Source organism: Pseudoalteromonas sp. C12FD-1 (assembly GCF_037414265.1).
Taxonomy (GTDB): domain Bacteria; phylum Pseudomonadota; class Gammaproteobacteria; order Enterobacterales; family Alteromonadaceae; genus Pseudoalteromonas.
In genome coordinates, this window is sequence record NZ_JBBEVD010000032.1 from 1 (window position 1) to 57,671 (window position 57,671).

A 57,671-nucleotide genomic window follows, 5' to 3' on the forward strand; every position below is an offset into this window, starting at 1 on the left:
CCGTTGGTGCGCGACGGGTCGCGTCCTACGTTCTGGCAACTGAGCTAGTGCCGCTTTATAACTTACTCAAACACACCAACCCCGCGAGGGTTATCGTCTTGAGCGGGGCAGGATTCTACAATAATCTAATGTGTTTGCAAGTGTTTTTTACAAATTAAAGAATTTTTCTCTATACACCTTTAATTCCATAATAGAATCTTTAATGTCGTCAAGCGCAAGGTGTGACCCTTTTTTATTCACCTGTGCCAAAACTTCAGGCTTCCAACGTCGGGCAAGTTCTTTAATCGTGCTTACATCTAAATTGCGATAATGAAAAAAGTCTTCAAGCTCGCGCATGTATTTATTCATAAAGCGTCGGTCTTGGCCTATTGAGTTACCACACATAGGTGATTTACCTGCCGGCACCCACTGCTTTAAAAAATTAAGCGTTTGTTCAACCGCATAAGCCTCATCATATGTACTGGCTTTACAACGCGCCGTTAAACCCGACTTACCATGCTGCGTAGTACACCATTCGTCCATGCCATCCAACAGCTCATCACTTTGGTGAATAGCTATAGTAGGACCTTCCGCGAGTATATTTAAATCGGCATCAGTTACTACTGTTGCAATTTCGAGTATTTTATCTGTAGCCGGCTCAAGTCCTGTCATTTCCAGATCAAGCCAAATTAAATTAGATTCATTAATAGTCATAGTAACCTTAAACAGTGCTTTTCTTTAGATCCAACGCATTTCGATATATCATATTAGCATCAACCGTCGAGCTAAAGCTTTTTTTATACCATTTTGGTTAATTAAGTAATCTATTTTGAGGTAGTAAAACCTTGTCGATAGCAAGGCAAAAATTTTGTTATTTAGTTGTTCTAAATGAGAAATTTTTAACCTAGCTAGCGTCAGGTTTAGCCACTCAAAATGGTTAGGTATTGCCAACTGGTATTAACGTAAAGCCGACATTTAAACCAAGGTTATAGGCCAAAAGTGGCAAAACAGAAAAAATTAAGTAAAGGCCAATCTCGCAGGATCAAGGCTAATCATCAAAAGCGCTTAAATAACGCCGATACAAAATCAGCAAAAGGTGGCGTACAAGAGTGGCAAACAGATAATCTGGGCGCTACCGAAAACGCCATTGTGATCAGTCGATTTGGACAACACGCCGATGTAGAAACACAAGAGGGTGACGTATTACGCTGTAATATTCGCCGCACCGTTACAAACTTAGTGTGTGGTGACGAAGTATTATTTCGCCGCGCAAAAGTAAGCGAAGGCGACTTAGCTGGGGTTATTGAAGCAACACAAGAGCGTCGCTCGCAACTCACGCGCCCCGACTTTTACGATGGCGTAAAAGTAATCGCTGCCAACATAGACCAAATTTTAATGGTCTCCGCAGTATTACCTGAGTTTACACCGAGTATTATTGACCGCTATTTAATAGCCTGTGAAGACATGGGCATTGAGCCAATTTTGGTACTTAACAAAATCGATTTAATCGACGATGAAGGGCTAAGTGAAATACAAAAAGTACTCGATATATACCGTGGCCTTGGCTATCAGGTTTTACTAGTAAGTAGCGTGACCGGTGAAGGCATTGATGATTTAAAAAACGTACTGGTTGATAAAAATAATATTTTTGTTGGTCAAAGTGGCGTAGGTAAATCAACTTTAGTTAATACTGTACTTCCTGATGCCGAAATATTAACAAAAGAAGTATCAGAAAACAGTGGTTTAGGGCAACATACCACCACTGTATCGCGCTTACATCACCTACCAAGTGGTGGTAACCTAATTGATTCACCAGGAATACGTGAGTTTGGTTTATGGCACTTAGAGGTGGAGCGTGTTACTTGGTGCTTTAAAGAATTTAGAGAATTTATAGGCGGATGTCGTTTTAGAGATTGTAAGCATTTAAACGATCCGGGCTGTATAATTCAACAAGCGGTAGCCGATGGCGATATTTCGCAAATGCGATTCGATAGCTACCACCGTATTTTAGAAACAATGGCCGATGGCCGTGCTGGTGCTCGCGCACCTCGCGTTTAATTTAGGAAACAATCTGTGAGTTTAGACAAATTTAAAATTGCAATGCAGTACGCAATGCCAAAGCACTTTATTTCACGCGTAGTAGGAAAACTAGCAGCAGCTAAAGCGGGTGCATTAACTACAACGCTAATCAAATTGTTTATTAAGCAATACAAAATAGACATGAATGAGGCTAAATATTCAGACCCCGCCCATTATAAAACATTTAATGAGTTTTTTACTCGCCCATTAAAAGACGGCGTACGACCAATGGCCGAGGGTGACAACATTATTACTCACCCTGTAGATGGTGCAATTAGCCAACTGGGTGACATTGTTGATGGGCAGCTAATACAGGCAAAAGGTCATGACTACAGCCTACAAGCGCTATTAGGCGGCTCTGAAGACGACACTACCCCCTTTTTAGGTGGTAAATTTGCGACTATTTATTTAGCGCCAAAAGACTATCACCGTATTCATATGCCAATAGACGGTACACTAAGTAAAATGATTTATGTACCGGGCGACTTATTTTCGGTAAATCCACTCACAGCGCAAAATGTGCCAAATTTATTTGCTCGTAACGAGCGTGTAGTGGCTATTTTTGAAACCGAAATTGGCCCACTTGCTATGGTACTTGTAGGCGCAACCATTGTTGCCAGCATAGAGACCGTATGGGCAGGCACAGTAACGCCACCCGCTGGTAGCGATGTATTTAGCTGGAACTACCCAACTAAAGGCGAAAACGCCATCACCCTTAAAAAAGGGGAAGAAATGGGCCGCTTTAAACTAGGCTCAACAGTAGTACTAGCATGGGGTGCAGATAAAGCAGACATTTTAGACGACCAACTGCCAGAAACAGTAACGCGTTTAAACACCGCATTTGCAACAATTAAAGAAAGTGCAGAGCTGTAAGCTGTAAGTTGTCAGTTGTCAGTTGTCAGTTGTCAGTTGTCAGTTGTCAGTTAAAGATTAGAAAGCACCGCGTTTATTACAAACGCGGTGCTTTTTTATTGGTAGACGTATAGCTTGCTCACGTTAGAAGCGCAGCTTCTCATGGCTTAACCCCTAGTTTAGCCTCGTGAATTACTTCATACTTTATCCACCGCACTCTTTGCAGTTTAAATCTTTAACTACTTTAAAATGCTGTTGTTTTAAGCTCAGCGCATCGAAGGTAATAAACACACTTCCCTCAACATGCCCTAATAGCATATTAAGCGTAAGCTGGGCCTGCATAGAGCCTATAACCCCTAACAATGGGCTTATTACACCGGCATTACTACAATTTACAGCGGGGGCGGCGTCATTTTTTGTAAAAATGCAGCCATAACACGGGCTATTACTTTTCCTAAAATCAAACCCCATTAACTGCCCTTTCGTTGCCAGTGCTGCACCTGCAATTAATGGGGTTTTATTGGCAATACAATAGCGATTAACACTATAACGTGTGGCAAAATTATCTGAGCAATCAAGCACTACATCGGCATTATTTAAAAGCTCAGCAGCGTTATTATCATCGAGTTTTTTACAATGTGTCACTATATCTATTTGATTATTTAGACTCGCTAATACTTTGCCAGCGGCCGCTACCTTGCTTTGCCCTAGGTGATTTACTTTATAAAGCACTTGGCGCTGTAAGTTAGATAGCTCAACCGCATCATCGTCTATTAAAACTAGCGTACCAATACCCGCCGCAGCTAAATACAAAAGCGCAGGGCTACCTAACCCGCCAGCACCGACTACAGCAACAGTTGCAGCTTTTAGTGCTAACTGCCCTTCTAGCCCTACCTCTTCTAATAATAAGTGGCGACTATAACGCAGGGTTTCTTTATCGTTGAGTTTATCCATTAGGCTGGTTTATAGCGCTTTGTAGCGCACTAATTGCTGCAATATAATCATCCGATTCAGTAATCGCTCGTACAACAGCAACACTGCCTACTCCTGTATTTGCAACTTCGCTTGCGCGGGCTAAATCTATGCCGCCAATGGCAACCGTTGGGTAGCTTTGCATTAATGGCACACACTTTTTAAGCTTATCGAGCCCTTGTATTTGCCCGCTCATATCCTTGGTGGTGGTTGGGTAAATAGCACCAAACGCCATATAACTTGGTCGGTAGTTGTGGGCACGGAGCATTTCGTAAAAGCCGTGTGTAGAAAGCCCAAGTCTTAACCCTGCCTCTTTAATAGCTGCTAAATTAGCAGTTTCTAAATCCTCTTGCCCTAAGTGTACGCCGTAGGCACCGTGCTTAATTGCCAACTGCCAATAGTCGTTTATAAATACGTGAGCGTGGTGCTTTTTACCCAGCTCTACGGCCTGTTTTATGAGTTCATCAAGCTCAAGGCCAGTTTTATTTTTAACACGAAGTTGCGCGGTCGTAATACCTTGCTGTAAACATTTTTCTAGCCAATCTAGGCTATCGACCACAGCATATAAGCCTAAATTTTTACTCTCACAAGGAGCAAAATCTGCAGCCATATTAAATTCAAGCGGCACATCAAAATCTAGTTCATCACCAAGCCAGCTACCTGGCTCTATAACTTGCGGGTAGTCATCTAAATTTGTAGGAAAAGCAGTATGCGCAACAGGGCCTATTCCTTCGCCGTACCTAACCGACTGCTTTAAGCCCTGATTTATATAAGCTTTGGCTAAAATAAAGGCATCTTTTAGCGGGTAGTCTTTTGCTAAACAGGCGGCAATTACCGAGGCCATGCTGCAACCGGTACCATGACTATGAGGGCTTTGAATTTTTTTATTACCAAGCCAATACTCTTCGCCGTTTTGTGTGCAGTAATCAATACAATAACCTGATGGGTAATCCCAGTGCCCGCCTTTAATAACAACCGCTTTTGCGCCCCAACTTAATAACTTATTTGCAGCGTCTTTCACGGCGCTTGGGCCAATTAAATACACCCCTGTTAATAATTGCGTTTCGTGCGTGTTAGGCGTTATTACATCCACCAGCGGCATTAAGCATTCTTTAATAGCACTTACGGTATCTTCTTCGGTTAATACATCACCGCTTGATGCAATAGCAACGGGGTCATAAACTATCACTGGCGGTACAGGCCATTTAGCTTTGTAATGCGCTATATGCTCGCTTATTAATTGAATTTGCTGCACATTAGCCAGCATGCCAATTTTAATTACTTTGGCTTTCATATCGCTTTCGAGTGCAAGTAATTGCGATTCAATAATATCGGTAGACACTGCATTAATAGCCTCTACGCCTAAACTATTTTGTGCAGTAAGCGCCGTAATTGCCGTGCAGCCATGCACACCAAAACTTTGCATTGCTTTTATATCAGCTTGAATGCCTGCACCGCCGCCAGAGTCAGATCCGGCAATTGTCCACACTAAATTATTCATACTCTTTATTTCCTTACTGCTGATGCCAAAACGGCATACCCATTGTAGGGGTTGAGGGGGCTGCTAGATCTTTTTCGGGCATTGCTTTGGCATTAAATGCAAAGCACCCTGCCTCTACTGCGGCTTTAAATGCACGGCTCATCGTAACTGGGCAGCCAGCCCCTGCAATGGCTGAATTTAATAATACCGCATCATACCCTAACTCAAGTGCTTGGCAGGCATGCGAAGGTAAGCCAAGGCCCGCATCAACAATTAATGTTGTATTTGGTAAACGCTCGCGAATGGTTTTTAGATTATAACTATTTAACAAGCCTTTACCGGTGCCTATTGGCGCCCCCCACGGCATAAGCACCTCACACCCTAGCTCGTTTAAGCGCTGACAAAGTACTAAGTCATCGGTGCAGTAGGGTAATACTTTAAAGCCATCATCAATTAATATTTTTGTGGCTTCTAAAAGTGCAAATGGGTCGGGTTGTAAGTTGTAGTCATCACCTATTAGTTCAAGCTTAATCCAATCGGTTGCAAATACTTCACGGCACATTTTAGCAAGTGTTACAGCTTCTTTTACACTGTGGCACCCTGCTGTGTTTGGCAGTATTTTAAGGCCAGTATTTTTAATTAATTGCCAAAAATTATCCCCCGCTGCCACGCTTTGCTGGCGCCTTAATGACACCGTTACTATTTGCGCGCCAGAGGCTTTTATTGACTCTTCCATCACCGCTGGCGATGGATAAAGCGCCGAGCCTATTAACAATCGGCTATTAAATTGTTCACCATAAATAGTTAGGCTATCGTTACCTTGCATCATGCTACCCGCCTTGGATAGGCGACAACAACTCGATGCTATCCCCTTCATTAATCGTAGTGCTGGCGTGCAGGCTTTGTGGAATAAACTCGCCATTTATCGCCACTGCAAAAGGCGGCTTAGCACCAAAATTTTGTAATATTTCAACAAGCTTTGCGCTTTTAATAGTTAGCCGCTCACCATTAATTGTTATCGTCATTTATTACTCACCCTATTTTTGATAACGCATCAGTCACTAACGCAGGGCCCAACATATAACCATGGCGATATAACCCGTTAATGCTAATTACGTTACCTTCTTTTAAAACTTCTGGTCGGTTGTTTTTAAATGCAGGGCGCAGCCCGCTTTGAATATTTAACAGCCGAGCTTCGGCAAACCCGCTGTGCACAGTGTAGGCCGCCGAGAGCAGCTCGAGTGTGGAGCGCACCGTTGCAGGGCCACTATCGTCAGACTCAATTTCGGTTGCACCGATCACGTATTCATTATTTGGTTTTGGCGCTATGTAAATTGGGTAACGCGGGTGCATTAAACGCACCGGCCGCATTAAATTAACCTCTGGCGCATAAAGCCTGGCTACTTCTCCGCGTACTCCTCTCAGTGGCTTATCGGCTTTAGCACCTAAGCCACGACAATCAATAATGTAATCAAACGGGCGGTTATTCACCTCGCCGTTTTGAATGCTAACGCGTTGGTTAAAAACAAACTTAACCTTGCGTTTATTAAGCATGGTAAAACTTGCTTTATAAAAAGCCTGATTATCTATTTGCCCTTCGCAGGGTAAAAACACACCTTGATTAAAACGATCAGCTAATTCGGGCTCTAACTGCGTTATTTGCTGAGCATTTAACGTCTGCGCGCTGTGCCCTGCTATTGGCTTTATTCGCTGGCTAAAACTTTGTAAGTCACCTTTATCTTGCTGGTGCGCCACAACCAGCGTGCCTTTTTGCTGATAAAATACTTCACCTTCAAGCTCGCTCACTATCTCTGGCCAGCGCTTGAGTGAATTTAGCCCCATAATGGCTAAATCCGTTTCACACATTACCGACTCAGCAAGCGGAGCAAGCATTGCTGCAGCCACTTTACCGGCACTATTTTGTGTGTGTTCATCACTGGCTTCAAACACTGTTACATGATGCGACTTACTAAGCTCAAGGGCAGCTAAACGCCCTGCTAAGCCAAAGCCCACAACCGCAATGTTGCAAAACATAAAACCTCCTAAATGAAGCCCATAGCCATCAGTTTTCAGCTGTCAGTAAAGCAACTATTGCCTCTATGTTACTTACTTTATTACCGATAACTGACAGCTAATGCTCAAAGCTGCGCTACAGCGCTTTATGATAAATTTCTGAGCCGGTTTGTTTAAACTCTTCAGATTTCGCTTTCATTTGCGCTTCTACATCAACCATTTTGATCTCAATTGCATCGCCAACATTGTTAGGATCAATCCCACGAGATTCGAGATCTTTGGCGTAATCGCGTACCTCTTGGGTAATTTTCATTGAGCAAAATTTAGGCCCGCACATAGAGCAAAAGTGCGCTACTTTGCCAGATTCTTGCGGTAGGGTTTCGTCGTGATATTCACGGGCACGTTCTGGGTCTAAACCAATGTTAAATTGGTCGTGCCATCTAAATTCAAAGCGTGCTTTTGATAAGGCATTATCGCGCTCTTGCGCGCCGGGGTGGCCTTTAGCTAAATCGGCCGCATGCGCTGCAATTTTGTAGGTAATTAGGCCCTCTTTTACATCTTCTTTATTGGGCAAACCTAAATGCTCTTTTGGTGTTACATAACACAGCATTGCACAGCCGTACCACGCTATTTGTGCAGCACCTATACCCGATGTAATATGGTCGTACCCTGGTGCTATATCGGTCGTTAATGGGCCTAATGTGTAAAAAGGCGCTTCGCCACAATGTTCTAATTGCTCATCCATATTGGCTTTAATCATGTGCATTGGCACATGGCCAGGGCCTTCTATAAATACTTGTACGTCGTGTTTCCACGCAATTTTTGTAAGCTCCCCTAGCGTACGAAGCTCACTAAATTGCGCCTCATCGTTAGCATCGGCAATCGAACCTGGACGAAGGCCATCACCGAGTGAAAAACACACGTCGTATTGTTTTAAAATTTCACAAATATCTTCAAAGTGCGTATATAAAAAGTTTTCTTTGTGGTGCGCTAAACACCACTTAGCCATAATTGAGCCACCGCGCGATACAATACCGGTTACGCGTTTTGCCGTCATTGGCACATAACGCAGTAATACACCTGCATGAATAGTAAAGTAATCAACACCTTGCTCGGCTTGCTCAATCAAGGTATCGCGAAAAATCTCCCACGTTAAATCTTCAGCCACTCCGTTTACTTTTTCAAGCGCTTGGTAAATGGGTACTGTGCCAATAGGCACAGGTGAATTACGTACAACCCATTCACGCGTTTCGTGAATGTAGCGCCCGGTTGATAAATCCATTACGGTATCGGCACCCCAACGGGTAGACCACACCATTTTTTCTACTTCTTCTTCGATTGATGAGCTTACCGATGAATTACCAATATTAGCGTTAACTTTAACTAAAAAATTACGTCCTACTATCATGGGCTCGGTTTCTGGGTGGTTAATGTTATTTGGTAAAATAGCGCGACCGCGGGCTATTTCGTCACGTACAAATTCAGGGGTAATAAAGTCAGGAATACTCGCCCCAAACGACTCGCCTTTGTGCTGTGCTGCTAGCAGCTCTTCTCTAATTTTTGCACGGCCCATGTTTTCGCGTATGGCTACGTATTCCATTTCAGGGGTAATAATGCCTTGGCGAGCGTAATGCATTTGCGTTACGTTTTTACCCGCTTTACCACGGCGAATTTTAGGTAAATGCTCAAAGCGAATATGATCAAGCCCATCATCGGCCATACGCTGCTGGGCAAATTGTGAGGTAACCGAGTTGAGCACTTCAGTATCGTTACGATCTTTAATCCACTGCTCGCGAAATTTAGGTAAGCCTTTGCGTACATCTAATTCAAAATTTGGATCGGTGTACGGGCCTGATGTATCGTAAACACGCAGAGGATCGTTTGGCTCATACACAGGGTTTTGCTCAGTACCGCCAATAAATGTGTCGCTTAATGTTATTTCGCGCATCCCCACACGTACACCGCTTAGGCTGCCCTCAACATACACTTTTTGTGAGCTTGGAAATGGCTGACCCGTTAAGTTATAAATGTATTCAGACGCAGCTGCGCGTGTTTCGCGACGTGTAGTTTTATTTGTAGTATTTGACATGACTTACCTCATTGCTAAAGGGTTGTCTTGTCAGATATTCCATAAGGAATAGAGAAAGATCGTAAAGTAGCCGTAATGCTACTTTGCAGCCTAAAAAGATAACATTTTGTTGTGCGCATAAAAAAAGACGCACAAGCGTCCCGTTTTAGGCAGCTTGTTCCCTACGCAGGTATTAACCTGATCAGGTTCACGGATCCCGCTTTCGCGATCTCAGCCTAAGTTAAACTTAGGCACTCCGACAAGTATTGATATATAAAATTTGTTCGTTGATTTGACAAATAATTCGTCTAATCTGCGCTGAGTGTACGCCAGTTAAAAATTGCCTGCAAGGGCTACTTTAAATACTCAGGCCGCTACTTTGCAATAAACAAAAAAGTTTGCTCGCCCTGTATAACTAGCTGTGAGCCTTGCATGGTAAGCGTTGCCCCTTCTCTTAGCGCTTGTAAAAACTGCTGCTCTAGCTCATCAACGTCTGCTCCGCATGATTTACGCGTCATGCCTAGTTTGTTAACGCTAATGTTGCTGTCTTCAAGCTCGCCTTCACCAAAAAACTTATTACATCCTGCAAACCCGTTCACTTGCAACGCTTCAATAAAGCTCATTGATGCACTGTAAGAGGCCGGCACAGCTAAACCATCAACCTTTGATAGTTGCCATTGTGTGTACTTTAGCTGCTCAGTGGTCACCGTCCCTGTGGCTGTACAACCAATACATAAACCGATTAAAAGCATCGGTAGTGCTGCTAATTTCATGCTATTTCTAACTAAATATTTAATTACTGTAATAGTAACAATTTTTATGCGGTTTATCCGTTAAAAATGCATGTTTTAAATGTAAATTTTTGTTCTATGGTAGTTTAAAAGTTAAACAGCTTAATTTAGATCACAATTTTTAAATAAGTTATCCATTTCGGGTGGTAAAAAAGGGCGTCCTTTTTCGTTAACCGATGTACCAATTACTCTGGCTTGAAGCATTATTTTTTCATCGCTTTTGCGAACTATTGCCTGTTTAAACGCAAACTTTAATCGGCTTATACGCTCAGGCTCTACCGATACGTAAAATTCATCTTCAGGCACAAGTGAATGCTTGTAATCAACCTCACTACGTATCACCACTAAGTTAACTTTTTGCTTTGCAAGCAATGCAAAATCGACCCCATTAGCAAATAAAAACTCATGACGAGCATGCTCTAAATAATTAAAGTACACACTGTTATTTACAATACCTTGCAAGTCACATTCATAATGGCGCACTTTAAAATCAACTTTAAAGGTCATATTAGTAATCCTGATTATTTAACGTATAATCGCTGCGTTATAACACAAGTATTAAAATAATTGCTACCATACGAGTCCCTAAAATGGAGTTAAGTAACCCAATGAACCTACGTTTGTCTTTAATTACTGCGGCGTTATTACCGCTAATTAGTACACCACTTATAGCAAACGCTGATGACAGCGACTTAGAAAGAATTGTTGTTACCGGCGACTTTCAACGTGAAAGCATCCAAACACTAAGCGCCAGTGCTAGCCTATTTAGCGAATCTGAAATTAATCAACGTGGTGCAACTTACTTAGACGAAATGCTAGGCAGTACAGCCAACGTAAACTTTACCTCAGGTGCGTCTCGTGGTCGTTATATTCAAATTCGTGGAGTGGGACTTCGTTCACAATTTGTAGACCCAATTAACCCATCGGTTGGTTTAGTTATTGACGGCATTAACTACTCAGGTCTTGGTGGTAGCTCATTATTGTTTGATATAGACCACGTAGAAATTTACCGCGGCCCACAAGGCACGCGCTTTGGCGCAGACGGCATGGCCGGTATGATCCAAATGGAATCAGCACAAGCAACCGCCGATCCTAGTTTAAAATTACAAGTGGGTATGGGCACATACAACTCACGCGAAGCAGGCCTTGCAGCAAGTACAGGCTTAACGGATGATACAAGCGCACGTATAAGCTACTTTCGTAGAAAATCAGACGGCTATGTAGATAACCTATATTTAAATGACGAAACTCAACAACAAGATGAGCAGGTAGCGCGCTTTAAATTAAACAGCCAACTTACTGAGCATTTAAATACCGAACTAAACCTACACTACATAGATATAAACAACGGCTACGATGCGTTCACGCTCGATAACAGCCGTAATAGCGTGGCCGACGAGCCAGGCCAAGATAATCAACAAAGCTATGCAATAGGGATTAATAATACCTACACAGGGTTTGATGCCTTTGACGTAAGTTTAAACCTCTCAGCCATAGACTCAGAGCTACTTTACAGCTTTGACGAAGACTGGGTATGTAACGATGCAAGCGAGCCACAATTATGTGCAGCAGGCTTGCACCCTTGGGGTTATAGCTCTACCGATGTATACACGCGTGATCGTGACGATCAATCAGCTAATTTACAACTAAATTCTAAAACAGGTAACTGGGTTGCGGGTGTTTACTATCAAAACCGCGACGTAGATTTAGAGCGTGAATACACTTGGCTTGCAAGTCCATTTGCTTCAACTTATGAAACTAGTAACGTAGCTGTTTACGGCCAAGTTGCCACACCTATTGGCCCTAAAACCACGCTAATTACTGGCTTACGTGTAGAGCAATATCAAGGTGATTACACCGACAGCAACGGCTTTATTGAAGAGACAGACGACGTAATGGTTGGCGGTAAAATAGCACTTGAATACCAAGTGATTGATCGCACTATGATCTACACCAGCATTACCCGTGGTTATAAAGCTGGCGGAATTAACTCAGAAGCATTAGCAAAAGCAAAAGATGAAGGTTTAAACCTAGATGCTGATTTTTTCCAGCAGCATACTAGCTTTGACCCTGAATACCTTTGGAGCGGCGAGTTTGGCGTTAAAGGCTCATCGCTTGATGATAAGTTTACCCTGCGTTTAGCCGCATTTTATATGCACCGCGACAACATTCAGTTAAAAGCATGGCAAGTAGAAGGTCAGCAATTTACAGGCTACGTTGATAATGCAAGCTCAGGTAGTAACTACGGGCTAGAGGTTGAAGGTAGTTACCAACTAACCGAAGACTTATTCTTAACAGGTAGCGCCGGTTACTTAAATACAGAAATTGATGACTTTGTAACGCAATCTGGCTTAAACCAAGACGGTCGTGAACAAGCGCAATCACCTAAGTATCAATACGCATTTAGCGCGCGTTACAACTTTACTAATGAGCTGTACGGTATGATTGGGGTTGAAGGTAAAGACGATTACTACTTCTCAGATAGCCATAACTCACAAGCACCCAGCAGCAATTTAGTAAACCTAAGTTTAGGCTACGAAGCCGAAATGTGGGCAGTACGTGCATGGGCACGTAACGTATTTGACGAAGAAGTACCAACCCGCGGCTTTGAGTTTGGTAACGACCCTCTTGATGGCTACGAAACACATACTTACGTGCAATTAGGTGAGCCAAGAGTAGCGGGTATAACGTTTACGTTAGAGCTGTAAAATAAAGCTGTTAGTTTTAGCTGTCAGTTGTCAGTTGTCAGTTGTCAGTTGTCAGTTGTCAGTTGTCAGTTGTCAGTTGTCAGTTAAAGATTATAAAACACCGCGTTTAATTAAAGCGCGGTGTTTTTTTATTGGCGTGAAGCTTGCTCACGCAAAGCTGTTAAGACTCAATACGCGGCATAAAGCCACGACTACAACACGACCCTCTAAAGCGCAGCGCCTCCTAACCTCTTTGTAAATAAATCACTTAATATTTTGCACAATGAGAAGTGAAAGAGGAATAAATGAGAAAACATACAAGTAGCAGCGAGTTTACCTCGCGTCTGGGTTCATTATTTTAAAACGGCATAAATACCAAATGCGCCAGCAAGCAAGGCGCCTACTTTAAAACACAATGTGCGTGAAGCTTGCTCACGCAAAGCTGTTAAGACTCAATACGCGGCATAAAGCCACGACTACAACATGACCCTCTAAAGCGCAGCGCCTCCTAACCTCTTTGTAAATAAATCACTTAATATTTTGCACAATGAGAAGTGAAAGAGGAATAAATGAGAAAACATACAAGTAGCAGCGAGTTTACCTCGCGTCTGGGTTCAGTATTTTAAAACGGCATAAATACCAAATGCGCCAGCAAGCAAAGGCCTACTTTAAAACACAATGTCGTAGGCGTGAAGCTTGCTCACGCAAAGCTGTTAAGACTCAATACGCGGCATAAAGCCACGTCTACAGGTAAAGCATTACGCCCTATCTACGTCAAACGCGATGACTTCTTTTATTGTGTCTTTTTCGGTGGCTAGCATTACTAGCCTGTCTATACCCATTGCAACGCCTGCACACTTTGGAAGCCCGTGTTCAAGTGCGGCAATTAAACGAGTATCCATAGTTACGTGTTTTAACCCATTGGCAGCGCGATAGGCGTTATCTTCATCAAAGCGTTTTGCCTGCTCTTTGGCATTAGTTAGCTCATTAAAGCCGTTTGCTAACTCCATATTTTTATAATAAAGCTCAAAGCGCCCTGCTACGCGGTTATCGTGCTCACAAATTTGTGCCAGTGCCGCTTGCGATGCCGGAAAGTGATATACAAAACACGGTTTAGTTTGCCCAATGGTTGGCTCTACTTTCATACAAAATAACAGCTGCAATAAGGTATCTTTATTTGCCTCGTTTTTAGCTATGTCGGTAAAACCGTGATCGCAGGCAAGTGCTTGTAATTGCGCAAGCGTAGCTGTTAATGGGTCAAGTGATAACACCTGCTCAAATGCTTGCTGGTAAGTCAGTCGCTCCGCAGGCTCTACATTTAAAATAAGCTGCATTAGCTCATCCATCTCGTCCATTAATGCAAACTCATCAAACCCGGGGCGGTACCACTCAAGCATAGTAAATTCGGGATTATGATGACTCCCCGCTTCTTCATTTCTAAATGCCTTACAAAGCTGGAATATTGGCCCAGAGCCTGCGGCTAACAAGCGCTTCATGGCAAATTCGGGCGATGTTTGCAAATAAAGCGGCAAACCACCAGCGTGGCCTGGGCCTACAAAAGTGGTACTAAAACTCGCTAAATGCACATCGGTTACGCTTGCACCGCTTAAGCTCGGTGTTTCTACTTCCATTACATTACGCGTATAAAAAAACTCGCGAATGGTTCGCAATATAGCTGCACGCTTTTTAAGGGTATTTATGCTTGCACTAGGTGCCCAAGGTGTTGCTGACATATTTTCTCCAAAAAAAATCCCAGCTTAAGCCGGGATTTTATAAACCATACTTAAGCTTACTTAACACGGCCTACGTATTCACCACTACGAGTGTCTACTTTAATAACTTCGCCTATTTGTACGAATAATGGAACACGTACTACAGCACCTGTGCTAAGCGTTGCAGGTTTACCACCTGTGCCCGCTGTATCACCTTTTAGGCCAGGATCTGTTTCAGTGATCTCAAGCTCAACAAAGTTAGGTGGCGTAACCGCAATTGGGCTACCGTTCCATAGCGTAATAGTACAAACGTCGTTTTCAACTAGCCATTTGCCAGCATCGCCAAGTGCTTTTTCGTCAGCGGCTATTTGCTCAAATGTTTCATTGTTCATAAAATGCCAAAACTCACCGTCTGTGTAAAGGTACGCTAGGTCGGTATCCATTACATCGGCACCTTCAACTGATTCACCCGATTTAAAGGTTTTTTCAAGTACCTTGCCAGAAATAAGCTTACGGATACGAACACGGTTAAACGCTTGGCCTTTACCAGGTTTTACCATTTCGTTTTCTAAAATACTGCAAGGTTCGCCGTCCATCATAATTTTTAGGCCGCCCTTGAACTCGTTGGTGCTATAATTCGCCATCGTTTCCTCTATTTAATTTTTTCGAGTAATCTACGTGCCAATGATACAAAGAAATGAAGCAAATTTGCATAAAAACTGGCAAAAAGAATTAGCAAATGTAGTTACCTGCCCAAAAACCTTGCTTGAAATGGTCGGTTTATCGAGCCAAGCCCATGAAAACGACCTAAAAGCCCGCAGTTTATTTCCGGTACGCGTGCCAGTCCCATTTATAAAAAAAATACGTAAGGGCGATGCAAACGACCCCTTATTGCTACAAGTTATGCCACGCCACCAAGAGTTTTTAACTAAAACTGGTTTTAATAAAGACCCATTGCTTGAGCAAGACAACGAGCAGCCTGGGCTTTTACATAAGTATAAATCCCGTGTTTTAATTATGTTTAAAACCGGCTGTGCAGTAAATTGCCGTTACTGCTTTAGACGCCACTTCCCGTATCAAGAAAACCAGCTTAATAAAAAAAGCCTGCTTGAAGCGCTGAGCTATATAAAATCAGATGCCAACATAAACGAAGTGATTTTAAGTGGTGGCGACCCACTTATGGCCAAAGACGATGCCATTAGCTGGTTTTTAGATGAGCTTGAACAATTACCGCAAATTAAACGCATGCGAATACACAGCCGTTTACCTGTGGTAATACCTGCGCGAATTACCGATGAGCTGTGCGCGAGGCTAAAGCAATCACCGCTAAAAATTGTGTTTATTAACCATATAAACCACGCCAACGAAATAGACGACGAGTTTAAAGCCGCCATGCAAAAGCTAAAGCAAGCAGGCGTAACGTTATTAAACCAAGCAGTTATTTTAAAAGAGGTGAACGATACCGTTGAGGCACAAATAAATTTAAGCGAGGCGTTATTTGATGCAGACGTACTGCCCTATTATTTGTATTTGCTAGATAAAGTTGAAGGCGCAAGCCACTTTGATATAGAAGAGCCACAGGCAATAAAAATAATGGCAGAGCTATTAAAAGCCCTGCCCGGATTTTTAGTGCCTAAATTGGTAAGAGAAATAGGCGGTCAAAAAAGCAAAACACCTATCGATCTTAAGCTAGTTTAAACGTACACGTTTATATTATTGCCAAGCGTTGCAGTGACCGACTGAGCCGGTGATTGCGCACTTGTTGGCTGGGCAGCACCTTCAATAAGTGCAAGTGCTGCTGCGCCATCTGCCAATTGCTGCTTTTTAGACAAAGCAGCAGTATAAACTTCACCACCTTGGCCAGAGCTAGACATAGCGGGTAAATTTCCACCTGATATATTCATCGTTATAAGCCTTAATCAACCTGACATTTAAATGTAATCCAAGTACTATATCGGCAATGCAGTACAAAGCTTTAGGAAAACCATGGATTCTATAATTGAACAACTCAACGCTAACTTAAAAATTGTTTATCGCCAAGCACTTGATGCCGACAAAAAACTAGATGAACTACAGCAACAAGGCCACGGTAAATTTAAAGCCTTATTCCCAGCCGATGCCGGATTTAGTTTTGAAGCTAAACGTTTTAAGCCATACGTACTTGACGTAGCAGCCGATGTAGAAAGCTTAAGCACTGATGGTTTTGATGAAGAAAAGCTTAAAACAACGGTTATTAAGCTACAACAGTTACTTACCCTGCTCGCTACGTTTAAATAATAGCGGTTAGCGGTTAGCGGTTAGCGGTTAGCGGTTAGCGGTTAGCGGTTAGCGGTTAGCGGTTAGCCAGAATAAATTCCAAATACACTAGCAAGCAAGGCGCCTACAATAAATTTAGCCCCAGCGCTTATTTCGGCTGTAGACGTAGAGCTTGCTCACGTAAGAAGCGCAGCTTCTCATGGTTTTAAAATATAATAACCAATGTAAAAGCGCAGTTTTTATACGCCAGCAGGCTGCGCGTCTACTTGGCGATGATTGCAACTTCGTGACTTTAATCGAAGCAGTGAAGCCTGTTCACACAACACTGCCTAATCTAAATTTGCTAAAATTTGCTCGCCAAACCACTCTGTAATTAAGCGTTTTTCATAAAAAAACGGTTCATCGCGACCCATTTTAATTTTATCCATAAAGCCCATGTCTTTCAGCTCTACATCGTTTGCTTCACTTATAACACTACCATCGTTATCAACAAGCGAGTAATTGAGCTTAATGCGCGGAAAATAAATAGGTTTTACTACGCGTATTTCATCCATACCGCCATAGCGTACATCGCCTGCTAAATCGATATCGGTTATTTCTAAATTTAGCTTGTAGCCTTTTGGCAACTGCTCGGCAAGTTTAGAAAAATGTTTTTCAAACTGAGTAGCAATTTGTTTATGGTACGACGCTTTGCCCTGGCTAGAAGCGCGCACGTCGCGGTAGTCTTTAAAATCTTGCCACTTAACTACAGATTCTCCAGCGTGTGCAAATGCAGGTAATGTAATACACATTGCCATAGCGATTGATTTAACTGAATTCATAGCATTCTCCAAAGGGGCAGTACTAATTATTTAGACTTAGCCCAGTAATATAACTAATAATTTTAGCAGTGATTGATTAACTATAACTTAATGCGACATTTAAACTACTTTAATATGCATTTAACTATATGACCCCCTCTCAGTAATAAAAGTTACAGATAAAGCATGTAAATCATCACAATTTATGGTGAAATTAAAATAATTGAAAAAGGTATCCACGGAGCATTCATGGCAATTTTAGTAACAGGCGGCGCAGGCTATATAGGCTCACACACCGTTTTAGAACTTTTACAGCAAGGCAGCGAAGTTGTTGTTGTTGATAATTTGAGTAACGCATCAAAAGAGTCGCTTGCCCGCGTAAAGCAAATCACAGGCAAAGAAGCCACGTTTTACCAAGGCGACATTTTAGATAAAGTTTTTTTAGACACTATTTTTACTCGTCATCAAATTGAAAGTGTTATTCACTTTGCAGGTTTAAAGTCGGTTGGCGAGTCAGTCGCTAAACCTGTTGAGTATTACCAAACCAACGTACAAGGTACGTTAACGCTTGTAGATGCCATGCGTGATGCTGGCGTATTTAAACTCGTATTTAGCTCATCAGCAACCGTTTACGGCGATCCTGCAAGCTTGCCTATTAAAGAAGACTTCCCGGTAGGTGGCACAACTAACCCGTATGGCACATCAAAACTGATGGTTGAGATGATGCTGCAAGATATTGCTAAATCAGATGAGCGCTTTGCGTTTGCTATTTTGCGTTACTTTAACCCTGTGGGCGCACATGAGTCGGGATTAATTGGCGAAGATCCTAACGGTATACCAAATAACTTACTGCCATTTATTGCCCAAGTTGCAGTCGGTAAATTAAAGCAGCTTGCTGTATTTGGTGATGACTACGACACCATTGATGGCACTGGTGTGCGCGACTATATTCACGTTGTAGATTTAGCAATGGGGCACTTAAAAGCGCTTGATAAAATTGCCAACAATACCGGCGCGCTGGTATATAACCTTGGCACAGGCAATGGTTACTCTGTACTGCAAATGGTTAACGCCTTTATAAAAGCCAGCGGCCAAGAGGTTCCTTATCAAGTATCGCCACGCCGACCTGGCGATATTGCTGCATGTTACGCCGCGCCAGAAAAAGCCCTTAATGAGCTTGGTTGGAAAGCAGTACGTGGAATAGATGCCATGATGGAAGACACATGGCGCTGGCAGTCAAATAACCCTAATGGTTATAAAAGTTAATTAAAAATACTTTATAGATTTTGCCTGTTTGGCAAGCAGGCAAATTACCTACAAGTAAATTTAACCACCGCGTAATTTTTGGTGTAGACGTAGGGCTTGCTCAGGGTTAATACAAAGCTTCTCATTGTTTTAAAAAGTAATAAACACTGTAAAAGCGCTGCTTTTAAACGCCAGCAAGCTGCGCGTCTACAACACCATATTCCTCAGCGTAAGCGTGAAGCTTGCCCACGCACGATATTGAAACATTTATACTTTTATACCAATGCGTCAGCAAGCAAGGCGCCTACAACGCCCATCTCTAAAGCTCAGCGTCTCTTAACCTCTTTGTGATTAAATAACTTAACCCCCTATTGCACAAAGAGAAGCAAAAGAGGAGTAAATGAGAAAACATACAAGTAGCAGCGAGTTTACCTCGCGTCTGGGTTTATTATTTTAACGCGGTAGAAATACCAAATGCGCCAGCAAGCAAGGCGCCTACAACGCCCCCTCTAAAACACAATTCTCCGCCTCTACTTTTGCTTGGGACAGGCTTAATATTTGTGGGCTGTGTACTGTCATGGTATTTCACTATCAGCTATAATCGCGCCCATTGTAGCCGACTAAAAATGTGAACAAAAATGAAATTCCCCTGCCGCTTAGATAAATTTATTAGCCACCTAGCAGAGCTACCACGCTCAAAAGCACGCGCTGCAATTAAGCGCCAAGAAGTGCAAGTAAATGGGGAAACGGTTACCGCGTTCGATTTTCAAATAACCCAGCAAGATGAAGTAACATTTGCTGGTGAGCCTATGGTATTTTTAGGCAAACGCTACTTTATGCTACACAAACCTGTAGGCTATGTATGTGCCAATGTAGATGAGCTACATCCCACCGTATTTGATTTACTCGATGAGCCAAATATGGCCGACTTTCATGTAGCAGGTCGCCTTGATATAGACACCACCGGCTTAGTACTCATTACAAACGATGGCGATTGGTCGCACCGCATAACCTCGCCAAAGCACAACAAATTAAAAACCTACTTAGTAGAAACCCAAGAGCCTATAACCGAAGACGCATTAGAGCAACTACGTAACGGCGTACAACTTCACAACGAAAAAGGTCTCACTCGCCCAGCTAAAGCAGAAGCACTTGCCACCTACAGCTTACGTTTATCAATCAGTGAAGGTAAATATCACCAAGTTAAACGCATGTTAGCCTCAGTAGGCAACAAAGTGGTAGAGCTACACCGCGAGCAAATAGGTAATATTATACTGGACGAAAACTTAGCAAGTGGAGAGTATAGAGAGTTAAAAGAGGGAGAGATTTAGCTAAGAGTGACACAGTGAATATATAAACAACTCTAAAATTTTAGTTAAAAACAAAAAACCCAGCATAAGCTGGGTTTTTACAATTCTGAAAGAAAACTAAATTACTTGATTTTAGCTTCTTTGAAAATCACGTGTTTACGAGCCTTAGGATCGAACTTTTTGATTTCCATCTTTTCAGGCATGTTACGCTTGTTTTTGTCGGTAGTGTAGAAAAAACCAGTACCAGCAGTTGAAACTAAACGGATTTTATCGCGCATGATTCAGTTCCTTAAACTTTTTCGCCGCGAGCACGGATATCTGTAAGTACCGCGTCGATGCCTTTTTTATCGATAATACGCATACCTTTAGTAGTAGTGCGTAGTGTTACAAAACGTTTTTCACTTTCAACCCAAAAACGGTGTGTTTGTAGGTTAGGTAGGAAACGACGTCTAGTCGCGTTTCTCGCGTGTGAACGGTGGTTACCAACCGTTGGACGCTTACCTGTAACTTGACATACTTTAGACATGTCTATATATCTCCAATAACTTCGCTCGAGCTTAATTTAACCTAAGGCCATGTATTTGTGCCCTAGATAAATCGAAGGGCGCTCTTTATACAGCTTTTACAGGCAAAGATCAAATACTGATCTATCCAACCAGCTCATATGTAAATTTGATAGCGGCTAATTATAAAGATCGAATGCCCTTAGGGAAAGTAAAAACTGCATTTAAATTAAACTAATTTGCCAAAACGCCTCAAACCGCTCATTTTTAACACACTTATTCACCAAGCAAAGTTAAATCAAGCCCCGCTGTGCAAAAGAAACACATGTTTCTCCTCCAACAATGATGTGATCAAGCACATTTATATCTACCAATTGCAGCGCTTGTTGTAACTTATTGGTGATAAGTTTGTCTGCTTGGCTTGGTTCGGCAATACCGCTTGGGTGGTTGTGTGCCAAAATAATGGCCGCAGCATTATTTTTTAAGGCCGCTTTTAATACTTCTCTGGGGTAAACGCTGGCGGAGTTTATTGTGCCATAAAACAAAATTTCGTCTTTTACTAAACGGTTTTGACTATCAAGATAGAGCACCATAAACACTTCTTGCTGCAACCCGCGCATTTGCAATGTTAAATATTCATACACCGCATTTGGCGAATTAAACACCGCATCGCGCTGGCAGCGCTCCTGCATGTAACGTTGACTCAGCTCAAGCACCGCTTGCAATTGCACATATTTTGCCATCCCTAAGCCTTTTTGTGCGCAAAACTCATCTTGGCTGGCGTTAAATAAATTATGCAGTGTTTTATTTTCGTTAAGCAGGTGTTGGGCAAGCTCTATCACATTCATTCCTGGTAACCCAGTACGCAAAAAAATTGCTAATAACTCAGCATCACTCAGTGCTTTAGGGCCTTTAGCAATGAGCTTTTCACGGGGGCGAAGTGAATTAGGTAACGAAGTTAATTGCATTATTCATCCTTGATGATTAAAAAATAGTCATATAACTGTAATGCAAATTTCAAAATTAGCCTGATTATTTAATCTTAAAAACTTAGCTCAAAGCACAAAGATTTGTTATTTTAGCCTGCATATACACTCAAGCAAAAAAACACTCATGACTAACTTAACAAACAAAAAAATTGTACTTGGCATAACCGGCGGTATTGCAGCCTATAAATGTGCAGAGCTCGTTAGGCGTTTAAAAGATGCAGGTTGCGAAGTAAAAGTAGTTATGAGCGAGTCAGCTAAACACTTTATAACCCCCTTAACCATGCAAGCGGTTAGTGGCGAAATGGTATCTGACTCATTACTTGACCCCTCAGCTGAAGCGGCAATGGGCCATATAGAATTTGCAAAATGGGCTGATTTAATTTTAGTTGCACCTGCAACCAGTAATACGATTGCTAAAATGGCTGCAGGCATAGCCGATGATTTACTCACCACACTGCTATTGGCAACCCCAGCAAAAGTGGCAATAGCCCCAGCAATGAACCAGCAAATGTATGCACACCCTGCTACACAAGCTAATTTGGCAACACTTAAATCTCGCAATGTACTAATTTGGGGCCCAGGTAAAGGCGAGCAAGCCTGTGGCGATGTAGGCGCTGGGCGCATGCTAGAGCCGCATGAGCTTGTGGCTTTGTGCACTGCTACAGAGCAGCCGCAATTATTAGCAGGTAAAACGATTACCATTACCGCAGGCCCGACCCGCGAACCACTTGACCCTGTGCGTTTTATATCAAATCACAGTTCAGGAAAAATGGGCTATGCTCTTGCACAAGCCGCATTAGAGCTTGGTGCTAAGGTTAATTTAATTTCAGGCCCGGTGACTATTAAAGCCCCTACTGGTGCTAATTTAGTTAACATAGAAAGTGCTGAACAGCTTTTAAATGAGTCATTAACCTATGCCGTACATTCTGACGCTTTTATTGGTTGCGCCGCCGTAGCAGATTACAGAGCAGCGAATGTCGCTACTCAAAAAATGAAAAAACAAGGCGATGAGCTTACCCTTACACTTGTTAAAAACCCCGATGTAATAGCCGCCGTTGCAAGCTTAGAGCAAGGCCGCCCTTACACAGTAGGTTTTGCAGCCGAAACACAAAATGTAGAGAGCTATGCAAAGGGTAAACTTAAAAATAAAAACTTAGATATGATTTGTGCAAATGATGTATCAAAAAGTGGCTTAGGCTTTAACTCTGATCATAATGCTTTAACACTTTATTGGCATAATCAAAGCGTAGAATTACCAGCAACAAGTAAAACAGAAATTGCGCATCAAGTGATCGAACAGCTCGCTAAACATCTATAAAAATGCTGGAAACAAACTGAATAAAACATTAACATAAGCCACTCATTTGAACAGAAAATGACTAGCCCCAGCTAAAAATAACAAATAAAAAAAGGAAGGTTCATGCCTGCGACAAAAAGAAGTAATCGCAAAGAGCAGATACTGCAAGCACTCGCACAAATGTTAGAAACCAGCCCAGGACAACGAATTACCACAGCGAAGCTTGCTGCTGAAGTGGGTGTTTCTGAAGCTGCGCTTTACCGTCATTTTCCTAGCAAAGCACGTATGTTTGAAGGCCTAATTGAGTTTATTGAAGACACGCTTTTGTCGCGTATTAACCTTATTTTAGAAAACGAAAAAGAAAGCCAAACACGCGTTTACAATATTTTATTATTGCTACTCACCTTTGCAGAAAAAAACCCTGGTATTACACGCATACTTACCGGCGACGCCCTGCAAGGTGAACAAGAGCGATTACGCGAGCGTGTACAAGGGCTATTTGAAAAACTAGAAACACAATTCAAACAAGTACTTCGCGAGCGAAAGCTCCGTGAAGGTAAAACTTTTCAAAGCGATGAGCTCACCCTAGCTAACTTTTTACTTGCTTACGTAGAAGGCAAAATGAACCAGTTTGTGCGCAGCGACTTTAAAGTAAAGCCAAGCTCGCAGTTTGAAAAACAATGGCCTGAACTACAAAAAATTTGGCTATAACACAAATTGACTCATTTCATTTAAGCGCGGTACCTAATCGCGCTTAGCTTTCCCCCTTTCATCCCTTTTCTTATACCGCTTATCTGATCCGCTCGAAATATAAACCAAACTCGTTACAATACTTATTACCCTAAAGGCACTGTAAAAAACGAGAATCAATAATGAAAACAACGCTCACCTTTTTAAGCTCAGCACTGGTTGCAAGCTTAGCAAGCCCGGCTGCTTGGGCTCAAAAGCCGTTAGAATTTAAAGACGTATTCGGTTTTAAGTACGCAAAGAGCACACAACTTTCAGATGATGGTAAAATCCTCAGCTTTAGCGCCAAACCATATCGCGGTAACGCCAGTGGCCAAGTTTATGACTTAACAACAAACACCCTATTAAGTACTGTAGATCGCGGCACTAAGCCCGTTATTAACAAAGCAGCTAATTGGGTGGCCTTTACACAAGTTCCTACGCTTTTAGAGCAAGAAACTACTAAAAAGAAAGCTGAGCTTAAAAACAACCTCATTTTAGTCAACACTCAAACCGGCGAAAAACACCAATTTGCCGACGTTAAAGATTATGTATTAGCTGATAATGGCCAGTGGCTTGCTTACAGAGTTGATCAAAAAGCTGAAAAAGACGAAACCAGCGACGATAAAACCGAAGAAAAAAGCGAAATCACGCCAGACAAAAAAGACAAAAGCTTTGAGCTGATAATTGTCGATTTAAACAACAATACAACACATAGTGTAAATAATGTATTTAGTTACGCCATAAGCCACAATGGCGCTCAGCTACTTGCCAGCCAAAGCTTTAGCGATGGCAATAATAATCAAATTGTACTGCTTGAACTAAATAACAACTTTACGCAAAGTGTACTAATTGACGAGCCAGGTGTTATTGCGCAAACAATTGTGTGGCATCCAAGTAGAGATATTGCAGCATTTAGCCTTGGCAACTACGTAAACAATGATGAGCGCCGCAGGCAATATAAACTAAATCTTTGGCAAAATAATACCCTTAGTACCATCGACTCCCCTAATAAAGAGTGGGTCATAGGTAAAACAGCAAAAATTACATTCTCCGAAGATGGCGAGCGTTTATATTTTGAAAACCACCCTAAGCTTGCCGCAAAAGTAAAAGCAAAAGAGTACACCGACGAAGCGTCACTGTATGACTTTGACACGATTCGTGAGCATAAAGAGCTGAACGTTTGGCACAATAACGACGCTCAAATAAAACCACGCGAAGAACAACAGTGGAATAAGGTAAATAAAAACCGTCATTACAGCGCTGTTTTTCATTTAGAAAGTCAAAAAACAGTACAGCTAAGCAATGAAAAAGTGAGCGATTTAGCGCTTAACACTGAGCGAAGCCACAGCGTATTAGGCTACTCAAACCAAGCTCATCTTGAAAAAATAATGTACGGCGGCTTTTTTGCCGACTACTACAGCATAAATGTAAATACCGGTGAGCAAACAACAATTGTTAAAAACTCTCCGTTTACACCAAGCCTTGCGCCAAATGGTCAGTACGCCGCTTATTTTGCTAATAGCCAAGTTCAGCTTAAAGATTTAAAAAATAATAAAGTAACTGCGCTTAGCAAAGCTATAAATGCCACTTTTGCAGATGATAAGCACGACTACCCATCAGAGCAGCCTGGCTATGGGTTTGCCGGTTGGTTAAATAACAGCAGCCAAGTATTAGTGTATAGCAAATACGATATTTGGGCGTTTGATGTAAATTCCCAACAAGCAACCCAACTTACAAACGGTAAAAATACACGCACCCAATACCGCGTAATTCAGCTAGATAAAAACCTCGTTGGCTATAATAAAGACGACACGTTGCTACTATCGGCTGTGAACTTACAATCAAAACAGCGTGAAGTTGCTAAGCTCAACTTAGCCTCAAACACAGTCACTAAAGTACTTAGCGGTAATAAACGCTTTGATGTGGTTAAAAAAGCAAAAAATGCCAATAAATACCTGTTTACCGAGCAAACTTACCAACAATTTCCTGATTACTACCAAACTGACTTTAGCTTTTCAGCGCCTAAAAAGGTGACTCATTTAAACCCACAAATTGCTGATTTTGCCTGGGGCGAAAAGCCAGAACTAATAAGCTATAAAGGCTTTGATGGCGAAGACTTACAAGGGGTGCTAATCAAACCTGCAGGCTATAAAAAAGGCGATAAAGTACCGGTTGTTGTATACTTTTATCGCTACATGAGCCAGCGCATGTATGATTTTCCTAAAATGGAGCTAAATCATCGTCCTAACTTCCCTATGTTTACATCAAACGGTTACGCTGTATTTTTACCTGATATTCGCTTTGAAATAGGCCACCCGGGTAAATCGTCAACGCAAACCATGATAAACGCCACTCAAAAATTAATAGATTTAGGTATAGCTGACCCAGGTAAAATAGGCCTACAAGGGCATTCATGGGCGGGTTATCAAAGTGCATTTATGATCACTCAAACAGATATGTTTAAAGCGGTTGTATCGGGGGCTCCGGTTTCAAACATGACCAGTGCTTACAGTGGCATACGTTTAAAGTCGGGCCTTGCACGTCAATTTCAATACGAAACAGGGCAAAGCCGTATAGGTAAAAACTTATTTGAAGCACCCGAGCTTTACATTGAAAACTCACCGGTGTTTTTTGCAGATAAAGTAAATACCCCTATTTTAATTATGTTTGGCGATAAAGACGATGCAGTGCCGTGGCACGAAGGCGTGCAGTACTACCTTGCACTGCGCAGAGCAGGTAAAGATGCGACCTTTTTACAATACGAAGGCGAACCGCATCATTTGAAAAAGTTTCCTAATCAGGTCGATTTTTCAGTACGTATGATGCAGTATTTTGATCATTACTTAAAAGGCAAACCAGCTGCAAAGTGGATGACACAAGGCGAAGCATTCGTTGAAGAGTAAATAACCCACATAAAAAAGCCGATATTGCATAAACAATATCGGCTTTTTTGTTTTTAGGTTTCTCTTAAACTACAAACACAGCTCTCTAAAAGGCAATGTGGCTGCGCCTATCGATACCGGAAAATTATCAATATTAGACACCACCAGCTTAGGCATTGGGCGTTTGGCCCCGCGTCTAAATTGCGCGTACACCTCAGTGCGGGCGATTACTTTTTCAGCCAGCTCTTTAGGTATATGGCCGCCAATAATAATGGCTTCAGCATCTAATAGCGCTGAGCAACAAGTTGCCACTAAATCAAACGAGTCTTGAACTTTAAATAGCCACTCTTCAACGCCTGGCCATTCTGGGTCAAAGTTATCGTGTAAATCGTAAATTGAATTAACCGCAACGCCATTTTTTTTCAAAATACGTTTTAGTAACTCTAAATTAGGATGAGCATATAGCTTAGGCGGTAGCATATCGCCAAGCTCGCCAGCGTTACCGTAAGTACCACGCAGTACGTCGCTATTATTAACTATACCGCCACCAAATGCGGCCGATACAAACATATATACAAAGTTTTTGTATTCACGGCCAATACCTGCAACGCCCTCGCCAGCGGCTGCGCCTGTGGCGTCGTTCACCACCCAAGTAGGTAACTGAAAGTGCTGCGATACAATATCGATAATATCAACTTGCGACCACTCTTCTAGCATATGGTGGGTATTCATTTTACCGTCCATAGAACTAAAAAAGCCTGAAATACCCACACCCATGCCCAGTATTTTATCGCTTGGAATATCGCGTTCTGCGCTTATATCATCCACCAGTTTTTGCGCGCATTTAAGCACGTTATTAATGCTCATATCTGACATTAACTGCATGTGGGTGTAAACCACTTTGCCAGTAAAATCCATAACCGCAAGTGAAATGGCATCAAGTAAAATAGCCAAACCAAAGGTAAACCCGTAATCAGGGTTTAGCGCAATGCCAAAACCAGGTTTGCCTTTTTTATTAGGAATGAGTGTATCGGTTTGCACTATTACGCCGTGCTGGGTTAACGACTTAAGTAAACGCGAGACAGTTTGTTGCGGAATTCGGGTGGCGCTCACAATATGGCTTTGTGTTACGCATTGCTCCCAAAACACCACTTTAATAATATCACGCTCAATGTCTTGAAAAAGCTTATCGCCTTTTCCAAGCTCAAAACCTGAGCGTAATAAGTTACTGTTATTTAGCGAAAACATAGCTATTAACCCTAATAAAATTGGAGCACAAGATTACGTTAAACCATTATAAAGAACAAGTACGGCGCAGTGCCTATTCAATCACAATGACTCTAAAATCGTTAACGTTAGTGTTTGTTGGCCCCGTAATAATTAAATCATCAATAGCTTTAAAAAACTGATGGCTATTATGACCTTGTAACTGCGCTTGTAAGTTCTCGCCGGCGGCCTCTGCACGAGCAATCGTACTGCTATCTATATACGCGCCAGCAACATCTTTACTACCGTCAACGCCGTCAGTATCGCACGCTATTGCGTAAATACCCGCTTCGCCGTTTAGCGCATCAGCCAGTGCCATTAAATACTCTTGATTAGGACCGCCATCGCCGTATACATCGGCAACGGTTACTGTAAGCTCGCCACCTGAGAACAACATAACGCGCTTGCCTTTTGCTTTTTCCTCAAGGGCAATTTTAGCGTGTACGCGGGCAACCTCTTTTGCCTCACCTTGAATATCGTATCCAAGTACTTGCGTATCCCAACCTTGATGCTGTGCTACATCAATAGCACTATCAATCGCATGCTGCGCATTAGCTACAATAAAGTGCTCTCCCACTGTATCGGCTGCACGCGCTTGCTCAGGTTTTAGTAAATGGGCTTCAATCTCACTTATAACTGGCCAATTATACTTTTGTAAAATAGCCAGCGCATCAGCTTTAGTACTGCCATCGCTAATAGTGGGGCCAGATGCAATATCGCTTGGCTTATCGCCTACTACATCAGAAATAATCAGCGTTACATAATCCGATTTAGCCGCTTGCGCTAACTTGCCCCCTTTAACAAGCGAGAGTTGTTTGCGCACAACATTAATTTCATCAACACTTGCACCACTTTTAAGTAAAAACTGATTAAGTGCCTGCTTTTGCGCAAACGGTACATCATCAACAGGCAGGCACATCAATGACGAGCCACCACCTGATATAATAAACAAAATAGGAATATCGGCAGGGTTATTTATTACAAGCTCTAACAGTGCTTTACCTGCAGCTAAGCTGTTATCATCTGGTGTTGGGTGGTTAGCACTAAGTACTTTTATGCGCCCAGTATCGCCAGCACTTTCGTAGCCATAACGTGTCACTACAGCGCCAAAACATTTATCACCATAAAAGCGATTAACCTCAGCGGCCATTTCTGCGGCTGCTTTACCGGCACCTACCACACATAAGCCATTGCTGGCATCTATATTTTTTAAGTACTTGCTCATGCAAGCACTCGGTTTACAGGCATTTACCGCAGTGGTAAATAAATCGATTAAAAACGACTTGTTAGCATCCATTAGTCAAAGCTCACGAAAAAATTGAAGGAATAGCAAGGCAAATTAATACCATCACAACAAACATGCTCAGCAGCATAACGATATCTTTACCGGTTAAAATAGAGTTTGAGGTTGTCTCAGCGTTTTGCGCTTTAGCGACTTCGTTTACGTCACGAGGAATAACGCGGCTGGTTACATAAATAATAATTGCAGTGCATACAAATCCAATAAAGTTCCACCAAAACCAAAATACATCGGGCGCAAATATCGACACCAGTAAGTTAATTAGTACACCACTAATTAAACCTATATTTGCATGTAGGGCTGCACTTCGTTTACTTAACACTGCGATTAAAAATACCGCGAGTATTGGGCCATAAAATAGTGAGCCTACTTTGTTAATGGCTTCAATAATAGTGGGCGCTATGTCACCCGCAAAAAGTGATAACACAAGCGTAATTGCGCCCCATGCTAAGCCTAAGTACTTAGCCAGTTTTAAATACGTTGGTTGGTCTAGCTCTTTATTAGAAATACGGCTGTAATCTTCAATGCTGACCGCCGAAAGCGAGTTAATAGCTGAGCTAAGTGACGACATAGCCGCAGATAAAATAGCCACAACTAATAAACCAATTAGGCCATGCGGCAAGTAATCTAAAATAAATATTGGCATCATCCAATCTGGGTTATCCGCTGGAATTTTGGCTAAAAACTCAGGGTTACTCATAGCCAGTGTGCCTACAATTAAGCCCGACACACAATATAAAATAGTAATAGGAAAACGCACTACGCCGTTGGCTAAAATCATGTAGCGCAAGTTTTTAGGATCTTTTGCACTAAGCGCACGCTGTGCTTGCGTTTGGTCACACCCGTAGTACGAAGCGTAAAGTACTACACCACCAAAAATCATAGGTAAAAAGCCAAAGCCGTCACCACTAAAGCCAAACGAATCAAGTTTTATAGCTTCTAACCGGCTCGAATCAACATTAGCAATAAAGGTATCAACACCACCTAAGTGATAAAGCCCAAAGCCAATACAGGCAATGGTACCCAGTACAATGATGATCATTTGAATGGCATCACCATATACAACCGCTTTCATCCCGCCTTGTAGTGAATATAAAACAGTTATAACACCGGTAAGCACAATGGCTTGCCACGCTTCTATTCCCATAGTGCCTTGTAAAATAAGCGATACGGCATAAATCATAATACCGGTGGCAAATGCGCGGCTAAACTGAAACACCACACTAATAAGCACACGGGTAGAACGACCAAAGCGCATTTCTAAGTAATCGTAAATACTGACAATACCGCTTTTATAAAGCTTAGGTAAAATAGTCGCTAAAATTAAAATCATCGCCAGCGGTACACCTAACTCATACGAGAGCCATTGCATACCACCGCCTTCACGCAAACCAACAAATGCAGGAGCCGAGATAAAGCTAATAGCCGAAAGCTGAGTGGCCATTACCGACAAAGCCAGCGGTTTCCATCCTAAGCTTTTGCCTCCTAAAAAGTAATCACTTTTATTGGTTTGTTCGCGTAGCATAAACCCCATTACCAATAAGGCACCAAGGTAGAGAGCAACTATTGAAAAATCTAATATATTCATAATTATTTCGCGTATTCAAAATAAGAAAACACAGCGCCTTCTCAAAAATAAAAACCAAGTTTGTTATTTGCTTACTTCTAAACAGTACCTAAAAATAAACCTATCACTAACTTAGCTGAAAAATGCATCACAATGCAAAAAGCCTATTAACCCCAAAGTAGGTTAATAGGCATAAAGCATTTATTTAAAAGTCGTATTTAACTCTTAATGTGACGCGTCGTGGGAGAATTGGGCGACCTACAAAGTAAGGGTTGTCTGACGTTTGGCTATTACCTAAACGCGGCGAGCCTTCGGTTACACCATCAGAGTCAAACAAGTTAAATACCCCTACGCTTAGACGTACTGTTTGCTCCGGTGCAATTTGCCAGTTATAACCTGCATCAAATCTAAATAAGTGAAATGAATCAAGCTCTACCGAGTTTGCATCGTTGGCATAGTTTTTACCGGTAAAGTTATGATACAAAGCAGCATCCCAGCTATCTGCGGTGTAACTAATGGATGAGTTAAATAATATTTTTGGTTTACGGCGTAACTCATTACCAATAATAGAAGGGTCTGAGTCAAACTCAGTAAATTCGTGGTCGGTGTAAGTCATGTTGGCATCAACAGCCCACTCGTCGGTAATATCGTAACGACCAGTAAGCTCCACGCCTGTTGCTTTGGTCGATTGCATAACTGGCAGCTCTAATACGCCCCCGTTACCATCGTTTACAAAGTCTACGCTGCGCCTGTCTTTTAAGTCAGTTCTAAATAACGCGATGCTACCGCTAAAGTCGTTATCAAAAAATTTAACACCTAGTTCGCCTTGCTCAACAATTTCGGCTTCGTAGCTGGCAGGCTCGCCTAAATCGTTAAACTGAATACCTCTAATTTCTGGGAAGAAAAACCCGCGTGATGCATTGGCATATACATTTAAATTATCAGTTAAGCGATATAACGCCGCACCTGATACCGCAAATTCAGAGGTGTCGACTTCACCGTAAGTCATTACACCACTGCCCGTAGTGTTAACTTGTAAGTTAGGGGCAAGCGTTGGGTCATCAGAAATCTGAACGACTTGGCTGCCTTCACGGCTAATTTTGCCGTCAATTTCTTCATAACGTACACCAAAGTCGATAATCCAATCATCGCTTTCCATTTGATCCGCTATATAAAGTGCACGGCGCGTAGCGCTAATAGTTTGGTTAGTGTATGAAATACCAGGCCCACTAATGCCATTTTGTGTGTACTGAACAACATCGCCATCGGCATTGGTGTACGTTAAATCCACCAGCTCAGGGTTATTGTTAAACTCACCTAAGTAGGTGGTAATAACGTTATCGTCATCGGCTTCACTGTGTGAAAAAAACGTACCTACCGTAATATCATGGCTAAAATCGCCAACAAAAATACTTTTAATAACATTAAATTCGGCAGAAAAATCTTCAGCTGGGCGATCGCGGTCTAAAATACGGTTAGCAAATAGTAAGTCATCACTTGCAAGTGCCTGACCCGATGCGGTGTAAGTAAACGCAGCACCACTTGCATCGCCTAAACCACGATTAGCTAAAAAGTCTTCTTGGCTCTCAGGGACGTTAATAATACCGTCGCCATCTAAAAATAGGTTAAATTCGTGCTGGTACTTTGCGTATTTGCTGCGCATGTTAATTGCAAAGTCGTTGGCTAGCTCTTTTTCAAATACAACTGAAATAGAGCCACCTTTAGTCACCACACCATCGCTAATTGGCGATTCATAACGACCATTTGCAGTGTCATAGGTAAGGTTAGATAAATTGGCAGTTTGTAGTGACTCCACTTCGCTGCCATCGTTACCAATTAAACGCTCGCGGCTATCGCCATCAAGCGGAATAGGAAGGTAAAACTGCGCTTGATCGTCAATGTATTGGCCATAAACCGTAAATGAGCCTGAGCCGTCATCAAATTCTTTACGAATATTACCGCGAAGCTGAGTACCTTTAGTCTCAAGTCCTGTATCTAACGGGCCCTCGTCGTAACGGTAAAAACCCGATAACGCATAGTAAAGGCCATCTTCGTTAAGCGGTCCGCTTGTAGCAAAGTCTAAACGAGTACGCCCCTGATCAGATAGCTCCATTTGCACGGTACTTTGCGGATCATCACTGCCCGTTTTAGAAATGTAGTTAATAATACCCGCTACAGAGCCTTGGCCAAATAAGTTAGATACACCGCCACGTACAAACTCTACACGCTCAATGCCTAAGTCATTACGGTAGTAAACATCAAATGCCGACGAGTTTAAGCCAAAAACACTCAAACTAGGTGAACCATCATACGATAAAGGCGTAAACTGAAACTGACCCGACGAAGGCAAGCCCCTTACTTGTAGGTTTGTTGCAACCTCACCACCGCCCCCCTCTACTTTAATACCTGGGATGTAACGGAGTACATCTGCTTGGCTGCTTGATGAAAGCTTTACTAATTCGTCTTCGCTAATTGAGGTTACAGATTGTGGAGTATCTGAAATTACACGTCCTTTACTGGTACCAGAGACGATAATACGCTCAACGTTGTTAGCTTTTTTTGCTGTATCTGGCGCAGACTCTTCTGCGGCAAACGCGCCCTGTGTGAGGCATAAAGATACAATAGAGGCGATCGTTGTTTTATTCACGGGTATTCTCCAATTGTGCTAGTTGTCTGTGTGTATTTACTTAGAGTGTGGCTAAGTAAAGTAGAAATAATCAAGATATACATGTTAGTTTTTTGTTACTTCGAACAGGATTTAAGCACAGAAAAAAAACATTTACAACCCATAATGAGTGCTTTAATATTATCCAAATTGAAAATAACACACAAAGAGCACCCAATATGACTACTATAAACAGCAGTAAAATTGATGCAGCCACTGCTTCATCACTTGCAGACCTTGCTACTAAAACACTTATAGCAAACGATTTAGGTGGCTATACAGTACCAACACATGGCCTTTACCCGTTTCAATGGAACTGGGATTCAGCAATAACTGCGCTTGGTTGGATGAAGTCTGATGAGGGGCGTGCGTGGCAAGAAATTGATGTGTTATTTTCAGGTCAGTGGGATGACGGCATGGTGCCACATATCTTATTTCATAAAGATGCCGACACGTATTTCCCAGGTCCGGATGTGTGGGGATCAGACAAAAAAATTAAAAGTACGTCTATTTCGCAGCCACCCGTTGTGGCCACAGTAATGAAAGAAATGCTTGCAAGCGCACAAGATAAAACCTTTGCAGAGCAAAAGGTTAAGGCGCTATTTTCAAAGGTTGTTGATTACCATTTATGGTGGTACAACGACCGCGATCCTGAAAATACAGGTTTAGTAGTGACTTACCATCCGTGGGAGTCGGGCATGGATAACAGTCCATCATGGGATGACGCACTCCAAGCTGTGCCATGTGTTGACTGGGAGTACACTCGTCGCGATACAAGCCATGTAGATTCGTCGCAGCGCCCACATAAAAGTGAGTACGACCGCTTTTTATACCTAGTAGACTTTTTTAAACGTAACAATTTTGATAGCAAAGTAATTTACGAAACCTGCCCGTACAAAATGAACGACCTAGGTATTATTGCTATTTTGCATCGTGCCACAAAAGATTTACTCGAAATGGGTGAGCAACTTGGTTTAAACGATGCACGTACCGATTATTTAGCCCAACGTGCTGAGCTTACACAACAATCTATTAACACCCTGTGGTGTGATAAAAGCAAATACTTTTACTGTAAAGACGTGCTAACAAATAGCCTAGCTAAAGTTAAAACCTCAGCAGCACTATTAACTGTTTATGCTGGTTTAACATCTAACGAGCAAACCCAGATAATTAATACCGCAACTGAAGACTTTATTGAGTCGAGCCAATTTAGTGTGGCATCTACCCACCCTAAAGAAGAAAAGTACGAACCACAGCGTTACTGGCGCGGCCCTATTTGGTTACACATTAACTGGATGATAGCCACAGGCCTAAAAGAAGCAGGCTTTGTGACAACTGCTGAAAAAATTCAGGATGACACCCGCGGCTTAGTGCTTAAATCGGGTTACTACGAATACTTTAACCCAGAGACTGGCGCAGGCTGTGGAGGTAAAGATTTCTCATGGACAGCAGCAATTGCACTGCATTGGCTACTTGATTAATAACTAAGGCAGCATCATGAAACACACAATATGTTTTGGTGAAGTACTGGTTGATTTACTCTCAGATAAATTAAGTCAAAACAACAGCGAGCACGAAGCATTTACTAAGTTTGCAGGTGGTGCACCTGCAAACGTAAGCGTAGCCATTGCAAAGCTAGGTGGTAACGCTTACTTTGCGGGCATGCTGAGCACCGACAGTTTTGGCAGTTTTTTACATAACGCCTTAAAAGAGCAAGGTGTAAAAACCGACTTTATGCGCTTTACAAGCCAAGCTAAAACTGCCCTTGCGTTTGTATCGCTTGATGACGACGGCGACCGTACGTTTGAGTTTTATCGCGATAACACCGCCGACTTACGCTTTAGTAATGATGACTTTAGCAGTGAATGGTTTGAGCAATGCGACATATTTCATATTTGCTCAAACACCTTAACCGACGAGCGCGTACGTAAAACAACTGCTTACGGTGTTGAATTTGCTAAACAAAATAATGCGATTGTCAGTTTTGACATTAACTTACGCCTTAACTTATGGCCAAGTAATGCCAATCCGCGTGAGCATATTTTACCCTTACTAAAACACTGCTCTATTATTAAAGCCTCAAAAGAAGAGCTTGAATACTTAGCGGGTGAACAAACGGGTGAAGAATTTATTGCTCATACGCTTAATAATGGCTGTGAGTTATTTGTGGTTACCGATGCAGGCAACCCAATGCATTGGTACACAAAAAATGCCAGGCAAACGCTTATCCCAAAAAAAGTGACTATGGTTGATGCCACCGCCGCAGGTGATGCATTTGTAGGTGGGTTGCTGTATCAGCTAGGCTTACAAAATCTGACACCTAGCTCTTTTAGTAAGCTTTGCGACAGCCCCGAAACACTCACAACTATTTTTGAATTTGCTTCGTTATGTGGTGCACATGCCGCATCTTACAAAGGGGCATTTACGTCTTTGCCTAACGAAAAATCACTAAATGATTTTAGGAGCACACTATGAGCCACACACCTGATAACTTTAAAAGCCGCGAATTTTTAACGCAGCACATTGCCGATACACTGGCATTTTATGAGCCTAACATTGACGATGAGCATGGCGGTTTTTACCAAAACTTTTCAGATAATGGTGAGGTATTTGATAAGCAAACTCGCCACCTAGTAAGCTCTACTCGGTTTGTATTTAACTATGCACGTGCGTACCAAACCTTTAATGACGAAAAGTACCTAAACCGTGTTAAATCGGGTATTGAGTTTATTCGTAAACACCATTTTGTTGAGCAAACCGGTGGCTACAATTGGCTATTGAGTGTTGATAAAGGTAACGCCACTGTACTTGATGATACCAACCACTGTTATGGCTTTGCGTTCGTGATTTTAGCCTACAGCTGGGCATACCGCGTAGGTGTTACACAGGCGCGCGAATACCTAAACGATACATTTCAAACAATGGAAACACATTTTTGGGACACAAGAGCAGGTTTATATAAAGATCAGCACAACAGTGACTTTACTAAGTGCGATCCGTATCGCGGCCAAAACGCCAACATGCACACCTGCGAAGCACTTATTGCCGCGTATGAAGCAACTCAAGATGAGCTATTTTTAAATCGTGCGCTTACACTTGCCGATAACATGGTTAATCGCCAAGCTAATTTAATGGGTGGGCTTATTTGGGAGCACTACGATATAAATTGGCAGGTTGATTTAGAATACAACAAAGACGATCCAAAAAATTTGTTTCGCCCGTGGGGTTTCCAGCCAGGTCATCAAACTGAGTGGTCAAAACTATTAATGTTTTTAAATAAGCATAAGCCACAAGCTTGGCTTGTAGAACGTGCTCAAGCGTTATTTGATGAGTCAATAAACGTTGCCTGGGATAAACAACACGGCGGTATTTGTTACGGATTTGCGCCAGATAAAAGCATATGCGATGACGACAAGTACTTTTGGGTGCAAGCCGAAACACTCTGTTGTGCAGCCTACCTTTATGAAACCACAGAGGATGAAAAATACCAGCAGTGGTATGACAAAATTTGGCAGTACTCATGGCAGCACTTAGTTGATCATAAATACGGTGCGTGGTTTAGAATTTTAACCGTAGATAACAAAAAAATAGATACCGAAAAAAGCCCTATTGGTAAAACTGATTACCATACTATGGGTGCCTGCTTTGATGTGTTGGCGTTATTAAAATAACAAAAAATAGTTATATTTTGTTGTGTAGACCTTTTAACCGCCATTTTGGCGGTTTTTTTTTGCCTAGTTTATAGCGCTTTTCAAATACATAATAATCACCACAAAATATAATTTTGTACACGCCCTGCTTTTAAAACCGCATATTTTGAATAAACACCTAATAGTAAAAAATTTTGCACGCCAGCGGCGTATAGTAATATAAAAGATAATAAAAAAGAGAAACAGGCAATGCCAAACGGGAACGACCCCCACAGTATTAATACCAGCGAACTTGTTGCTTGGCCGCGCATTGCAGCCATAGCCGCAATGCTCAGCTTTTCACTACCCACTTTTATCACCGGCCTAGAAATACATCAAAATTCGAGTGTGAGTAACACGCTTTGGGCATTAGTTATTGGCTCACTTATTTTAACCATTATTGGTGGCGCCATGGGCACCATAGGTGTAAAAAGCCGCTTAAGCTCTTATCTATTGGTAAAAATAGCGTTTGGTAATGCTGGCGCGGGCATCGTTAATATTGCCTTTGCTTTATCGTTAATTGGCTGGTTTGGCGTAAATATTGATTTGTTTTCTAATGCAGTGGTGCGCTTACTCAGTGCAGAATTTAATATTATTATGCCCGAATGGCCTATCGATATAGTCGCAGGTTGCGCCATGCTTATAACCACATTGTATGGGTTTAAAGCAATTAACGTACTGGCCTCAATAATGATCCCTATTTTAGCTGCAGTCACCGCTATGATGCTTTTTGGCGCACTCGATACTATGCCATTGGTTAATTTTATTAATTTAGAAAAATCAGCAGCGCTTTCGCTTGAAGATGGTGTAGCTGCCATTGTTGGCGGCGTTATTATTGGCGCAATAATATTGCCCGATATAACTCGCTTTTCTAAGCAAAAGCGTGGCGGCGTGTATACCTCATTTATTGCGTATATGGTTATTGAGCTGTTGGTTATTTTTGTTGCTGTGTTTGCCGCTGCCGCCATGCAAGAAACCGAAATATTAAGCTTAATGCTTGCGCTCAATTTGGGGTTTTCGGCGTTTTTTATTGTGATAGCAGGCAGCTGGATTTTAAATTCGTTAAACCTTTATAGTACCGCACTTAGCGTGGAGGCTACCTTCCCGCATTGGCATAAAAAGTGGGTTATTGTGTTATTAGGTTTGGTGGGAATTGGCGCAGCCTTTATTAATATTTTAGATATGTTTATAAGCTTTTTAGCGTTTTTGTCTGATATATTTGTACCAGTAGCGGGCGTAATTATTGTTGATGCACTGTTTATTAAACCCCAAGCTTATAGCGCAGTTGCTTTAGCAAATAACGCTAACTTTTCACTCCCCGCGTTTAGCGCATGGTTTGTAGGCGCAGCCTATGCGGTGTGTAATGGCGCTTTATTTAACGTATCAATGAGTGGCATTACCGTGATTGATGCCATTATATTAACGGCCATTATTTATACCCTGTTTGCAAAAGCCATTGCGCCCAAACCGGTTATTCAGCAATAGTTTTAAACAATAAAAGGCGCGTGATGCGCCTTTTTATTTATCTAAATTAGGGAGCTACTCTTCATCGTCTACTTTCATTTCGTCTCGCCATTTTAGTTTTTCAAGCGGGTAGCCTAAAAAGAACTTAGCGCGCTCAAGCACTATGCGTGTAGTCAGCTTTTTAATTGTATACTGTGAGCTACCGGTTAGCCTGTCGCACATTGCATTAAGTGCTTGAATATCTGCAAAGCAACAAAAAGAAATATAATCAATATCGCCACTTAGTTGCATGCAATCCATTATTTCGGGGATGTTGTGTATGTCAGCTAAAAACTTACGACGTGCTGCTAGGTTATTGTCCTCTAGCGTAAATTCCATGTAGGCAAACACGTGCTCACAAATTTGCTCTAAATTAATATCCGCATGAAAGGTTCTAAAGTACCCTGCCTCTTTTAGCGCTTTTACTCGCTGAAAACACGCACTGGGCGATAAGTTAACTTGCTCAGCTAATTCAACATTTGTTAGGTCTGCAGTAAGGTGCAAAATTGCCAGTATTTTTTGATTGTACCTGTCTATTTTTATCGTTTTTTTCATAACCGGTTTCACATTTAATAATAATTAATTTTGTAAATTTAAGGTCAACAAATACATAAAATTACGCGCTTAAGCGTTATTTTCAGCAATTTGTGTGTGCTGTATTAAGGGTTTACAAAATATTATTTTGTCTGAAAAAGCGACAATGTTTATCACTAAGTAACATCACCATGATAGTCACATTAGGACATAGAACATGAGCAGATACAACAAAATACGCTTTCGTAAAACACTATTAGCATCGGCAGTTACTCTGTCGTGCATAAACTATGTGCATGCGCAAGAACAACAACAAACAGTAACTGACACCATAGAAAAAATTTCGGTGATATCGCGCGGGCGTATTGAGTCGATACAAAATGTGCCCGACTCTGTTACCGCATTTAGCGCCGAGACAATCGAAAAATCACGTATTACTAACTTTCGTGATGTTGCTAATTTAACTCCCAACCTATCACAGCTCGATAATTTTAGGCCTGGCCTAGCCCGTATTACTATTCGTGGCTTAATTACACCGCAGGTGGGCGATCCGCCATTAGCGTTTGTAGTTGATGGTGTTACCGCCCCCGATTTAGAGTTTATAAACCAAGACCTAGTTGATATTGAACGTATTGAAGTTATGCGTGGTGCACAAGGCGCACTGTATGGCCGCGGCGCCATTGGTGGTGCGGTTATTGTGACAACTAAAAAACCCATTGAGGACTTTGAAGGTAAAATTAAAGGCTCAATAGGTAATGGCAACACGTATAATTTGAATGCGGTTGTATCGGGTTCGCTTAACGACGAAAACACCGCATATTTTAGAGCCGGTGGTTACATTAAAGATAGCGACGGGCTAATTAAAAATACCTACACAGGCGATTACGCCGACCCATTAAAAGAGCAATCGGCTTTCTCTCAGTTAGAGTTTGAGCTAAGCGAAGACACCTCAATAAATCTTAAAGGTAAATACACCTCGAGCGAAGCCGGATTTGCTTACTACCAAGGGGTGAGCGATGACACCATTGAAGACTTTTCAATTAATACCTCACAAAATATTATTAACCAAGATGAGCGTGATGTGTATGAGCTAAGCGCCAAACTAACCCAGCATTATGATTTAGGTAAGTTTGAGTTTGTAACCGCGTACAGCAATTCTCAAAACGAGCACTTTTACGATGGCGACTACTCTGCCGATGCCACCTTTATTGACGAAGGTGGCTTTTTTAGAGCCCCATTTGGCACTGAAGGGTTATACGATATTGAATCGTTAACGGTAGAGTCGCGGTTTACATCCCAGTCTGATCAGGCATTTAGATGGTCAGTGTCGGCGTTTTATCAACAGCGCGACCGCGATACTGCCGTATTATTTTATGATGATTTTACCGATGCCGAAATTTTAACGCGTGCAGATTTTGCCAACGACGAGCCCTATCTTTCCATTATCGATAACAACAGCAGCGATGCATGGGCACTTGCTGGGCAATTTAACTACGATATAAACGAGCAGTTAGAGCTAACCGGTGCAATGCGCTACGATCACGATACTCGCGAGTCGTTCGACCCAACCAATAAAGACGCCACTTACGCTAAAAAATCGTTTAGCCAATTACAGCCTAAAGTTACCTTAGCGTACCAAATGAATGACGACCTACTGCTTTACACCGGCTACTCCCGTGGTTTTAGAAGCGGTGGCTTTAACGAGCCGGCCGACGGCATTAGCCGCACCTTTGATAAAGAGATTTCTGACAGCTACGAAGTAGGTTTTAAAACTGCTTTGTTTAATAACAAAGTTACCCTTAATGGTGCCGCGTTTATTATTGAGCAAGATGATGCGCAATTTACCCAATTTAATATAGATACCTTCACCCTTGAAAACCTCTCTATTGACGAAGTACAAACCAAAGGCTTAGAGCTTGAAGCCGCCTTTGCTGCCACCAGCAATTTAAGTATTAACCTCAGTGCAGGTATTGTTGATTCTGAAATTAAACGCTTTGCACTGCGCCCCGAACTTGCTGGCAGGTCACAATTTTGGGTGCCTGAATATAACTACGGGCTTTCGGCAAATCATAACTTAGCACTTAACGCCGAATGGGCATTGTTCTCGCGCGCAGAGCTATTAATTGAAGGCCCTAAAACATTCAGTATTGATATTCCTGATGTTGAGTCGTCGCGTTATACCTACCTAAATGCCGGCGTAGGCCTTAAGTCTGATCAATGGAGCGTTCAAGTTTACGTAGACAACCTTACGGATGAACGCGCCATTGAAGATATTTTCTTATTTGGCGATGGTGTAACCGAGCTTGCCCGCCAACCTAATAAGCCACGCAGTTACGGCATAGAGCTCAGCTACGAATTTTAATGTATTTCCCTTATACGGCAGGCATGCCTTTTATTGCCTGCTGCTTTTTTAGATAACCCATAGCGATACACACATGCAAATTCTTAATCGTGACCAACTTATTGATATTTTATACGGCTGCGCCATTTTAGGCACTGGCGGCGGCGGTGAGTTAAGTGAAGGCATTGCCTATATTGACGAAGCACTCGCACAGGGTAAAACCTTTAAACTAATTAGTGCCGATGAAGTCCCCGCGGGCGAGCTTGTTTGTACGCCTTACATGTTAGGGGCAATTTCTGCTTTAAGTGAACAAGAAGAACGCGCTTATGCAAACCTGCCCCGCAGCACCAAGCACGCTATTTTAGCCGCTTATGAGCGCGCACTACAATACACAGGTAATGATGCTATTTATGGCACTATTTGCTGTGAGCTTGGCGGCTCTAATACCGCAGTATCGTTTTACTTAGCAGCAATGTTTGACGGCTATATTATTGATGCCGACCCCGCTGGGCGCGCAGTACCAGAGATCACCCACTCAACCTATTATCTAAATAACTTACCCGCAGCACCTATTATTACCGCTAATGAATTTGGTGAGTGCTTTATTTGTGAAAATGTAATGGACGACTTACGCGCCGAAACAGTCGTGCGAGCACTGGCTAAAATTAGCCGTAATGACATAGCTGCTATTGACCATATTTTACCTATTGAGCAAATGAAAAACGCGGTTATTCACGGCACAATTAGTAAAGCGCTAAAACTCGGTAAAGCAATGCGTGAAGCCAACGCACAGCACGCTAACACCGCACACATAATTGCCAAGCACGGAGGCGGTTTTGTTGCCTTTGAAGGCCAAGTAAGCGCATTTAAATTTAACACCGTAGAAGGTTTTACGCTTGGGGAAGTAACACTTAAAGGGTTAGGTGAGTTTGTAAATAACAGCTACAAAATAACGGTTAAAAACGAAAACATGGCCGCGTTTTTAAATGACGAAGTACACGTAACCATACCCGATTTAATATGCTGTATTAACAGCCAAACAGGCACACCCATTACTAATCCTAATTACGAGGTAGGCATGTATGTAGCGGTTGTAATTTTACCAGCGCCAAAAGAGTTCACCAGCGCTAAAGGGCTAAGTATATTTGGCCCGCAATACGCTGGCATAAGCGCCCCTTATAAAGCAGCTGTTGTAAGCTAATTTTTAGTAAGGGCTTGTTGCAGCTTGCTATACAATGCAGCATGCCCTTTACCAAACATAGTGGCGTTTCTATCAATTTTACTAAGCCATTCTTTCGCTTGTGCTTTTTTACCTATTTGTAAATATACCTGCGCTAAGCGCAAGCTATAAATAGCGTGGTAAATGCTTTGTGGCTCGGTGTAGTCGAACGCATTTTTATAATAGCTAATAGCCTCTTTATAATTTTTATTTTGGTGATAACTGTAAGCCAAATTACCACTCGCAAGCACTATTTTAGCTACATGATTAGTGCTTTTTATGGCGTTATAGGCCATTAAATTACTACGTATAGCTTGCTTGTATTGCTGCCACTTTAAGTAAATATGTGCTTTGTTTACATGCAGTTCTAAGTGAAAAATAGGATCGTTGTTTTTTGCAAAACGTTGCTCTGCATCTATTAGCAAACGCATGGCGACTTTTTTACTTCCAAATACATAGTGTAGATTAGCCAACTCCACCAGCCGCAGCGGGTCGCCAAACGCATTATAAATCCCGTCTAACTGGGTAAACGCTTTAGCGGCATACGCTTTAGCCTCTGCTTTTTTACCAATATAATTAAGTGCTTTCGCGTAATAAAAATACATTTGTAGCTTAAATACATCGGGCAGCTTATCTTGCTGTAAAAAAGGAGTAATAGCGTTGAGTAAGTTTTCGAACTGTTGGTAGTCGTAGTAGTAATCAAATTGGTAGGTTTTTATTTTATACCACTGTGCAGGGTTACCTTTGGCTTCATTAAGGCGCGTTTCAATATAAGCTAAGCATTGTGTTTGGGGCTGTTGCAAGCAAAACACTTCATGATCGCTGTAGTTTTCTGATGCTAATGCATTAAAACTTGTAGCAGCAATACTTAACAGCAAAAATATACGCACTAATATTACACTCTTTAAAGTTACCTTTAATTAAGAGTGTAATATTTTTATCTCGCCTATCACAATACGCTGAAATACTTATGCATATTGCCCACATGCAAACCCACAACTCCACGCATACTGGAAGTTATAGCCCCCAAGCCAGCCTGTTACATCGGTTACTTCGCCTATAAAATACAAGCCTTTGGCTTTTTTAGCTTCAAAGGTTTTAGAACTTAACTCATCGGTATCGACGCCGCCTAACGTTACCTCAGCCGTACGATAGCCCTCTGTACCATTAGGTTTTATTTGCCACGCATGAATATAGTTTGCTAACTCATCTATTTGAGCATGGGTAAGCTGATTAATATTACAATCAGGAATGGCTTTACTGTCGTGTAGTATTTCTATAAAGCGTTTGGGTAAAATAGTTGCAAGGCTATTTTTTAATGACTTTTGAGATTGTGTTTCTCGCCAATCGGCTAGTTGCTGTTTTAAATCGAGCTCAGGGAGTAAGTTTATGCTTACTGCCTGCCCTGCTCGCCAAAATGAGCTAATTTGTAATATGGCAGGCCCTGATAATCCTCGGTGAGTAAACAAAATATTTTCTTTAAATATTGTGCCGTCTTCGCTAGACACTTCGCACGGTATACTAATACCTGAAAGCCCCTCAAAGCGCTCTTTATCGTGTTGATGCAAAGTAAATGGCACAAGCGCCGCCATGGTAGGTAGTACGTTTAAACCAAACTGCTCTGCAATTTTATAGCCTACAGGAGTGGCGCCTAGTTTGGGCATTGTTAAACCGCCCGATGCGATAACGAGCGATTCACAAGTAAGTGTTTCTTGCTCAGTGATAACACGGTAGCCAATGTCGGTTTTAGTCACATTTAACACTTCGCTGCGCAATTTAATAGTAACACCAGCCCACTCGCACTCAGTAAGTAGTATATCGACTATATCTTGCGCGCTGTTATCGCAAAACAGCTGGCCTAAGGTTTTATGATGGTATGCCAAGCCATGGCGGTCCACCAGCTCAATAAAATCGTGTTGCGTGTAACGGCTTAAGCACGATTTAACAAAATGGGGGTTACTGCATAAGTAGTTTTCTGGGCTGGCATTTTCATTGGTAAAATTACAACGCCCACCGCCACTGATTAAGATTTTTCGGCCTGGTTTTTTACCCATATCAAGCACTGTAACGCTACGCCCGCGATAACCTGCTTGTGCAGCACTCATTAATCCGGCTGCACCTGCGCCAATCACAATTACATCTACTTGATTCATTACTTCGCCCTACTCAAAAATTTGCCCGATTATAGCAAAGTTTACCTCAACACTCTGAATAGAATTTATTATTAGATTTATAGCAACAAATGTAACTGAGAGTATTTTTCGGCTTTTCTAAACAACTTAAAAATAACAATACTTTATACTTATTTTTATTTTATATGATAAATACTAAATAACGACAAAGTCACCATACACCTAGGTTATAACTAAAAGAAATAGGTACATAAGCAATTATTCTTTTAAAGAAATTAACAGATCATTTACCTTTGTTTCTGTTTCGTAATTTAATATTACGAACTAACTAATAACAACTAGGGATAATTATGACAACAAGTAAATCATTTAAGCGTTGCGCTATCGCGCTTACTATTAGTACGGTATTTGCAGCATCTGCAAGTGTTGCTCAAGATGTTTCAACCTCAATGGCGGAAACCTCAGCTAAACTACAAACCCAGTCGGGATTTGAAACACAGTTTATTATTAAATACAAAAATAGCGCGAACGATATGTTAAGCATTTCGTCTGCTGACGCGAGCCCTGCAAATATGAAAAAGCGTGCTCAACGCTTTGTAAAAAATTTCGCTTCTAAAAAAGGTAAAGTGAAAGCGAAATATATTCGTGCAATGGCACTTAATAACCACCACGTTATGCGCGCAGATAAAAAACTGAGCGCTGCAGAAGCACAAGAGTTTATGCAAGAAATGGTTGATTCTGGCAATGTTGAATACATTGAAGTGGATCAAATGTTAAAACCATTTGCAACCCCTAACGATCCTCGTTACGGCGATCAATGGCACTACTACGAGCAAGCTGGCGGCCTAAACTTACCAACCGCATGGGATACTGCAACAGGCAGTGGCGTAGTGGTTGCGGTACTTGATACTGGCTACCGCCCACATGTTGATTTAAATGCTAATATTTTACCGGGTTACGATATGATCTCTAACCTATCGGTAGCAAACGATGGCGGCGGTCGCGACAGTGATGCACGCGATCCGGGTGATGCTGTAGCTGCTGGCGAATGTGGAAATAACGGCGCACAAGGCTCAAGCTGGCACGGTACGCATGTAGCAGGTACAGTTGCGGCTGTTACTAATAACGGTGAAGGTGTTGCCGGTGTAGCCTATGGCGCTAAAGTTGTGCCTGTACGTGTACTTGGTAAATGTGGTGGTTTAACGTCAGACATTGCTGATGGCATTATTTGGGCATCAGGCGGAAGTGTATCGGGCATTCCTGCCAACTCAAACCCTGCTGATGTAATTAACATGAGCTTAGGTGGCAGCGGTTCGTGTAGCTCTACCACACAAAATGCCATTAACACGGCACGTAGCAATGGTGCAGTTGTGGTTATTGCTGCCGGTAATGATAACGATAACTCAGCAAACTATAACCCGGGTAACTGTAGCGGCGTTGTAAACGTTGCCTCTGTAGGACGTAACGGCGGACGAGCGTATTATTCAAACTACGGTAGCAATATTGATGTTGCAGCTCCAGGTGGTGCCCAAAGCTTTGCAAACGATTCTGAAGGGGTTTTATCAACCTATAACTCAGGATCATCTACACCATCAAGCGATAGCTATGCGTTCTCTCAAGGTACATCAATGGCGGCGCCTCATGTTGCCGGTGTTGCAGCCCTGATAAAACAAGCTAAACCAAATGCGACCCCAGATGAAATAGAAAGCATTTTAAAATCAACCACCCGCTCATTCCCTGCAACGTGTACAAGTTGTGGTACGGGTATTGTTGATGCAGCTGCCGCAGTAGCTGCTGCAAGTGGTGGTACAACACCGCCTACAGGTGGCGATAGCGAACTGACAAATGGCGAAGCTAAAACAGGCTTAAGCGGTGCTGCAAGTTCACAAGCGTATTACACAATGACCGTACCAAGTGGCGCAACGAATGTGACATTTACTATGAGTGGCGGTAGCGGCGATGCAGATTTATACGTGCGCGCTGGCAGCCAACCAACGACATCAAGCTACGATTGTCGTCCGTACAAAGGCGGTAATAGTGAAGAATGTTCTATTGATAACCCAACCGCTGGTACATACCATGTAATGCTGCGTGGCTACTCTGCATACTCTGGCGTTAGTTTAGTGGGTAATATTACAGGTGGTTCTACGGGTGGCGGTTCAACTACACCAGAAGCCGGTGGCGGCACAGTGAGCGATGTAACGGCTACAACAGGTAATTGGAAGCACTACACTTTAGATGTGCCAGCAGGAATGAGTACATTTACAGTTACCACTTCAGGTGGTACAGGTGATGCTGATTTATTTGTTAAGTTTGGCAGCCAACCTACCGCATCTAGCTACGATTGTCGTCCTTATAAAAACGGCAACGCAGAAACATGTACGTTTAGTAATCCGCAGGCGGGTACATGGCATTTAAGCGTTAACGCTTACAGAACCTTTTCAGGTTTAACTTTAAGTGGCCAATACCAGCCATAATTAAAATGGCCCTAAGTGCATGCACTTAGGGCCTTTATAAAGTGATTATAGTTTTTCTAACACAGACTCAGCACGGCTCACTAAAAACTCTTTGTCTTTTTCAACAAACAGGCCTGTTACTACATTATCATCGACTACCATTGCATAGCGCGTAGAGCGTGTTCCACCAAAACTGCCGGTGTCTTTATCAAGCCCTAACGCTTTAGTAAAACTGCCATCGCCATCTGCAAGCATGTCGATTTCTTGTGCATTTTGAGATTCCCCCCATGCTTTCATTACAAACGCATCGTTAACCGATACACAGTAAATTGCCGCAATACCTTTTGCTTTAATTTTATCACTAAGGGTTATAAATTCAGGTAAATGCGCATTTGAACAGGTAGGCGTAAATGCACCGGGTACAGCAAAAAGCACAACCTTTTTACCGTTAAAAAGCTCAGCGTTAGTGTGAGTTTGCATACCTTCGTCTGTTAGCTGCGTTAATGTAACTGCGGGTAACGTTTGACCTTGTTCAATCATGATAAATCCTTAAAGCATTTGATTAATGGGCCTACAGTATAACGCTAATTACCTCTGTTTTAGCAGGTATTTACAAGCCAAGGTTTACTTTTATAGTTTGCATTTGCTGTTGTAGCTGGCTGCGAATATCGTCAACCAGCAGGCTTGATTCGCTTACTTGACCTTTCATACTTTGCATTGAATGACTAAAGTTATCGAGTAAGTTACTTTGCTGCTTAGCAAGCTCCATGGCCTCAAAGGCCACTTTGTTGGCTTGCTGGGCGTTATCGGCAACGCCTTCTGAATTTACTTTTAGCTCTTGTGCATTTTGTGTTTGCGACTGAGCGCCATCTGCCAAGGCCGCTATTTGTGTAGATACTGTACTTGATTTTTCACTCAGCAAAGTTAGCTGTTCATTAATATCACTCAATGATCCCTGAGTTTGTCGGGCCAGCTGACGTACTTCATCAGCTACAACAGCAAAACCTCGGCCATGCTCGCCAGCGCGTGCCGATTCTATTGCTGCATTTAACGCGAGTAAGTTTGTTTGATCGGCAATATTGCGGATCACTTCAATAATTTGCCCAACACCTTCAACCCCTGCAAGTAGCTCTTGTAGGTTTTGCATACTTTGCTCAACCCGTGTTTGCGTATCGGAGCTGGCACTTAGCATGCTTTGTGCAAAGCCTAAGCTATGCTCCATTGCACTAAACGTGTGTTGGGCGTTATCAGCCACTTGGGCGTTAATATTATTTACCTGTTCGCCTATTTGTTGAATATCGGCAAGTAAATGTTGGTTTTGATCCACTTGCCCATGGCTTATGGATGCTTTATGACTAATAGTTTGCAAATGCTCACTCATTTGCTGCATAAAATCATTTACCACTTTTAGCATTTGGGCACGCTCTTGTGCTTCTTTGCGCTGTCGCTCAATTAATAAATTAAAGTAACTGGCTATTTCGCCAACCTCTGTTTTTGGGTTATTACTTTTAATATTTTTAAGCTCGTTACTTTCAATTAAAAAGGCAAACCCGTCTCTTAGTTGCCTTAGTGGGTTGAGCACTTGGTTACGCTGCACAATATAAACACCCGCGGCTAGCATTACCAAAGCGCCAATAGCAAAACAAAATACCCAAAAGACGTTTTCTTTAAGCACCCCTTGTGCGTGTTTTAGTTGCTGCTCTGCATTAATAACGGTTTTAGAGAGTAAGTTAATTTGCTTACGTAATTGATTGGTGCCCGCCTCACGCTGTTGTGCTTGCGCTAATGTATTGGCTAAATCGCGAGGGTAGCGGTTAGGCCAGCTGGTAATTTCAGATTTTATTTCATCGGCCAAATCTTCAGCTTCTTCGTCAAAAAATAAAGCATCTTCGTCAACTTCGCTCATAACACCTAAATTAGGGAGTTTCTCTATTTTGGCTGCTAACGCATTTAAATTAGCAATACTTTGCTGCAAACTTTGTTCAGTATTGCTGTCGTAGCTTACGACTAGTTGGTAAGTAAATAAGGCAAGGTTGGTCACCTCGTTATAATAATCAGCGCCAAGTGTGTAATAAGATTGCGCATCGCTATTTTGATTAGAGGATTTTTTTGCGTAACCAATCAGTGACGACGCTGAGCCAGCCATTTGGCGAATTGCATTATCAAGTAACGCCGTTTCGTTGCCCGACAATTTTCCCAGCGCTCTGTACTTACCTTTAATATCGGTATCTAACGTACTTAGCTGCTCGTTTAACTGCTCAGCAAGTACCGAGGGGAGCACAGTGAGTTGCTGTGTTTTTACTTGCTCAATTAAAGCAGAGGATTGATTTAAATATTGGCTATCACCTTGTTCTAAATAACTGCCTAAGTCACCGGCTAAATCCACTAAAATCGTGTTTTTTAATTTACTGTATGCGCTGTCTTGTTGCTCAAGTTTAAGTAACGTTTGGCTTGCCCAAAATAGTGTGATGGCTAATAAAATACTGGCTAGAGTTAGCAAAATAGCTAATAACCGAGTAAAAGAAGAAACACGCATAAATAACTACCCCTTATGTTTATGCGCGTAGAGTATTAACTATTTATGACAATTTTATGTAACTCAGGGGAAATACGTATAGTTGCGGAAAATATACGAGTAAAGACTTAGCAATTACAGCCCCTTGATTAAACCAACCGACTTACTTTATATACTATTAAAGATAAGAAACGCGGGTTAATTACAAGATGAGAGTTTTATCACTTGGGTGGGTAAATTAAAATAGGCTTAATACAGCTATCACCATTATTAAAGCGCGGTGTATTAGCTAACGCCAGGCACAAAAAAACCGCGACCAGCGCGGTTTTTATTTTATTGTGTTAATTAAAGGCCAGCACGGTCTTTAATTACAGCAATTAACGGTGAACCACCGTGGCCATTACCTTCAGCCCACGCAATGTCTGCGCCGTCTGATAATGAGCTTTTTGATAAGTTTTTAACTATATACTCGCCCGAGTCAACAGCGTTACTAGCTACAGCATGGCGAAGTAAGTTATTACCATTACATTGAATAGCATCATAAATATTGCGAATTTTTACACGTGAGCTTTTTAGTTTACTGCGTAAACGGTTTTTATCATCAGCTGCGATATATTCACAAATAGATACTGCTAATTGATCATTGGCTTTAGCAGGCACGGTATACATTAACGAACCAGCAGCAACGGCTGTAATTACAATTAGCTTTGACAATTTAAACATGAAACACCCTTTATGGTACTTTTTACCTATGTTGATTGTTTAATATTGTACCAACCTGCTGTAAGTTTCGCAATAATGTTAATCTTTTTTATAGAAAGTTACGAATTTATAACTATATTGGTTCTTTTCGTCGGGCTTATTTGACTGTTCGTCGACGTTTTCCCATGTTGCTACCGCTTGGTAATCTGGAAACTGCGTATCCCCCTCAACCTCTAAATCTATAAAGGTTAAATATAAACGATCGGCACTTGGTAAAAACTGCTGATAAATATTACCACCGCCAATTATCATCACCTCTTCTTCGGCTTTAACCAGCTCTAGCGCAGCCTCTGGCGTAGTGACTGTCTCAATACCTTGAGCGCTATACTGACTGTTACGGGTAATAATTATATTACGACGACCAGGTAAAGGGCGGCCTATCGATTCAAATGTTTTACGCCCCATAACGACAGGTTTGCCTGTTGTTACCTTTTTAAAATGCTGTAGATCAGCGGGTAAATGCCATGGCATTTTATTATCAAGACCAATTACACGGTTATTTGCCATTGCGGCGATCATTGAAATTATCACACTAAATACCTAATACTTTACTCTTAAAAAAATAAAAAAGGAGCTTAAGCTCCTTTTTAAAATATGTTTTTTATTAACGCTCGTAGACCACTTCTACATCGTAGTCGTCTTCATCCCAGTCGTCCCAATCATCATCGTCATTCTTAGTTGCTTTTTGATGGTAGGTATCCCACTTGAACTCAACTTCTTCGTCTTCAATTTCAACGAACTTCTCTTTAGGCATGCTATCAAGTAGTGCCATAATATCGTGAATTAGTGGTTGAGTATTAAGCTTGTTGACTGCTGAAATACGGTAAACGTTTTCTTCTTCACCTAACTCTTGCGCAATTTGCTCACACAAGGCTTGCGCTTCATCTTCTGGTAATAAGTCTATTTTATTAAACACTAACCAGCGTGGCTTTTCTGCAAGCTTAGGGCTGTATTGGTGTAACTCGTTAATAATGGCAAATGCATTATCAACAGGGTTTGAACCATCAACAGGCATAACGTCAATCACGTGTAATAAAACACGACAACGCTCTAAATGCTTTAAAAAGCGAATACCTAGGCCTGCACCATCTGAGGCACCTTCAATTAAGCCCGGAATATCGGCTATTACAAACGATTTGTTAGCCTCTGGGCGCACCACCCCTAAATTAGGAATAAGCGTGGTAAACGGGTAATCAGCTACTTTTGGCTTTGCTGCCGATACACTGCGAATAAACGTTGATTTACCCGCATTTGGTAACCCTAATAGGCCCACATCGGCAAGGAGCATAAGCTCTAATTTAAGGTTACGAACTTCACCTGGCGTACCTAGCGTTTTTTGACGTGGGGCACGGTTAGTACTTGATTTAAAACGTGCATTCCCCAAGCCATGGAAACCACCTTTTGCAACCACAATTTTTTGACCATGCTGCGTTAAATCACCTAACGCCTCTTGAGTGTCAACGTCGGTAATACGTGTACCCACCGGTACTTTTACTACCAAGTCTTCACCTTTTTTACCTGTACAGTTACGGCTTTGACCATTAGTACCACGCTCTGCACGGTGAAAACGCTCAAACTGGTAATCAATTAGGGTATTTAAGTTTTCATCAGCTTGTAGATAAACACTACCACCGTCTCCACCGTCACCGCCGTCCGGGCCACCGTCTGGTACATATTTTTCTCGACGGAAAGACACGACACCGCTGCCGCCGTCACCAGCTTCTGCGCGAATTTCTACTTCATCTACAAACTTCATGATTACTCACTTTAGGGATTGGCTTTAATTTAACTATTATATACCCAAGCCAACGTAAATGCAGGCTTGGGTATATATTTGATGTGTCTGAAAACAAAAAACCCCGCAAAGGCGGGGTTTTTTACTACCTTACTGATTACTCAGCTACGATAGTTACGTATTTACGGTTTAAAGGACCTTTTTGTTCAAATTGAACTTTACCATCTGCTTTTGCGAAGATAGTGTGGTCTTTACCGATACCTACGTTTGCGCCAGCGTGGAAACGAGTACCACGTTGACGAACAATGATGCTACCCGCTAGAACTGATTCGCCACCAAAACGCTTAACACCTAGGCGTTTGCTTTCTGAATCGCGACCGTTACGAGTACTACCAGCTGCTTTTTTATGTGCCATTTCTAAGTACCTCTAATTAAGCGCTAATGCCAGTGATTTTAACTTCAGTGAACCATTGACGATGGCCCATTTGCTTACGAGAATGCTTACGGCGTCTAAATTTAACAACCTTAATCTTCTCACCGCGACCATGTGAAACAACCTCAGCTGTTACTTTACCACCGTTTACGAACGGTACACCGATCTCGATTTTCTCACCATCAGCAACTAAAAGTACTGAATCAAATTCAACTGCTGCACCAGTTTCAACGTCTAATTTTTCAAGACGAATCGTTTGACCTTCAGTCACACGATGCTGTTTACCACCACTTTGGAAAACCGCGTACATAATTAACTCCGTCTGTGCGCCCTCAAATCGACGCAACTAAAATATTCTTCGATAGGGCGCGAAGTTTACGCTAATGCATAAAAACTAGCAAGCCTATTTTGTAATTAAAATGAATAAAAAGTAGCTGCATTGAGAGCAATTCAATATTTCCCCCATTTTATATTAAATTGCCCTGTTGCCAAGCGCTTTTTAATGCAAAGATAAAATAAATTTGTACGGTGCTACGCCCACTCCCGAAGTTATTTACTGCACATTAAATGCGCACATCCTGACGATAAAACAAACAATTAAATTAGCTAATTAAGCCTCAATTAAGCTTTTTAACTCGGTTTTTTTAATGAATCACCACAAAATATCGAGCTAGTGCATTTTTTGTTGTACAATCGGCGCCGTTCACACATAAAAATTGGCTCGGAGATCAATGGATATAAAAGCTATCCAGGCGTTAATCGAAAGCGATATGAATGACGTCAATCAACTTATACACGCGCAAATGCGCTCAGATGTGGCGTTAGTTAATCAACTTGGTTTGTACATCGTTAATAGCGGCGGCAAACGCGTACGCCCTATGCTTGCTCTATTGGCAGCAAGAGCTTTGGGTTACCAAGGTAAAGATCATATTACTTTGGCAACGATTGTTGAATTTATTCATACTGCAACGCTATTACATGATGATGTTGTTGATGAATCTAACCTGCGCCGCGGTACACCAACTGCAAATGCTGAGTTTGGTAATGCTGCCAGCGTGCTGGTTGGGGATTTTATTTACACACGCTCGTTTCAGCTTATGGTGGGGCTTGGTAAAATGCAAATTATGCAAATTCTTGCTGATGCTACCAACGTGATTGCTGAGGGAGAAGTATTACAGCTTATGAATTGCAATGACCCTAACACCACCGAAGCAAGCTATATGCAAGTTATTTACTCTAAAACGGCTAAGTTATTTGAAGCCGCTACGGGGCTTGCAGCAATCATAACCGAGCAAGATAACAGTGTGTTAGATGCGCTTAACTTATACGGTATGCATTTAGGTACTGCTTTTCAGTTAGTTGATGACGTGCTTGATTACAACGCAGACGCTGACCAATTAGGTAAAAATATTGGTGATGATTTAGCAGAAGGTAAACCAACTTTACCGTTAATATACGCTATGAAGCACGGTAGTGATGAGCAAAAAAACCTTATTCGTGATGCCATTGAGCATTGCAATGGTATGGATAACCTTGAAGCTATTTTAACGGCACTTAAACAAACCAACGCACTTGAATTTACAATGCAAAAGGCACAGCAAGAGGCTGATAAAGCCATTGCCTGTTTAGACTTTTTAGCAGAGTCGCAGTACAAACAAGCGTTAATTAGCTTAGCACGTATAGCTGTAGAGCGAGATCACTAGTTTTGCAGCCACCCTTAATTAGTATGTAAGGGTTTATAATTTTCGAGCAATAAAAAAGCCTGCATAAGCAGGCTTTTTTGTGCATAACTTGGCTATTACGCCATGAAATCAACACCTTCTTTGATGTCTTTTTTCAGGGTTTCAAGCATGTCGTTTTTAGCTTTTTCTTCAAATGCGCTTAGCTCGCCGTAAGAAAGAATTTCTTCTACGCCGTTTTTACCTAAACGTACTGGATGTGCAAAGTACTCCGCATCGCCATTTTCAACAGCAACGTATGCGTAATCAACTACGTCTTCACCTTGTAGGCCTTTAACTAAAGACATACAAAAACGTGCAGCAGCAGCACCCATAGATAGTGTAGCTGAACCACCGCCCGCTTTAGCATTTACTACTTCAGTACCTGCATTTTGGATACGTGGAGTAAGAGCAGCCACTTCCTCTTCAGTGAAGCTTACGCCTTCAACTTGAGAAAGTAGAGGAAGAATTGTTGTGCCAGAGTGGCCACCGATTACTGGTACTTTAACTGTTGCTACATCTACACCTTTAAGCTCAGCAACAAATGCTTCTGAACGAATTACGTCAAGTGTAGTAATACCAAATACGCGGCTTGCATCATAAGTGCCTGCTTTTTTAAATACTTCAGCAACAATTGGCACTGTGCCATTCACTGGGTTAGTGATAACACCCACTAATGCTTTAGGACAGCTAGCAACAATGCCTTCTGCTAATGTTTTGATAATACCAGCATTTACGTTGAATAAATCCGCACGGTCCATACCTGGTTTACGTGGCATACCCGCAGGGATAAGGACGATATCACACCCTTCAAGCGCTTTGTTTAAATCGTCAGCGCCAAAGCCTGCTACTTTAACATCTGTAGGGATGTGAGATAGGTCAACCGCAACACCTGGTACAACTGGTGCAACATCGTAAAGTGATAATTCAGAACCAGCTGGTAAGCCTGTTTTTAATAATAAAGACAACGCTTGACCGATACCGCCTGCAGCACCTAATACAGCAACTTTCATTGGAATTCTCCGTAATTTGAGGTAGGAAATATTTGTGGCTCTTAAGATAATGAAATTAGCGACTAAAAACAAATTTATCCTGCTTATTTCAGGTATATTTTCGACCATAGTTGTAAACTTTGTTGGTTTATCGCAGCAAACTGGCAAGTTAACTAAACAACTGCTGCATAATTATTCATTATTGTGTAGAATTTGCTATATAAATAACAAAAACGAATAAAGACTATGCAACCACAAGACAAACAAGAAGCACTGGTAAAAGCGTTTAAAGCACTTTTAAAAGAAGAAAACTTTGGCTCGCAAGGCGAAATAGTCGAAGCACTAAAAGAACAAGGCTTTGACAACATAAGCCAAAGTAAAGTGTCGCGCATGCTTAGTAAGTTTGGTGCTGTGCGCACTCGTAATGCTAAACAAGAAATGGTTTATTGCTTACCTGCAGAAATGGGCGTACCAACGGCTAAAAGCCCACTGCGCCAGCTTGTTATTGATATTATGCATAACGAAATGATGATTATTATTACCACCAGCCCAGGTGCTGCGCAGTTAATTGCCCGCTTATTAGACTCACTAGGCAAAGCTGATGGTGTATTGGGTACTATTGCCGGGGATGACACTATTTTTATTGCGCCAGCAAAAATATCTGAAATAGACATTACACTAGAGCGCGTACGTATTTTATTTGATACGGTTTAAAGCTGTTTTAAAAAACTAACTGACGGCGCAAAAAACGCTGAGCCCATATCGGCTTGAGTAAAATCAAGCCAGTGGTCGTAACACTCCCCTTTTCCTATACGGCTGTTAAGTACCTTTTCAAACGCACTACCCGATGCTGAACATGTAATGCTTAACATGCCTTGCTCGTAAACATCGCCATACGGCATGCTTTGGTTAAGCAGTATTGCTTGGCCGCTCTCATCTTTTAGCTCACTTCTAGTCGCGTGGCTAGTATCCGCTTTAGGCTCAATTAAAGTGTTATCTAAACGCGTGCGCCCCATAATATGCTCTTGCTCGCTTAATGATAAATGCTGCCATACGCTCAGGTCATGCTTATAGCGCTGTACATGAATATAGCTGCCTTGGTGTTCAAAGCTGTCGGGCTTATTAACCAGTGCCGTGATTCGTTTTTGCCGGCCATGCGGGGTGTCGCCTGCGTAAATAAAGCCGTTAAAGTCTCGCCCATCTAAAAACCTAAAATTACGAATTTGTTCAACCAGCTCTACATCGGGCGAAAACAACTTTAAAATTTGCAATGCAAAAAGGTGATTAACATCTTCTCGGTCTGAGCGAATTTGGATAAATAAATCACACGGCTGTACGCGCATAACAAAATCACTGTGATTTATATTTGGAAAGCTTTGCAGCTCACATGGGATATATTCGGGGAGTATATGCGGCCAATACTGCGCGCCAATGGCCACCATGCAAGAAAGCATAGCCTCGGAGAACTGATCACTAAACTCGTCTTCAATTGCGCTTACACGTTTAAGCTTTGCGCGCAATGACTCGTCTTGACCATCAAATACATTAAAAAATAAATGCAAACCGTGTAAGTTTGCTTCAGCACAAATCCCAGATTGCGCTTGCGCCATTGTTATTCCTTAGCTTTTTATATAACACAGCGAATAACACATTGATTATGATTCGAAAAAATTCACCGTGTGAGGTTTTATTTTTATTATAACCTGCTCATTTATTTCAAATGACTGGCCATATTGTGCGGCAACTTCAATCTCTTGCTCTGCAATTACAACAGTGTAAACATAAGCTGAGCCTATAAACCGACGGCTTAAAATACGCACACTTTGAGGGTTATCGGCCTGCGTATTTTGCACAAGCTCAATATGGTGCGGACGAATATACACCTGTCCTTTTATTGCACTGTGCGTATGCTCATGCTGCGATTGCACAACACCATAAGTGGTTGCGTATTCAGTTGCCGTTAACACTTCTGCGCCTAAGTATATGCCCTGACCCAGAAACTCTGCAACCTCCTTTGTCTTTGGCATGGCAAAAAGCTGCTCTGGCGTTCCTTGTTGGGCTATTTTTCCTTGGTGCATAATGGCTAAAGTGTCTGAAAACGCAAAGGCTTCTTCTTTTGAGTGGCTAACAAACACCGCAGAAACCTGCTGCGCTTTAATAATGCGCCTAATATCAGCAATTAACTCAAAACGCACTTGTG

The 57,671-nt window shown here is 41.9% G+C and carries 52 protein-coding genes and 1 riboswitch (1 of these 53 running past the window's edge); of the genes, 19 read left to right on the forward strand and 33 right to left on the reverse strand.

Annotated elements, in window-relative coordinates:
• Window positions 1-147: 147 nt before the first annotated feature.
• Window positions 148-693 (reverse strand): oligoribonuclease, encoded by a 546-nt coding sequence (gene orn / locus WDB87_RS00845; RefSeq protein WP_055016877.1) that lies wholly within the window; start codon window positions 691-693, stop codon window positions 148-150.
• Window positions 694-978: 285 nt separating this feature from the next.
• Between orn and rsgA the strand changes: the two genes are divergently transcribed.
• Both rsgA and asd read left to right on the forward strand, forming a co-directional pair.
• Window positions 979-2,037 carry a small ribosomal subunit biogenesis GTPase RsgA gene (gene rsgA / locus WDB87_RS00850; RefSeq protein WP_337848735.1) on the forward strand — a complete coding sequence of 353 codons (1,059 nt, stop codon included), beginning with the start codon at window positions 979-981 and terminating at the stop codon, window positions 2,035-2,037.
• 15 nt (window positions 2,038-2,052) lie between these two features.
• Window positions 2,053-2,931 carry an archaetidylserine decarboxylase gene (asd, locus tag WDB87_RS00855; RefSeq protein ID WP_337848736.1) on the forward strand — a complete coding sequence of 293 codons (879 nt, stop codon included), beginning with the start codon at window positions 2,053-2,055 and terminating at the stop codon, window positions 2,929-2,931.
• Between the two features lie 183 nt (window positions 2,932-3,114).
• Here the strand turns inward: asd and WDB87_RS00860 are convergent, their stop codons facing one another.
• The 8 genes from WDB87_RS00860 to WDB87_RS00895 all read right to left on the reverse strand — a co-directional run bounded on the left by WDB87_RS00860 (window position 3,115) and on the right by WDB87_RS00895 (window position 10,741).
• Complete coding sequence (locus WDB87_RS00860; protein ID WP_337848737.1) at window positions 3,115-3,864, reverse strand: HesA/MoeB/ThiF family protein; 750 nt, start codon at window positions 3,862-3,864, stop codon at window positions 3,115-3,117.
• Window positions 3,857-5,383 carry a thiamine phosphate synthase gene (thiE, locus tag WDB87_RS00865; RefSeq protein WP_337848738.1) on the reverse strand — a complete coding sequence of 509 codons (1,527 nt, stop codon included), beginning with the start codon at window positions 5,381-5,383 and terminating at the stop codon, window positions 3,857-3,859. The genes WDB87_RS00860 and thiE overlap by 8 nt, the downstream gene beginning before the upstream one ends.
• A 13-nt stretch (window positions 5,384-5,396) precedes the next feature.
• On the reverse strand, window positions 5,397-6,188 hold the full coding sequence (locus tag WDB87_RS00870; RefSeq protein ID WP_337848780.1) for a thiazole synthase: 792 nt from the start codon (window positions 6,186-6,188) through the stop codon (window positions 5,397-5,399).
• A gap of 4 nt (window positions 6,189-6,192) precedes the next feature.
• Entirely contained in the window at window positions 6,193-6,387 is a 195-nt protein-coding gene (gene thiS / locus WDB87_RS00875) for a sulfur carrier protein ThiS (RefSeq protein ID WP_337848739.1), read from the reverse strand.
• Between the two features lie 7 nt (window positions 6,388-6,394).
• Window positions 6,395-7,396: an FAD-dependent oxidoreductase gene (locus tag WDB87_RS00880; protein WP_286246078.1), complete on the reverse strand. Its 1,002-nt coding sequence runs from the start codon at window positions 7,394-7,396 to the stop codon at window positions 6,395-6,397.
• Window positions 7,397-7,511: 115 nt separating this feature from the next.
• The gene (gene thiC, locus WDB87_RS00885; RefSeq protein ID WP_337848740.1) at window positions 7,512-9,464 is read right to left on the reverse strand and encodes a phosphomethylpyrimidine synthase ThiC; all 1,953 of its coding nucleotides are present in this window, start codon (window positions 9,462-9,464) and stop codon (window positions 7,512-7,514) included.
• A gap of 141 nt (window positions 9,465-9,605) precedes the next feature.
• Window positions 9,606-9,712, reverse strand: a riboswitch (TPP riboswitch).
• 105 nt (window positions 9,713-9,817) lie between these two features.
• Window positions 9,818-10,216, reverse strand: coding sequence for an META domain-containing protein (locus WDB87_RS00890; RefSeq protein WP_337848741.1), 399 nt, complete (start codon window positions 10,214-10,216; stop codon window positions 9,818-9,820).
• A 120-nt stretch (window positions 10,217-10,336) separates the two neighbouring features.
• The gene (locus WDB87_RS00895) at window positions 10,337-10,741 is read right to left on the reverse strand and encodes an acyl-CoA thioesterase (protein ID WP_055016870.1); all 405 of its coding nucleotides are present in this window, start codon (window positions 10,739-10,741) and stop codon (window positions 10,337-10,339) included.
• Between the two features lie 83 nt (window positions 10,742-10,824).
• Here WDB87_RS00895 and WDB87_RS00900 point away from each other — a divergent pair, with 83 nt between their 5' ends.
• The gene (locus WDB87_RS00900) at window positions 10,825-12,942 is read left to right on the forward strand and encodes a TonB-dependent receptor (RefSeq protein ID WP_337848742.1); all 2,118 of its coding nucleotides are present in this window, start codon (window positions 10,825-10,827) and stop codon (window positions 12,940-12,942) included.
• 737 nt (window positions 12,943-13,679) lie between these two features.
• On the opposite strand, the gene epmA is transcribed toward WDB87_RS00900, so the two are convergent.
• Complete coding sequence (epmA, locus tag WDB87_RS00905) at window positions 13,680-14,654, reverse strand: elongation factor P--(R)-beta-lysine ligase (RefSeq protein WP_337848743.1); 975 nt, start codon at window positions 14,652-14,654, stop codon at window positions 13,680-13,682.
• Window positions 14,655-14,710: 56 nt separating this feature from the next.
• Window positions 14,711-15,277, reverse strand: coding sequence for an elongation factor P (gene efp / locus WDB87_RS00910; protein WP_006792061.1), 567 nt, complete (start codon window positions 15,275-15,277; stop codon window positions 14,711-14,713).
• A 40-nt stretch (window positions 15,278-15,317) separates the two neighbouring features.
• On the opposite strand from efp, the gene epmB reads away from it, so the two are divergent.
• Window positions 15,318-16,331, forward strand: coding sequence for an EF-P beta-lysylation protein EpmB (epmB, locus tag WDB87_RS00915; RefSeq protein WP_337848744.1), 1,014 nt, complete (start codon window positions 15,318-15,320; stop codon window positions 16,329-16,331).
• Here the strand turns inward: epmB and WDB87_RS00920 are convergent.
• Window positions 16,328-16,537 (reverse strand): hypothetical protein, encoded by a 210-nt coding sequence (locus WDB87_RS00920; RefSeq protein ID WP_337848745.1) that lies wholly within the window; start codon window positions 16,535-16,537, stop codon window positions 16,328-16,330. The two genes, epmB and WDB87_RS00920, sit on opposite strands and share 4 nt — an antisense overlap.
• 82 nt (window positions 16,538-16,619) lie before the next feature.
• Between WDB87_RS00920 and WDB87_RS00925 the strand changes: the two genes are divergently transcribed.
• On the forward strand, window positions 16,620-16,910 hold the full coding sequence (locus WDB87_RS00925) for a hypothetical protein (protein WP_004587953.1): 291 nt from the start codon (window positions 16,620-16,622) through the stop codon (window positions 16,908-16,910).
• A gap of 308 nt (window positions 16,911-17,218) precedes the next feature.
• Here the strand turns inward: WDB87_RS00925 and WDB87_RS00930 are convergent, their stop codons facing one another.
• Entirely contained in the window at window positions 17,219-17,710 is a 492-nt protein-coding gene (locus WDB87_RS00930) for a DUF3016 domain-containing protein (protein WP_055018928.1), read from the reverse strand.
• A gap of 228 nt (window positions 17,711-17,938) precedes the next feature.
• Here WDB87_RS00930 and galE point away from each other — a divergent pair, with 228 nt between their 5' ends.
• The gene (gene galE, locus WDB87_RS00935) at window positions 17,939-18,955 is read left to right on the forward strand and encodes a UDP-glucose 4-epimerase GalE (protein WP_337848746.1); all 1,017 of its coding nucleotides are present in this window, start codon (window positions 17,939-17,941) and stop codon (window positions 18,953-18,955) included.
• Between the two features lie 617 nt (window positions 18,956-19,572).
• Entirely contained in the window at window positions 19,573-20,265 is a 693-nt protein-coding gene (gene rsuA, locus WDB87_RS00940; protein WP_337848747.1) for a 16S rRNA pseudouridine(516) synthase RsuA, read from the forward strand.
• Between the two features lie 101 nt (window positions 20,266-20,366).
• On the opposite strand, the gene rpmG is transcribed toward rsuA, so the two are convergent.
• From rpmG to radC, 3 genes are all read right to left on the reverse strand, one after another.
• Entirely contained in the window at window positions 20,367-20,522 is a 156-nt protein-coding gene (rpmG, locus tag WDB87_RS00945; RefSeq protein ID WP_004587947.1) for a 50S ribosomal protein L33, read from the reverse strand.
• A gap of 11 nt (window positions 20,523-20,533) precedes the next feature.
• Window positions 20,534-20,770: a 50S ribosomal protein L28 gene (gene rpmB / locus WDB87_RS00950; protein ID WP_004587946.1), complete on the reverse strand. Its 237-nt coding sequence runs from the start codon at window positions 20,768-20,770 to the stop codon at window positions 20,534-20,536.
• Between the two features lie 270 nt (window positions 20,771-21,040).
• Window positions 21,041-21,715 carry a RadC family protein gene (gene radC / locus WDB87_RS00955; protein WP_004587945.1) on the reverse strand — a complete coding sequence of 225 codons (675 nt, stop codon included), beginning with the start codon at window positions 21,713-21,715 and terminating at the stop codon, window positions 21,041-21,043.
• A gap of 145 nt (window positions 21,716-21,860) precedes the next feature.
• On the opposite strand from radC, the gene coaBC reads away from it, so the two are divergent.
• The 3 genes from coaBC (at window position 21,861) to WDB87_RS00970 (ending at window position 26,665) form a co-directional block, all read left to right on the forward strand.
• Complete coding sequence (gene coaBC, locus WDB87_RS00960; protein WP_337848748.1) at window positions 21,861-23,054, forward strand: bifunctional phosphopantothenoylcysteine decarboxylase/phosphopantothenate--cysteine ligase CoaBC; 1,194 nt, start codon at window positions 21,861-21,863, stop codon at window positions 23,052-23,054.
• A 102-nt stretch (window positions 23,055-23,156) separates the two neighbouring features.
• Complete coding sequence (gene slmA / locus WDB87_RS00965; protein WP_004587943.1) at window positions 23,157-23,744, forward strand: nucleoid occlusion factor SlmA; 588 nt, start codon at window positions 23,157-23,159, stop codon at window positions 23,742-23,744.
• Between the two features lie 161 nt (window positions 23,745-23,905).
• Window positions 23,906-26,665: a S9 family peptidase gene (locus tag WDB87_RS00970; protein WP_337848749.1), complete on the forward strand. Its 2,760-nt coding sequence runs from the start codon at window positions 23,906-23,908 to the stop codon at window positions 26,663-26,665.
• A 69-nt stretch (window positions 26,666-26,734) separates the two neighbouring features.
• Here the strand turns inward: WDB87_RS00970 and WDB87_RS00975 are convergent, their stop codons facing one another.
• The 4 genes from WDB87_RS00975 to WDB87_RS00990 form a co-directional block, all read right to left on the reverse strand.
• Window positions 26,735-27,892, reverse strand: a complete 1,158-nt coding sequence (locus WDB87_RS00975; protein ID WP_286245334.1) for an ROK family transcriptional regulator — start codon at window positions 27,890-27,892, stop codon at window positions 26,735-26,737.
• A gap of 73 nt (window positions 27,893-27,965) precedes the next feature.
• Window positions 27,966-29,207 (reverse strand): glycerate kinase type-2 family protein, encoded by a 1,242-nt coding sequence (locus WDB87_RS00980; protein WP_337848750.1) that lies wholly within the window; start codon window positions 29,205-29,207, stop codon window positions 27,966-27,968.
• A gap of 10 nt (window positions 29,208-29,217) precedes the next feature.
• Window positions 29,218-30,798 carry a sodium:solute symporter gene (locus WDB87_RS00985; RefSeq protein ID WP_337848751.1) on the reverse strand — a complete coding sequence of 527 codons (1,581 nt, stop codon included), beginning with the start codon at window positions 30,796-30,798 and terminating at the stop codon, window positions 29,218-29,220.
• Between the two features lie 184 nt (window positions 30,799-30,982).
• The gene (locus WDB87_RS00990) at window positions 30,983-33,424 is read right to left on the reverse strand and encodes a TonB-dependent receptor (protein ID WP_337848752.1); all 2,442 of its coding nucleotides are present in this window, start codon (window positions 33,422-33,424) and stop codon (window positions 30,983-30,985) included.
• A 197-nt stretch (window positions 33,425-33,621) separates the two neighbouring features.
• On the opposite strand from WDB87_RS00990, the gene WDB87_RS00995 reads away from it, so the two are divergent.
• The 4 genes from WDB87_RS00995 (at window position 33,622) to WDB87_RS01010 (ending at window position 38,616) form a co-directional block, all read left to right on the forward strand.
• Window positions 33,622-34,923, forward strand: coding sequence for an MGH1-like glycoside hydrolase domain-containing protein (locus WDB87_RS00995; protein ID WP_337848753.1), 1,302 nt, complete (start codon window positions 33,622-33,624; stop codon window positions 34,921-34,923).
• Between the two features lie 16 nt (window positions 34,924-34,939).
• Window positions 34,940-35,917: a carbohydrate kinase family protein gene (locus tag WDB87_RS01000; protein ID WP_337848754.1), complete on the forward strand. Its 978-nt coding sequence runs from the start codon at window positions 34,940-34,942 to the stop codon at window positions 35,915-35,917.
• On the forward strand, window positions 35,914-37,113 hold the full coding sequence (locus WDB87_RS01005; protein ID WP_337848755.1) for an AGE family epimerase/isomerase: 1,200 nt from the start codon (window positions 35,914-35,916) through the stop codon (window positions 37,111-37,113). The genes WDB87_RS01000 and WDB87_RS01005 overlap by 4 nt, the downstream gene beginning before the upstream one ends.
• Before the next feature lie 228 nt (window positions 37,114-37,341).
• A complete protein-coding gene (locus WDB87_RS01010) occupies window positions 37,342-38,616 on the forward strand; it encodes a purine-cytosine permease family protein (protein ID WP_337848756.1) in 1,275 nt (424 codons plus the stop codon).
• A 54-nt stretch (window positions 38,617-38,670) separates the two neighbouring features.
• On the opposite strand, the gene WDB87_RS01015 is transcribed toward WDB87_RS01010, so the two are convergent.
• Window positions 38,671-39,189, reverse strand: coding sequence for an Lrp/AsnC family transcriptional regulator (locus WDB87_RS01015; RefSeq protein WP_337848757.1), 519 nt, complete (start codon window positions 39,187-39,189; stop codon window positions 38,671-38,673).
• A 196-nt stretch (window positions 39,190-39,385) separates the two neighbouring features.
• Between WDB87_RS01015 and WDB87_RS01020 the strand changes: the two genes are divergently transcribed.
• Together WDB87_RS01020 and WDB87_RS01025 are read left to right on the forward strand one after the other, a co-directional pair.
• Window positions 39,386-41,530, forward strand: coding sequence for a TonB-dependent receptor (locus WDB87_RS01020; RefSeq protein ID WP_337848758.1), 2,145 nt, complete (start codon window positions 39,386-39,388; stop codon window positions 41,528-41,530).
• A 73-nt stretch (window positions 41,531-41,603) separates the two neighbouring features.
• Window positions 41,604-42,710: a DUF917 domain-containing protein gene (locus tag WDB87_RS01025; protein WP_286245344.1), complete on the forward strand. Its 1,107-nt coding sequence runs from the start codon at window positions 41,604-41,606 to the stop codon at window positions 42,708-42,710.
• On the opposite strand, the gene WDB87_RS01030 is transcribed toward WDB87_RS01025, so the two are convergent.
• Together WDB87_RS01030 and WDB87_RS01035 are read right to left on the reverse strand one after the other, a co-directional pair.
• A complete protein-coding gene (locus tag WDB87_RS01030) occupies window positions 42,707-43,618 on the reverse strand; it encodes a tetratricopeptide repeat protein (protein ID WP_286245345.1) in 912 nt (303 codons plus the stop codon). The two genes, WDB87_RS01025 and WDB87_RS01030, sit on opposite strands and share 4 nt — an antisense overlap.
• A 78-nt stretch (window positions 43,619-43,696) precedes the next feature.
• A complete protein-coding gene (locus tag WDB87_RS01035) occupies window positions 43,697-44,881 on the reverse strand; it encodes an NAD(P)/FAD-dependent oxidoreductase (RefSeq protein ID WP_337848759.1) in 1,185 nt (394 codons plus the stop codon).
• A gap of 329 nt (window positions 44,882-45,210) precedes the next feature.
• Between WDB87_RS01035 and WDB87_RS01040 the strand changes: the two genes are divergently transcribed.
• Window positions 45,211-47,337: a S8 family peptidase gene (locus WDB87_RS01040; RefSeq protein ID WP_337848760.1), complete on the forward strand. Its 2,127-nt coding sequence runs from the start codon at window positions 45,211-45,213 to the stop codon at window positions 47,335-47,337.
• A gap of 45 nt (window positions 47,338-47,382) precedes the next feature.
• Here WDB87_RS01040 and WDB87_RS01045 read toward each other — a convergent pair whose 3' ends face one another.
• The 7 genes from WDB87_RS01045 to rplU all read right to left on the reverse strand — a co-directional run bounded on the left by WDB87_RS01045 (window position 47,383) and on the right by rplU (window position 53,071).
• A complete protein-coding gene (locus tag WDB87_RS01045; protein WP_286245348.1) occupies window positions 47,383-47,856 on the reverse strand; it encodes a peroxiredoxin in 474 nt (157 codons plus the stop codon).
• Window positions 47,857-47,926: 70 nt separating this feature from the next.
• A complete protein-coding gene (locus WDB87_RS01050) occupies window positions 47,927-49,852 on the reverse strand; it encodes a methyl-accepting chemotaxis protein (protein ID WP_286245349.1) in 1,926 nt (641 codons plus the stop codon).
• A 324-nt stretch (window positions 49,853-50,176) separates the two neighbouring features.
• Window positions 50,177-50,554 (reverse strand): DUF3718 domain-containing protein, encoded by a 378-nt coding sequence (locus WDB87_RS01055; RefSeq protein WP_286245350.1) that lies wholly within the window; start codon window positions 50,552-50,554, stop codon window positions 50,177-50,179.
• Between the two features lie 78 nt (window positions 50,555-50,632).
• Window positions 50,633-51,124 (reverse strand): type 3 dihydrofolate reductase, encoded by a 492-nt coding sequence (gene folA, locus WDB87_RS01060; protein WP_286245351.1) that lies wholly within the window; start codon window positions 51,122-51,124, stop codon window positions 50,633-50,635.
• A gap of 73 nt (window positions 51,125-51,197) precedes the next feature.
• Window positions 51,198-52,349 carry an Obg family GTPase CgtA gene (cgtA, locus tag WDB87_RS01065; RefSeq protein ID WP_286245352.1) on the reverse strand — a complete coding sequence of 384 codons (1,152 nt, stop codon included), beginning with the start codon at window positions 52,347-52,349 and terminating at the stop codon, window positions 51,198-51,200.
• 136 nt (window positions 52,350-52,485) lie between these two features.
• A complete protein-coding gene (gene rpmA / locus WDB87_RS01070; RefSeq protein ID WP_004587922.1) occupies window positions 52,486-52,743 on the reverse strand; it encodes a 50S ribosomal protein L27 in 258 nt (85 codons plus the stop codon).
• Window positions 52,744-52,759: 16 nt separating this feature from the next.
• The gene (gene rplU, locus WDB87_RS01075) at window positions 52,760-53,071 is read right to left on the reverse strand and encodes a 50S ribosomal protein L21 (RefSeq protein ID WP_004587921.1); all 312 of its coding nucleotides are present in this window, start codon (window positions 53,069-53,071) and stop codon (window positions 52,760-52,762) included.
• A gap of 421 nt (window positions 53,072-53,492) precedes the next feature.
• Between rplU and ispB the strand changes: the two genes are divergently transcribed.
• Window positions 53,493-54,464 carry an octaprenyl diphosphate synthase gene (ispB, locus tag WDB87_RS01080; RefSeq protein WP_286245353.1) on the forward strand — a complete coding sequence of 324 codons (972 nt, stop codon included), beginning with the start codon at window positions 53,493-53,495 and terminating at the stop codon, window positions 54,462-54,464.
• Window positions 54,465-54,559: 95 nt separating this feature from the next.
• Here the strand turns inward: ispB and mdh are convergent, their stop codons facing one another.
• Entirely contained in the window at window positions 54,560-55,492 is a 933-nt protein-coding gene (gene mdh / locus WDB87_RS01085) for a malate dehydrogenase (RefSeq protein ID WP_286245354.1), read from the reverse strand.
• 225 nt (window positions 55,493-55,717) lie between these two features.
• Between mdh and argR the strand changes: the two genes are divergently transcribed.
• Window positions 55,718-56,185: a transcriptional regulator ArgR gene (gene argR, locus WDB87_RS01090; protein ID WP_004587918.1), complete on the forward strand. Its 468-nt coding sequence runs from the start codon at window positions 55,718-55,720 to the stop codon at window positions 56,183-56,185.
• Here argR and WDB87_RS01095 read toward each other — a convergent pair.
• Both WDB87_RS01095 and WDB87_RS01100 read right to left on the reverse strand, forming a co-directional pair.
• On the reverse strand, window positions 56,182-57,081 hold the full coding sequence (locus tag WDB87_RS01095; protein WP_286245355.1) for a Dyp-type peroxidase: 900 nt from the start codon (window positions 57,079-57,081) through the stop codon (window positions 56,182-56,184). The genes argR and WDB87_RS01095 overlap by 4 nt on opposite strands.
• Before the next feature lie 45 nt (window positions 57,082-57,126).
• A protein-coding gene (locus tag WDB87_RS01100; protein WP_337848761.1) for an ABC transporter ATP-binding protein crosses the window boundary here: on the reverse strand, window positions 57,127-57,671 show its 3' portion. The gene runs 502 nt beyond the window's last position; only the last 545 of its 1,047 coding nucleotides appear in the window; the start codon falls outside the window, past its right edge — the gene reads right to left on this strand; the stop codon is at window positions 57,127-57,129.

Bases quoted from the DNA above. Each gene is read 5' to 3' on its own strand.
- WDB87_RS01005 (WP_337848755.1), top strand. From the start codon at position 35,914: ATGAGCCACACACCTGATAACTTTAAAAGCCGCGAATTTTTAACGCAG.
- WDB87_RS01055 (WP_286245350.1), bottom strand. From the start codon at position 50,554: ATGTTTAAATTGTCAAAGCTAATTGTAATTACAGCCGTTGCTGCTGGT.
- rpmA (WP_004587922.1), bottom strand. From the start codon at position 52,743: ATGGCACATAAAAAAGCAGCTGGTAGTACTCGTAACGGTCGCGATTCA.
- WDB87_RS01095 (WP_286245355.1), bottom strand. From the start codon at position 57,081: ATGGCGCAAGCGCAATCTGGGATTTGTGCTGAAGCAAACTTACACGGT.
- argR (WP_004587918.1), top strand. From the start codon at position 55,718: ATGCAACCACAAGACAAACAAGAAGCACTGGTAAAAGCGTTTAAAGCA.
- rplU (WP_004587921.1), bottom strand. From the start codon at position 53,071: ATGTACGCGGTTTTCCAAAGTGGTGGTAAACAGCATCGTGTGACTGAA.
- WDB87_RS01040 (WP_337848760.1), top strand. From the start codon at position 45,211: ATGACAACAAGTAAATCATTTAAGCGTTGCGCTATCGCGCTTACTATT.
- WDB87_RS00870 (WP_337848780.1), bottom strand. From the start codon at position 6,188: ATGCAAGGTAACGATAGCCTAACTATTTATGGTGAACAATTTAATAGC.
- WDB87_RS01035 (WP_337848759.1), bottom strand. From the start codon at position 44,881: ATGAATCAAGTAGATGTAATTGTGATTGGCGCAGGTGCAGCCGGATTA.
- slmA (WP_004587943.1), top strand. From the start codon at position 23,157: ATGCCTGCGACAAAAAGAAGTAATCGCAAAGAGCAGATACTGCAAGCA.
- WDB87_RS01000 (WP_337848754.1), top strand. From the start codon at position 34,940: ATGAAACACACAATATGTTTTGGTGAAGTACTGGTTGATTTACTCTCA.
- rsuA (WP_337848747.1), top strand. From the start codon at position 19,573: ATGAAATTCCCCTGCCGCTTAGATAAATTTATTAGCCACCTAGCAGAG.
- coaBC (WP_337848748.1), top strand. From the start codon at position 21,861: ATGACTAACTTAACAAACAAAAAAATTGTACTTGGCATAACCGGCGGT.
- WDB87_RS00880 (WP_286246078.1), bottom strand. From the start codon at position 7,396: ATGTTTTGCAACATTGCGGTTGTGGGCTTTGGCTTAGCAGGGCGTTTA.
- thiC (WP_337848740.1), bottom strand. From the start codon at position 9,464: ATGTCAAATACTACAAATAAAACTACACGTCGCGAAACACGCGCAGCT.
- WDB87_RS01045 (WP_286245348.1), bottom strand. From the start codon at position 47,856: ATGATTGAACAAGGTCAAACGTTACCCGCAGTTACATTAACGCAGCTA.
- rpmB (WP_004587946.1), bottom strand. From the start codon at position 20,770: ATGTCTAAAGTATGTCAAGTTACAGGTAAGCGTCCAACGGTTGGTAAC.
- thiS (WP_337848739.1), bottom strand. From the start codon at position 6,387: ATGACGATAACAATTAATGGTGAGCGGCTAACTATTAAAAGCGCAAAG.
- WDB87_RS01025 (WP_286245344.1), top strand. From the start codon at position 41,604: ATGCAAATTCTTAATCGTGACCAACTTATTGATATTTTATACGGCTGC.
- WDB87_RS00930 (WP_055018928.1), bottom strand. From the start codon at position 17,710: ATGAATTCAGTTAAATCAATCGCTATGGCAATGTGTATTACATTACCT.
- epmB (WP_337848744.1), top strand. From the start codon at position 15,318: ATGATACAAAGAAATGAAGCAAATTTGCATAAAAACTGGCAAAAAGAA.
- epmA (WP_337848743.1), bottom strand. From the start codon at position 14,654: ATGTCAGCAACACCTTGGGCACCTAGTGCAAGCATAAATACCCTTAAA.
- WDB87_RS00925 (WP_004587953.1), top strand. From the start codon at position 16,620: ATGGATTCTATAATTGAACAACTCAACGCTAACTTAAAAATTGTTTAT.
- WDB87_RS01010 (WP_337848756.1), top strand. From the start codon at position 37,342: ATGCCAAACGGGAACGACCCCCACAGTATTAATACCAGCGAACTTGTT.
- WDB87_RS00890 (WP_337848741.1), bottom strand. From the start codon at position 10,216: ATGAAATTAGCAGCACTACCGATGCTTTTAATCGGTTTATGTATTGGT.
- WDB87_RS01015 (WP_337848757.1), bottom strand. From the start codon at position 39,189: ATGAAAAAAACGATAAAAATAGACAGGTACAATCAAAAAATACTGGCA.
- thiE (WP_337848738.1), bottom strand. From the start codon at position 5,383: ATGAATAATTTAGTGTGGACAATTGCCGGATCTGACTCTGGCGGCGGT.
- efp (WP_006792061.1), bottom strand. From the start codon at position 15,277: ATGGCGAATTATAGCACCAACGAGTTCAAGGGCGGCCTAAAAATTATG.
- WDB87_RS00975 (WP_286245334.1), bottom strand. From the start codon at position 27,892: ATGTTTTCGCTAAATAACAGTAACTTATTACGCTCAGGTTTTGAGCTT.
- rpmG (WP_004587947.1), bottom strand. From the start codon at position 20,522: ATGCGCGATAAAATCCGTTTAGTTTCAACTGCTGGTACTGGTTTTTTC.
- WDB87_RS00980 (WP_337848750.1), bottom strand. From the start codon at position 29,207: ATGGATGCTAACAAGTCGTTTTTAATCGATTTATTTACCACTGCGGTA.
- WDB87_RS00860 (WP_337848737.1), bottom strand. From the start codon at position 3,864: ATGGATAAACTCAACGATAAAGAAACCCTGCGTTATAGTCGCCACTTA.
- WDB87_RS00985 (WP_337848751.1), bottom strand. From the start codon at position 30,798: ATGAATATATTAGATTTTTCAATAGTTGCTCTCTACCTTGGTGCCTTA.
- mdh (WP_286245354.1), bottom strand. From the start codon at position 55,492: ATGAAAGTTGCTGTATTAGGTGCTGCAGGCGGTATCGGTCAAGCGTTG.
- WDB87_RS00900 (WP_337848742.1), top strand. From the start codon at position 10,825: ATGGAGTTAAGTAACCCAATGAACCTACGTTTGTCTTTAATTACTGCG.
- WDB87_RS01020 (WP_337848758.1), top strand. From the start codon at position 39,386: ATGAGCAGATACAACAAAATACGCTTTCGTAAAACACTATTAGCATCG.
- WDB87_RS00970 (WP_337848749.1), top strand. From the start codon at position 23,906: ATGAAAACAACGCTCACCTTTTTAAGCTCAGCACTGGTTGCAAGCTTA.
- WDB87_RS00920 (WP_337848745.1), bottom strand. From the start codon at position 16,537: ATGAATATATCAGGTGGAAATTTACCCGCTATGTCTAGCTCTGGCCAA.
- cgtA (WP_286245352.1), bottom strand. From the start codon at position 52,349: ATGAAGTTTGTAGATGAAGTAGAAATTCGCGCAGAAGCTGGTGACGGC.
- ispB (WP_286245353.1), top strand. From the start codon at position 53,493: ATGGATATAAAAGCTATCCAGGCGTTAATCGAAAGCGATATGAATGAC.
- WDB87_RS00895 (WP_055016870.1), bottom strand. From the start codon at position 10,741: ATGACCTTTAAAGTTGATTTTAAAGTGCGCCATTATGAATGTGACTTG.
- WDB87_RS00995 (WP_337848753.1), top strand. From the start codon at position 33,622: ATGACTACTATAAACAGCAGTAAAATTGATGCAGCCACTGCTTCATCA.
- orn (WP_055016877.1), bottom strand. From the start codon at position 693: ATGACTATTAATGAATCTAATTTAATTTGGCTTGATCTGGAAATGACA.
- radC (WP_004587945.1), bottom strand. From the start codon at position 21,715: ATGCAATTAACTTCGTTACCTAATTCACTTCGCCCCCGTGAAAAGCTC.
- WDB87_RS01050 (WP_286245349.1), bottom strand. From the start codon at position 49,852: ATGCGTGTTTCTTCTTTTACTCGGTTATTAGCTATTTTGCTAACTCTA.
- galE (WP_337848746.1), top strand. From the start codon at position 17,939: ATGGCAATTTTAGTAACAGGCGGCGCAGGCTATATAGGCTCACACACC.